Here is a 54,792-nt window from a genome sequence, read left to right as displayed (position 1 = left end):
CCGAGGCCTTCCGGTACGGCCCGGCGGTCGGCACCGACTGGATGGGCGGGGCGGAGCGGACCGTACGCGGGCGTGAGCGTGAACTGGCCCGGGTGCTGAGCGATCCGAACGGCACCCGGCGCCGGCTGCTCGTCCTCGGCGGCGCGCTGCTCGCCACGGCCGCCGCGGGCGGGGCCACCCGGGTGCTGTGGCCGGGAAACGCGGGGGCGCCCCCGAAGGCCTGGACGGCCGCCCTCCCCCGGGCCGGGATGGCGCCGGTGGCCTGCGGCCCGGAGGCTGTGGTGTGCGCGGACCGCACGGCAACCATCGGCTACGCCCGTTCCGACGGGCACGTGCTGTGGAGCAGCACCGTGGAGGCGGGGGCGCTCCCGGTCGGCGACGGCGGTCGGGTGTGGTCGGTGGACCAGGACGGCTCGGTGCGGGCACGGGACGCGCGCAGCGGCACCGAGATCTGGCGCTCGCCCGACCCGGTCCCCGGTGCGCAGTCCCTCGCCCTGCCGCTGCCGGGCCTGCTGCTGGTCACCGGAGCGGACGGAGCACTGAACGGCTACGACGCGGCCGGGGGGCGCCGGCTGTGGAGCGGTGCGGCACTGGGCACCTACTACCGCGTCCAGGGCATGGACGCGGCGGGCCTGCTGGTCGTCACGGTCCTCGGCGATTCGGGCGCCGACGGCGGCTTCCGCTTCCTGGCGCTCGACCGCACGAGCGGCCGCCGGCGCTGGTCGCTGGACGCCCAGGAGCTGTACGCGCCACCGAGCGGCACCAGCCTGTACGCCCTGGGTCCGGACCGTGCCCTGACCGCCGTGGACGGCGAGCGCGGAACCGCCCTGTGGAGCCGGCCGAGCGGCCTTCCGCCGGCCTTTGCGACGGGCACTGCCTATCTGGGTTCGCTCTCGCTCCGCCGAGCGGTGCTCACCTGTCTTCCTGCCTCCGGGGCGACGGCCACCGACGGGCAGACCGCGACGGCGGCCTTCGACACCGCGGGCTCCCGGCTCTGGAGCGGCACCCACACCGGCGCCATCACCGGGTGCGCGGACGTCGCGGCCCTGGTCGCCACCGGCGGCCCGCAGGGCGCGTCAGCCACCGACCTGCGCACCGGGGCCACCGCGTGGACCTGGCCGTCGGCGCAGGGCGCCGCCACCGTACGGGGCTCCTGGGGGAACTCGGTCCTCGTCACCTCGCCCACGGACACGGGCGGTTTCGCCCTCCAGTCGCTGGCCGGCGCCGACGGCAGCCCGCAGTGGCACCAGTCCTTCGCCCGCCAGCCCGGCGACCCGCAGGTCCTGGTCCAGGACGCGGCCCTGCTGGTCGGCTACGGGCCCACCCTGACCGCCTACCACCTGTCAGCCGGCGGCTGACAGCCTTCGAAGGGTTCCGCACGAGATGGCCGAGATCGAGGACACCCCGCCGGCGACACAGCCGCTGCCCACCCTCCCGCGCACGAGCCCCCTGCCCGCCCAGGCCGTTCCCGCCACCCTCCCCGACCCGGCGGACCTGCGCCCGGGCGGGCCCGCCCGGCGGTGGACCTGGCTGCTCGGGGGCATCACGGCCGGCGCGGGCGCCGCCGCGCTCGTCCTGGGCCTGGTGGCCAACCTCGTCACGCCGACCGCGACCGCCTCGTCCGCGACGAACGCTTCCGCCGCGGTCGCGTCCTCCGGCCCGGCGTCCCCGTCCGCGGCGCTCTACACCGCCTCAGCGGCCGGCTGCTCGCTGGTGCGCCCCGAGACGGTCGCCCGCTATGCCAAGGGCGCCCCCTGTACCGAGCAGAAGCCGATCGGGGGCATACCGGTGACGGGCGGGAGCTGGACCAGCCAGGACTCGGGCCTGATCATGCTGCAGGTCCTGGTCACGCTGTCCCCGAGCACCGACAGCATCTACCAGGAAACGCTGAGCAGCGCCCGGACGATGGCGGCCACCAGCGCCGGCACCATGAAGATCACCGACGACCGGCCGGTCCCCGGCATCGGGGAGAAGGCGACCCTGCTCTACACCGTTGCGTGGGGTTACGGCCGCATCGAACTCGTGGTGCTCCAGCGCAACGCGCTCATCACCGTCAACTACCAGGCGGCCACCCGCTCCGGCTACACCTTGAAGGACGTCCCGCCCTCGGAGGCCGAGGCCGCCGCCACCGCCGCCGCGCGGGACGCCCTGGGCACCCTCACCGCGTGAGAACCACGGCGCACCCGACTACACGGTGCGATCCGCAGCCGCAGTTCGTACTCCTCGGCTCCGGCGGCACCCACCTGCTCGCCTGCTCGCCGTCATCGAGGGCAGCGTCGCAGGTCAGGGGCCTGCGGCAGGCGGCCTGGTGGTCAGATCTGGCGGTCCGGGTCGGAGAAGGTCAGGCCGCCGACCGCGAGCGGACGCCGGGCCGGGGCGGGCACCGCGGCGGTCTCGCCGGGCGGCTGCCGGAAGTCGGCGCCCTGCTCGAGCGGCGGCCGGCGCGCGCCGGACTGGGTGGGCAGGGGCGTGTCGGCGGCGGTCGCGGAGAAGGTGGGCATTACGAGAGGGCTGTGGTCTGTCATGATCGACAGTCTCGCAGCACGAACCGGGCCGCGTCGCCACCCTCCCGGAACCAGTGGAGCCGGAACGGGGGGCGCACAGCCCTCGCGGGTGTCCCTGGGTGGTCCGGGTGGGCCGGGCGGCCCGGCGTGGCGCTGGTCGCTCGGCGAGGCGGACGTCGACGGCGGGCCGGTGGGGACCTGGTGCTGCGGGTCACACTCGATCACCACCGGAGCAGACCCTCGACCGGGTCGTGGCCTCGCTGTGCGAGTGGCGCGACTGGCTGGAGCACCTCGCGCCATGACCCGGGACGAATTCCAGCAGGCCCTGGAGCACGCCGGCCGGCCGCAGCGCAGGGCGTCCCGGACGGCGGGCTCATCGAATCGGCCGGCCGGGGTCGTCCAGCCAGGCGTGCCAGCCGTCCGGGGTGACGGTCAGCCCGAGGCGCGCGATGCCGGGCTCGCCCTCCTCGTGCCACCAGGCGAGGGTCCCCATGGGCGGCCCTTCCTTCCCCGCCTCAGGGTCGATCCCCACGAAATCTAGCCCCACAACACCCTCCAGTACCAAGCCGGTTGCGGTCACTTGCGCGTCACCGCTCCGCAGTGCTGACGACCCGTCAAGGGCATGCGGGCGCAGCCGGGGAGGTGTGAGGTGAAGTGTCAGGGGAATGTCCGGCGAACGTCGTTCCCCGCGGTGGCCGTGGAGAGGCAATCTGCTCGGGAGAGCTCCCGCTCCAACTGCGCTGTCGTCTGCACGGCAGAGGGCCTGACAACAGGAGGAACTGCATGAGGTTCAGGGTGGGCCGCCGTACGGCGGCGGTCGCGACGGCTGCGGCTTTGAGTGTCGGCGCGCTTGTCTCGGCCGTAGGGAATGCTCACGCCGACGACTACGTCCCGATCAATGTCGGCCACTGGGTCGGCCTCTACGACGCTCCCAACACCAGCTCGAAGGACGGGTGGGCCGACGTACCTCCCGGTGGCGCGATCATCGCCCAGTGCTGGACCGTCGGCGAGAGCATCGGCAACTACGGCGACACCTGGTACCGCACGAACCGGATCTTCTGGAACGACGGCAGTGGATGGACCAACGTCCTACCCACCGTCTACGTATTCGCCGGGTATGCGGACGGCAACGCCCGCTCCGTCGACCGGGACCCCAACATCCCCCGTTGCCCTTCGTAGCACCGAACGCACCCGGCCGGTGTCCCTCCGGAAGCCGTAGGAGACCGGCTACCCGCCGCGAGGTCTACGGGTTCTCCCTGGGAGGCCCGGTGCTGTTCCGAGGTTGATGGGAGCGACCCGCTGCCTGGCCTCGCCGGCACCTGAACAGGTGTCACGGACGGCACGCCGCCGGAAGGCTCCGGGCGCGGGGTCAGGAGGTCATGGACAATGCCGCAGGGTCAGGTGGTACACGGTTTTGACCGTGCCGTCCGTCGAATCCATCTCCAGGAAGCTGGTGTCGCCCGGGCCCGAGGTGCCGCGGTCGACCTGCAGTTCGGTGGTGATGTCGAGGTTGCGCTCCTCCCCGCAGGGGGCGAAGGCCAGGGCTGCGGCCGGCGCGGTGTCGGTCGTCTGCCAGTCGCCGTTGAACCCGCCCTTGAAGTGGTGGGTCGCGGTGGTGGTGCGGGGGTCGCCCTGGAAGTGGTAGCGGGCCCGCTGGGTGCCGGAGGCGCCCGTCGCCAGTGACGCGAAGCCGCGGTAGTCGGCCGACACGATCGCGTAGGTGTAGCCGCTGGGGACGTGCACGAGAAGGGTGAGCTGACAGTTCTTCCGGAAGTCGGTCGGCGACGCCCCGGGCCCCACCTGGGCGAGGTAGTTGCTGTAGGTGACGGTGAAGGCGGTGTTGTCGGGGGACACGGCGACGGCCGCCGTCCCCTCCGGGCAGCCGGTGCCGTTGACGGCCACACTGTCGATGACGATCCGCTCCTGCGGCGGGGGTGGGGGCGGGGCGGGGACCGGGGCCGGGCTGCCGCCGAAGGCCGACGAGCCGAACAGTGAGGTGGCGACACCAGTCGCGGCCAGCAGGCGGAGCACCATGGTTTCCCTTCGACCGTCCACGGGTCCGGGGGCGGGCGTCGGTCTCCGCGCCCGCCCCCGGATTCACACGTCGGCATCGCACCACACACCGCGCACCCGAGTACAGAAGGTGACAATTCGGCCACTCAGACGGCCCGCAAGGTCGGGGCGTCGTTCACCCACGTACGGGAACAGGGCGCCGCGCGGGTGGGCGGGGCCTCCCCGCCCGCGCCGTCGGGTGGTGTCAGTGGACGAAGATCCGGTGCGGGGTGTCCTTGCCGGCGGGCTGGTTGCGGTCCAGGTGGACGCCCGGGTAGGTCTTTCCCGCGTTGCGTACGGCGAAGCTGATGAGCACGGCCACCAGGCCGGTCACGCCCGACAGGCCGGGGACGGCTCCGCCGCCGCCGACGAGGCAGGCGACGGCGATGAGGGCGATGCCCGCCGCGAGCAGGAGCCAGCCGGAGGTGGTGCGGGTGCGCTGCTTCTGTGCGGCGGTCGGCTCGGATTCCAGCACGACCTTGATGGGGAGGCGGCAGTCGCCGCAGTACGCGTCGAGGACGACGGACCCCGACTCCGGGCGCCGGCTCGCGCCGAGCGGGAACAGGTGCCACTGCGAGTGGTAGGTCGTGCTGCGCAGCCCCTCGGTGCGGCTCATGCTCGTCCGGTGGCCCAGACGGAACCGTGAGACTTCGGTGGGCACGCTCATGGATCTCGCTCCGTCTCCCCGTGCGCGGCCCCCCAAGTGTCCGCGCGGGCCGCGATGTTAACAAACGCACATGTACGCGAGGGGCCGCCGGGCGGCACTCGGGCCGCGGGCCCGGTCCGGGAAGTTCCCGGCCGTCGGGCGATGAGTTTCGCCGCCCGGGCCGGTCTACCCCTTGAACACACCGACACGAGCAGGAGAGAACACATGTCCTTCCAGGCGTACCTCGACACCATCGAGACCAGGACCGGCCTGACGCCGCGCCAGTTCGTCGCGCTCGCCGAGCAGCGCGGCTTCGACGCCCCGGCCACGAAGGCCGGGGTGATCCTCGCCTGGCTCAAGGAGGACTACGGCCTGGGCCGCGGCCACGGCATGGCCCTCGTCCACGTCCTCAAGCACGGCGCGAAGATCGACGCCCGGCACGTGGGCACCACGGGGTCGCACCGCGACGCCTCCGACACGCTCTGGCTGGACGGCAAGGCGACCAGGCCCGCGTGAACGGTCGGGGCCGGGCCGGGGTCGGGCCGGGGTCGGGCCGTTTCGGGGTGTGCTACGGTCGTCGGCGCTGGCTGGAATGCGCGAAAAAATCCGCTCCTGAATGGTGTTTCTGAGCGGCGCCCCACACGGTGTTCGTTCCTCTGCGAGGAACCCGGTGCTTCCTTCGTCGTCCTGAACGAAGGCAGAGGACTGTGCTTTTTCCGTACCGTGTGATCATCATCGGGGCCGGACTGGGCGGGCTCGCGCTCGCCCACGGCCTGCGCGAGCGAGGCGTCGACGTCACCGTCCACGAGCGCGACGCCCGTCCCGGGGCCCGGCCGCAGGGCTACCGCATCCAACTCGACGAGCCCGGCCTCACCGCCCTGCGGCAGTGCCTGCCCGCCGAGTTGTTCGGGCTCTGCCTGGCCACGGCCGGGGCACCGCCGGCCCGGGTCTCGGTCCGCAACCGTCATCTGGAGGTCCTGGCGGACCGAACCGCGGACCCGACGGCGGGCTTCGAGGCGGCGGGCGTCGGTCCGCGCGCCTTCGACCGGCCGACGCTGCGTCGGATCATGCTCCTCGGACTGGGCGACCGGGTGCACCACGGCGCACGGCTGGCCTCCTACCGGCACGAGGACGACGGGCGGGTCACCGCCTGCTTCGCCGACGGCCGGACCGCGACCGGCGACCTGATCGTCGGCGCCGACGGCGTCAACTCGACGGTGCGCCGGCTCCTGCTGCCCGCGGCCCGGGTCGAGGACGCCGGCCTGCGGCTGGTCTACGGCCGGATCCCGCTGGACGGGCGGGCCCGCGAAGCCCTGCCGGGCTGGGCCTTCGAGAGCATCTTCACCGTGGTCACCGACGGCCCGGGCAAGGCCCATCTGGGCCTGGGACCGGTGGAGTTCGCCACCCGGCCCGACCTGGCCGGCCGTGCCCGGACCCCCGCCCTCGACCTGCCCCCGGCCCCCGACTACCTCGCGTGCATGGTCGGCGCACCCGCCGACCACCCCGCGATGCCCGCCCCCGCGGACCTGCGCACGCTGCCGCCCGCCGCCCTGCGCGAACTCGCGCTGCGGCTGCTGGGCGACGGCTGGCACGAGGACGTCCACCGCCTGCTCGCCCGGTGGGACACCGCCTCGCTCTTCCCGCTGCGCATCTCCACCTCCGCCCCCGTGCCGCCCTGGGAGCCGGGCCCGGTGACGCTGATCGGCGACGCGATCCACGCGATGAGCCCGGTCCTGGCGATGGGCGCCAACACCGCCGTCCGCGACGCCGCCGAACTCAGCCGCGCCCTGGCCGACGCGACCGGCCCGGGCCCGGGCCTGGCCCGGGCCGTGGGCGCGTACGAGAGCCGGATGCGGGACTACGCCTTCCCGATCGTCGCCGACTCCCGCCGGACCGGACAGCAACGCGTCGGCCAGCGCTGACCGGACACCTGCGGGAGGGGGTCTGCGGAAGGGAGTCCTGCGGGCGGTCGAGGGCGGGTGAACGCCCTTGAGCGGAGCCGGTGTTGGTGCTTCACTGTGCGGATGATCAGCGAGGCCGAGATGACTGACCTGTTCGGCGCCGTACTCAGCAGGCACCGGGTGGACACCCGGGCGCGGTGGCGCAACGCCGTGTGGGCGCTGGTGGTGGCCGTGCCCAGCGGCTGGCTCGGGCTGTGGGCGCTGGTCGCCGCGGACGACGGCCGTCCGGGCGGCGGCCGGGCGATCGGCCTGGTGATCGGCCTGTCCCTGGGCGCGCTGTACGTCGCCGTGACGCAGGCGTGGCGCGCGGTACGGGGCGGGTCGGGAGAGTACTTCGAGGTCCGCGAGCGCGGGATCGTCCACGGCTCGCGGCGGGGCGCGGTGGGCTGGGAGTGGAGCCGGATCGTGTCGATCACGATCCCCGGCACCCCGAGGATCCACGGCCTCGCCCGCCGGCTGGGCAACGACTACCGCTGCCGCCTCGCCCTCGACGGCGGCGCGCGCCTGTACATCGACGGGCACGCCGCCGGGGCGTTCGGCCTGGGCCGCGCGGTGCTGGAGCACAGCCCCCGGGCGCGGCGGCTGCAAGGGGACGAGTGGCAGGATCGGGCGGGCGGCTGGTTCCTGGCCGGGGCGGCGGTGTTCCTGCTGGCGGGGGTCTCGATGGTCGCCTATCTCGCGAGCCACGCGGACACCACCCGCACGATCACCGACGCGAACGGGATGCTCCGCGAGGAGACCGTGCAGGGCGTCGGCGACGGTGTGATCATGGCGGTCGGGCTGAGCCTGCCGGTGTGCGCGGTCGGCGCGATCACGTGCATCGTGCTGTACGTCCGCTACCGGCGCTACCGCCCGCGCTGACCGGCCGGTTCCACCACGACCAACGACGCGCGGCCGGGGGCGAGTTCGCGGGCTACCCTGGCCTTCCCCGGCCCCGGAGGACGCCGTGCCCCCCACGCGAAGCGCCGACGGTGACGCCCCCGCGCCGCCGCCGCGGCCCAGCGGCCGGCGCCTGCTGCTCGGCGTCGCCTGGGACGTCGTGGTCCCGATCGCGGTGTACTACGGGCTGCGCGCCGCCGGGGTCGGCGTCTTCGGCGCGCTGCTGGCCGGCGCCGTCCTGCCCGCGCTCACCACAGCGGTGCGGTGGCTGCGCACCCGGAGCCTGGAGGGCATGGCGGGATTCATCGCCGGGACCATGCTGCTCGGCGTCGCGGCCGCGCTGGTCAGCGGCAGCCCCCGGTTCCTGCTGGCCAAGGACGGGTGGCTGACCGGCGTGGCCGGGCTCTGGTTCCTGGTCTCGATCAGGGCCAGGCGTCCGCTGCTCTTCCACGCCGGCCGGCCGCTGCTGGAGGGCCGGTTCCGCTCCGACGGCACCTCCTGGGACGTGCTGTGGGAACGCGAACCGGCCTTCCGGCGGATCTGGCGGGTCTCGACCGCGATCTGGGGCGCGGCGATGCTGCTCGACGCCGCCGCGCGGGTCGTGATGGCGTACACCCTGCCGGTGGACGCGGTGCCCGGCCTCGGCGCGCTGCTGTGGCCGGTCACGCTGGTGCTCCTCCAGGTGGTCAACGGCCTCTACTACGAGCTGGCCGGGCTCTGGCGGCTGACCTCCGGCGCGACCGCGCGACCGCCGCGCGGCTGAGCACCCCGGGCCGGGGAGGTCGCCTGCGGTGCGGTGCGGTGCCGGGCGCGGTCGTCACCGCTGGAAGGGGCTCGGGCCCCAGGCCTTCCCGCCGACCGGGTAGCTGTACAGCGGCCGGCCCTTGACCGCGCTGGTGCGGAACGGCGCGCCGCCGCCGGGGCCGACGGTCAGCGTGCCCTTCCGGGTGCCGCTGGACCACTCCAGTTCCAGGTACCAGCTGACGTCGTGGGAGGTGGTCGCGGCGGTGACCTCGATGACCTGCGGGTCCCGCTCGCTCACCTCGACCGGCAGGCCGGCGCTGCCCTCGGTCACCACCGGGCGGGGGCGGGCGGCGTCCAGGTCGAGGTCGTACGAGCGGAGGTCGACTCCGCTGCCGCAGCCCTCGCCCATGGAGTAGGCGTTCCAGGCCAGCGGGGCCCCGGTCCGGGCGACCCGGACGTCGAGGGCGGTCAGCACCACGGGGTCGTCGCCGGTGCCCTGCACGACGAGCTCGATCGACGTGTAGTGGCCGGGGACCGCGCCGACCTCGGAGACCCAGGCGGGGACGTCCGCCGGCGCGGGCGGGCGGGGGACCTCCGCGGGCGGACGGTCGACCACGTACTGGTCGCACGCGTCGTCCCGGCCGGCCGGGCGGACCGCGACGGTGATCGGGGCACTCGCACCCCGGTCCGCGGGGCCGGCCGGCCCCGGCGCGGTCGCACCCGTGGTCGCCCCGGCGGTCGCGCCCGTGGTTGCTCCGGCGGCCGCCGCCGGGGCGGCAGCGGAGGCGGGGTCGCCTCCCGTGCGGGTCTGGAGGCGGGCGGCGACGGCCCCGGCGGTGGCGAGCACCGCGGCGGCGGTCACGGCGGCGAGCACGCTCCGGCGCACCCGCCGCCGCGGCTCGGCGGGGGTGCCCGTCGGGGCCGCTGACGGGACCGTCACCGGGGCCGTTGACGGAGCCGGTGACGGGGCGTTCGCCGCGGGGGCGGGAACGGAGGACTCCCGGCTCCCCCGCGCCGTGTGGGCGATGACCCACAGCCGGTAGAGCTCGGTGCGCTCCTCCGGCGTCGCCCGGCACAACCGCGCGAGGCGTTCCAGCGGGGTGAACTCCACCGGCGTCACCTCGCCGTTGCAGTAGCGGTGCAGGGCCGACGTGCTCACGTTCAGCTGCTTCGCCAGCGCGCCGTAACTCAGCCCCGACCGGCCCTTCAGTTCCTGGAGCAGCCGCGCGACCTCGTCCGCCTCCCGCATGTCCCCGGCCCCCTCCGCCACTGGTCCTCCACCCCGTTCGGCGAACCGCCGCCGGGGAGGGCCGCTGCACCGGCCCCGGCATCCCGGCACGCCCTGCGGGGCGTTCCAGGCAGGTTACGTCGTCCCAGCTCAAAGAGGGTAAACGCGTCCCCGCGTCCCTGATCGCCGGCCCACCGTTGCCGCTGGGACGAACCGGCGCACAAGCTGACGGCGAACACCGAGAGGGAGCAACTGTGAGCACTGTTCGGGCGGCACGGGCCGCGATACGCACCGACGACCGCCTCCACCGCGGGGCGGTGGCACTGGCGATGGGCGGGGTCCTGCTGATGTCCGCGGCCTGCGGCGACGGCCAGGACAAGAGCGCTGACGCCGCGTCCGCCGCCTCCGCCGCCTCCGTCCCGTCCGAGGCGCCCTCCGGTGCTCCCGGCGGGGCGGGCGCCGCGGCGACGCCGAGGACGTCGAGCGCCGTGCTGGACGTGGAGCCCAAGGACGGGGCCCGCAACGTCGCACCGGCCGCGCTCCAGGTGTCCGTCTCCCACGGCACGCTCACCGCCGTCGACGTGACCGACAAGGACGGCAAGCCCGTCCAGGGCTCGATCACCCCGGACGGCACCGGCTGGAAGCCCGCCGCCTCGCTCGCCCCCGGCACGGCGTACACGGTGAACGCCCGGGCCAAGGACGCCGACGGCCTGGTCTCCGCGGCCACCAGCGCCTTCACCACCGCCTCACCCGGCAAGCAGATGTCCGCCAACGACAACATCGCCGACGGCCGGACCTACGGCGTGGGCATGATCGTCGAGGTGGACTTCGGCGGAAGGGTCGTGAACAAGGACGCCGTCGCCAAGGCCATCACCTTCGAGACGGACAACGGCACCGAGGTGAAGGGCCACTGGTTCGGCGACAACCGGATCGACTTCCGGCCGGCGAAGTACTGGAAGCCGAACACCAAGGTCACCATCCACTACCGGTTGAAGAACGTCGAAATCGCCCCCGGTGTCTGGGGCGACCTCGACAAGGACGAACCGTTCACCATCGGCCGCTCCCAGGTCTCCACCGCGGACGCGGCCACGCACCAGCTGACGATCGTGCGGGACGACGGGAGCACCACCGTGCCCGCCACCCTCGGCGACGACAAGCACCCCTCCTGGGGCGGAACCATGGTCGTCATGTCCAAGGAGAAGGTCACTCACATGAACTCCCGGACCGTCGGCATGGGGAGCGAGTACGACATCCCTGCCGCCCCGCACGCGATGCGGCTGACCACGAGCGGCACCTACCTCCACGGGAACTACTGGTACAAGGGCGACCCGTTCGGCAAGGCCAACACCAGCCACGGCTGCGTGTCGCTCAAGGACGTCGAGGGCGGCAGCGACACCTCCCCCGCGGGGTCGTTCTTCAACAGCTCGCTGATCGGCGACGTCGTCACGGTCGTGAACTCCAAGGAGAAGACCGTCGCCCCCGACAACGGCCTCGGCGGCTGGAACCTCCTCTGGGCCAACTGGTAGCAATGGCACGGGCGTTGTCCTGATCCACGGTGCCTTGCCGCCGACACCCGCCGGACGGGGTTGCACCGGGGTTCCACCGGGGGCTTGATCATGACGGGTGGTCGGGGCCAAGATCTCCCCCGGTTGGATCACAACGGGGGGAGCCGTGATGTCCGAGGACCGGTCGGTCAGTCGTGGGCTGAGACAGCGCCACATCGCCATGATCGCGCTGGGCGGTGCGATCGGAGCCGGGCTGTTCGTCGGCTCCGGCGTCGGGATCGCCGCGGCGGGGCCCGGGATCGTGGTGTCGTACGTGGTGGCCGGGGTGCTCACGGTGCTGGTCATGCGGATGCTCGGCGAGATGTCCGCCGCCCGCCCCGGCTCCGGGGCGTTCGCCGCGCACGCCACCCGCGCCTGGGGGCCGTGGGCCGGACTGCTGGCCGGCTGGATGTACTGGGCGCTGCTGGTGGTGAGCGTGGCCGCGGAGGCGATCGGGGCGTCCCGGATCGTGGCGGGTTGGCTGCCGCAGGTGCCGGCCTGGGTGTGGGTGGCGGCGTTCATGGCGCTGTTCACCGGGACGAACCTGGCGGGTGTGCGGCACTTCGGCGAGCTGGAGTTCTGGTTCGCCGGGGTGAAGGTGGCCTCGATCTGCGCGTTCGTCCTGCTCGGCGCCGCCGCCGTGCTCACCGGCCGGACGCCGGCCACGGAGAACCTGACCGCGCACGGCGGCCTGCTGCCGCACGGCTGGCACGGGGTCGCGGTGGGCACGATCGCCGCGGTGTTCGCGTACGGCGGGCTGGAGACGGTGACCATCGCCGCCGCCGAGTGCGCGGACCCGGTGGCCGCGGTGCGCCGGGCGGTGCGCACGGTGCTGTGGCGGGTGGCGCTGTTCTACATCGGCTCGATGGCGGTGATCGTCGCCGTGGTGCCGTGGGACGACCCGGCGGTCGCCGGCGGCCCGTACGCGGCGGCGATCGGCCGGATCGGGGTGCCGGGCGCGGCACAGCTGATGAACGCCGTCGTGCTGGTGGCGCTGCTGTCGGCGATGAACGCCAACATCTACGGCTCCTCGCGGATGCTGCACGCCCTCGCGGCCCGCGGCGACGCGCCGCGCCTGCTGACCGGCCGTGGTGGGGTGGAGGACTCGGGTGGTGCGGGCGGCGGCGCGCTGGTCGGGGCCGGGCGGGCCGTGCTCGCCTCGGCCGCGTTCGGTTTCGGGTCGGTGGTGCTCAGCCTGCTGTGGCCGCGGACCGTCTTCCCGTTCCTGCTGAACTCGATCGGGACGGCGATCCTGGTGGTCTGGATCCTGATCGCCGCCTCCTACCTGCGGCTGCACGGCCGGCGGCAGCGGCGCACGGACAGGCAGGAGCAGGAGCACGGGCAGCAACAGGCGGCCTCGATGTGGGGCTTCCCGTACCTGGGCTACGGGGCGCTGGCGGCGATGGCCGGGGTGCTGGTGTTCATGCTGGTGGACCCGGGCAGCCGCAGCCAGGTGCTCTGCACCGGCGCGTGGACGGCGGTGCTGCTGGTGGTGGCCGGGCTGCGGCGGTACCGGCGCGGGCCGGTCGCCGGTCCGGCCGTGGCGGCGGCCCCGGGCGCCGCGCCCGCCGTCGCCGCGGTCACTGCTCCCGTGCGTACCGGGCCAGGAACAGGTCGACCCCGGAGCTGATCGTGCGGTGCATCGCGGCCTCGTCCAATTCAGCCTCCGGGCGGAACGTGCGCACCAGCTGCGGCACGCCCACCGTGCAGGCGACCAGCTGCTGCACGGCCAGCGCCGGGTCCTCCACGGCGAGCACGCCGCGGCGGTCCAGTTCGGCGAAGGCCTCGATCAGCGGGCCGTTGTTCATGTCGTAGCTGACCCGGTACCAGAGCTGGCCCAGCTGCGGGAAGCGGTCGATCTCGCCGATCACCAGCCGGCGCAGCGACATGATGTCGGGGCGCAGCAGGATGCGGGTCCAGTCGAGGGTGAGCGTGATCAGTGCGGAGCGCAGGTCGTCAGCCTCGGCGATGGTGGAGTTCCACGGCTTGAGGTCCTCGTAGGTGGTGGGCAGTATGCCGCCGATCACCGCGAGGAAGAGCCGTTCCTTGTTCCCGAAGTGCTTGTAGATGGTCGCCTTGGAGACACCGGAGCGCGCGGTGATGGCGTCCATCGAGGCGGCGGAGTAGCCCTCCTTCAGGAACTCGACCAGGGCCGCGTCGATGATGGCCTGTCGGCGGCGCTGGGCGGCGTCGACCGGGCTCGGGATGATCGGGATGCCGAACTCGTCGGTCGGCTGGGGGTCGTCGGCGGCCATCGGGTTCTCCTCGGGGTGCTCGGGGGGAGACGGTACGGGCCAGTATATGAAACTGAACGGTTCGGTCGGTCCGCTCGGCCGGCGCGCTCGGTCGGTGTGCTCGGGTCGGGCCCGGCGGTGCTGGGCAGCGCGCTCGGTCAGTGTGCTCGGTCGGGGCGTCGGCGGGGCGGGTTACGGGCCCAGCCCGGCGATCCGCTCGGCGAGCACCGCCAGTTGCGGGCCAAGTGCCGCGCCGAGCAGGAACACCAGGTTGAACAGTCCGATCGCCTCCGGTCGCCGCTGCGGTGCCACGGCCTCGGCTGCGGCGCCGGTCAGGATGCCCTGGCCGCCCGCGTTGACGCAGGCGCTGGCCCCGGCGCCCAGCAGCACCAGCGGTGCCCAGGGGCCGAACGCGGCGAGCGCGAGTGCGGTGAAGGAGCCGCCGAGCAGCAGGCCGGTGGTGCGGCGCAGGCCGAGTCGGGGTGCGGCGCGCACCAGCGACCAGGAGAGCAGCGCGCCGGTCAGGGTGGCGAGCGAGCCGACGGCGCCGGTCTGGACGGTGCTCCAGCCGGTGAGCGCGGCGGCCCGCCGGGGTGCGCCGTAGACCAGGCCGAAGTTGACGGTCGCCAGGATCAGCATCACCGCGGCGACGGCCCGGAAGCGCGGCACCGCCAGGGCGTCCAGGCCGAGGAACGAGCGGCGCGGCGCCTGCGCGCCCGGGCCCCGCGCGGGCTTCCGTACCGGATCCCGTACCGGATCCCGTGTCGGATCCCGTGTCGGATCCCGTGTCGGCTCCGGCTTCGGTCCGGCGCATCCGCGCAGTACGGCCGGCAGTACGGCCAGGGTCAGCACCGGCAGCACCAGGCAGGTCCGCCAGCCCAGCCCCGTCGCCACCGCCGCGCCGATGAACAGGCCGGCGGTGCCGCCCGCCGCGCTGCCGATCGCGACGACCCCTGAGGCGCGGCCGTCCGGCTGGCGCGCGGCCAGTTGGAAGGCGGCCACGTTGAACCCGGCCGCGCCGACCGCTTGCAGGGCGCGCCCGGCGACCAGCGGGCCGAGGTCCGCCCCGGCGGCGAGGGTGACCAGTACGCCGAGCAGCAGTGCCCCCGCGGAGGCGAGCAGCAGTGTCCGGGGGTCGCGCCGCCCGGCGGTGGCGGTGAGCAGCGGGGTGCCGAGCATCATGCCGAGCCCGTAGCCGCTCATCAGCCAGGCGGCGGGGCCGGGGCCGGTGTGCAGTTCCCGCGCGACGGCGGGCAGGACGAGGCTCGGGCTGGAGAGTCCGGCGGCTCCCGGGGCGGCGAGCGCGGCGAGCAGCAGGCCGGTCCGGAGCGACCCCCGTGCGCCCCGGCCGGTGCTGTCCGTCGGCGGCTGCGCGGGGCGGGCGTCCGCCCCTGCCGTCGTGTTCAGTGCTCCCGGTTTCATTCCGGGATCCGCCCGAACTTCCCGTTGGAGAAGTCGAGTTGGGCCTGCCGGAGCTCGGCCGCGGTGTTCATCACGAACGGGCCGCCGCGGGCGACCGGCTCGCCGATCGGCTCGCCGGCCAGGACCAGCACCTCGGCCGGTCCGTGCGGCGCGGCGACGGTGATCCGCTCGCCGTCGTGGGCCAGGACTGCGAGCTGGCCGTCCGTCAGCGGCGCGTCGGGCAGTTCGACGGCGCCGGAGAGCACGTAGACGGCGGCGTTGTGGCCGGTCGGCACGGTGAAGTCGGCCCGCCCGCCGGCGGGCAGCACGGCGTGCGCGAGCAGGACCGGCAGGTGGGTCTCGAAGGGGCCTGCCACGCCGTGGCTGTGGCCCGCGATCACCTTGACCCGGCTGCCGTCCTCGGTGTGCACCACCGGGATGGTGTCGGGCCCCTGGTTCTGGCTGCGGGCCGGGAGGTCCTTGAGCCGGGCGGGCAGGTTCACCCAGATCTGGAGCATGTGCTGGCGGCCGCCGTGGGCAAGCAGTTCGGCGGTCGGCTCGTTGGAGTGGACGATGCCGGCGCCGGCGGTGAGCCACTCGACCTCGCCGGCGACGCTGGTGCCGCGCCGGCCGGTCGAGTCGGCCCAGTCCATCGAGCCCTCGATGAGGTAGGAGACCGCTTCGAAGCCGCGGTGCGGGTGGGCGGGGGCGCCCTTGGCCTCGCCGGGGGCGAGCAGCAGCGGACCGGTCTGGTCGACCATCAGGAACGGGTCGAGCATCGGGAGCTCGGCCACCGGGAACGGGCGGCGGACGGGGAACCCGGCGCCCTCGAAGGTGTGCACGGGGTCGATGACGGTGGTGGTCGAGCGGACGGGGGCGGCCTGGGCCGCGGCGGGCTGAGTCGTCGTCATGCCGAAGACTGAACTACACGAGCCAGTTCAGAGTCAAGACTGAACTGTCTGGTTGACGCATTGAACTGAACGGTTTAGGTTTCTCGGCGTCGGAACAACCACCGCCGCCCCGGCAGCCACACGCACACCGCAAGGAGCACCGTCATGAGCGCGTCCAAGGTCTTCGCCATCTCCGGCTCGCTTCGCGCCGACTCGCACAACACCGCGCTGCTGCGCGCCGCCCGGAAGCTCAACCCGGCCGGCATGGAGATCGAGATCTACGACGGCCTGCGCGAGATCCCGCCGTACGACTACGACCTCGACCACCCCGGCAAGCGCCCGGCCGTCGTCGACGAGCTGCGCCGCAAGGTCACCGAGGCCGACGGGCTGCTCATCGCCACCCCGGAGTTCAACTACTCCGTCCCCGGCGTCCTCAAGAACGCCCTGGACTGGCTGAGCACCGACTGGAGCAAGAGCGAGGGCCTGCCGCTGCACCGCAAGCCCACCGCGATCATGGGCGCCGCCCCCACCAACTTCGGCTCCGTCCGCGCCCAGCTGGCGCTGCGCCAGGTCTTCGTCTGGACCGACAGCGACGTCGTGGTCAAGCCCGAGCTGGTCGCCTTCCGCTCGCACGAGCGCTTCGACGAGCAGGGCGAGCTGACCGACGAGGGCACCGCCGGCATCCTCAAGGACCTGCTCGCCGCCCTCCAGGGCAAGATCGACGCCCGCGCCTGACACCCCTCCCCCGGAACCCGCCGCCCCCACGCGGACACGAAGCCCCGCCGAGCACCCGCCCGGCGGGGCTTCGCCGCGCCCGGCCTCGCCGGCGTCCCCGGTGTCCCCGACGAGGCCGGGGACACCGGGGACGGCACGTCTCAGGCGGTCGGGTCGAGGAGGGCCGCCAGTGCGGTGCGCAGGTGTTCGTCCTCGCGGATCATCGCGTGGTCGGCGCCGGAGAGGACCAGGCGGCGGTCCCGGGTGGCGAGCGCGGTCAGGCGGTCGTGCTGTTCCGGGGTCAGGGCCGAGGTGCCGAGGGCCCGCAGGGCCTCCACGGCGTGCTTGAGGTCGGCGTGGGTCTCGGCGGAGTGCAGGGCCGCTTCGGCGAGGCGGGTGCGGTCGAGGACGGCCGGGTCGCCGACGGCGAGCAGGGCGAGGACGGCCGAGGGTGCCAGGGTCGGGTCGTCGAGGAAGGATTCGAGGCGGGCGGTCAGTGGGCGTCCGGCCGGGCCGAGGGCGGCGATCTCGCGGGCGGCGCGGGCGGCGGTCCAGCGGAACCACTGCCGGCCCCGGCTGTTGTCGAGCACCGAGGCCAGGACCGGGACGGCTTCGGCCGCCTGCCCGGTGATCCGCCACAGGGCGAGCGCCAGGGCGAGGTCGGTGTCCACCTGCGGGGTGGTGTCGCGCTCGGCGGTGCGGCCGAGCGCCTCCCGCAGGGCCGGGACGAGAGGGGTGGCCGCCGGTCCGAGGGCGGCCGCGGCCTGGGCCCCGTCGCCGGCGCCGCGCACTCCGGTGGCGAACGCCGCCTCGGCGGCGGCCAGCAACGGTCCGCTCTCGCCGGTCAGTTCGTGCAGTGCCTGGGCCACGAGGAGCTTCCCGGCCTCGGTGCGCAGGCCGGTGGCGGCCTGCGCGCGCTGCTCCGGTCCGCCGTCGGCGGCGACGGCGGTGATCGCGGTGGCGGCGTACGGGAACCGGGGCAGCACGGCGCACAGTTCGGGCAGCGCCCCGACGGCCTGCGGGCCCCATTGGCGCAGCAGGTGGACCAGGCCCGCGATGTCGTTGTTGTCCTTGACCGTCGTGCAGCCGCAGTCCTGGCATTCCGAGGCGGGCCGTTCCAGGGTCTTGGCGGCCAGGCGGGCGCGGACCGCGGCGAACAGCTCCGGGTCGAACGGGAAGGGGGCGTCGGCCGGGGCGTAGGACCCGGCGGCGCTCTGCATGGCGCGCGGGCGCCGGCCGAGGGCCCGGGCCAGCAGCGGGGCGGCGGCCCGCGGCGCCACCAGGACGAGCGCGGCGAGGGCCTGGTCGGCCGCCTCGTCGCCCGGCTCGTCGTCCGGCCCGTTGCCCGGCCCGTTGTCCGGCTGGGCGTCCGGCCGTGCGGCGAGTTCGGCGAGGACGGGCGCGGCCTCGGCGGCGGCCGGGCCGAGCTTGGCCAGCAGCTGGGCGGCCGCCCGGTCGGCGGCGAGCGGGACGATCGCCGGGACCAGCCGCTGCGGGGCGCTGCGGGACAGGGCGCAGGCGCGGTCGGCCGCCCACAGGGCCTCGGCCCGCACCTCGGGGCGCTCGTCGCGCAGGGCGGCGTCGAGCAGGGCGAGGGCGCTCTCGCGGTCGGCCTCGGCGTCCCGCTCCAGCAGGTGCCCGACGATCGTGCGCAGTGGCTCCCGGTGCTCGTCCGCGTGGCCGAACCGGGCGGTCTCGCACGCGGGCAGCAGGCCGAGGACGGCGTCGTGGTGGGCGGCGAGCCACGGCTCGTCGGCGTCCAGCGCGGCGAACACGGCGGCCAGGCGCAGCGGCGCGGGCGTGTCCGGGGTGAGCAGGGCGCGGGCCTGGTCGGCGGCGCCCTTGCGGTCCAATCGGCCGTAGGCGGTGAGGAGTTCGGCCCGGACGGCGGGTTCGGTCTCGGTGGCGAGGTGGGCCCGGACGGCGGGCAGGGCGGTGCCGGTGTCCCGGGTGTGGCCGACCGTCCAGCCGGCCGCCTGCCGCACGTCGGCGTCCTCGTCCGCCAGCAGCGGTATGAGCAGCGGCAGTTGGGCGGCGACGGCGGCCCGTACGGCGCCCGGCTCGACGCCGTGCTCGTCCTCGCTCTCGGCGAGGCAGCCGAGCAGCCGGAGCGCGTCGACGCTCTGGCTGCCGGAGGCCGCGATCCGGGCGAGGTAGGGGGCGGCGTCGACGCTGGCCGCGTACACGGTGCCCTGGTGGACGATCGAGCCGTACAGCTCGTCCAGTGCCTCCTCGGCGTCCTCGCCGCCCTCGGCGAAGGCGCGCAACAACTCGGGCAGGTCCTCGGCGGGGCCGTAGGCGTGGTCGACGGTGGCCCAGGGGTGGTCGTCGAGGCCGGCGAGGGCGGTGGGGAGCTCCATGGCCGCGATCTTCGCAGGGGCCTCCGACATCCCCTCGGACGGGGTGGTGCGGCCGGAGCGGGGGCCGGATCTGGGGGAAGACCGGGGTGGGCGGGCGTGTCCGCGTGGCGCCGGGGCCGGCTCGCCTCCGGCATCCGCCGAGATGGTGGAGCCGCTGACGCCCTGCCCCTCGATGAGGATCATGTGACGGCGGTCTCCGCGGCGGTCTCGCCGATCGGGGTCCAGGAACCGGGGCTGCCGCTGTAGCGGGTGACGTGGTCGTTGCCGGGATCAGTGGCGAACAGCCCGGCGGGTCCGGTGAAGAGGCGATCGGCCGGGCCACCGATCGCGGCCCGGTGTCCGGTGGCCCGGTCCCACTGCGCGACCTCGGCGTGGTCCGGGGACAAGCGGTAGAGGTGTTCGGCGTCCGTGACGAAGGTGGCCGCCGGGCCACTGATCCGACGGCCACCGGTCGCGGCGGTGCCCGGCCCGTCCGTTGTGCCGAAGTCGACTTCCGGTCAGGAGGATTGACATCGAGCCGAGATGCGGTCTGCTGCAGGCAGGGGCGCGCGAGGTCTGCCCGAACGGCCTGCTGCCCCGACAGCTCCGCGAAGCCGGGGGCCGGAAGCGGCACGAGGGCCCACCGTCGTCGCCCGACCCGCGAAGAGAGGTACGGGGTGTCATGACCCTGCTCGACGACGCGCACGCCGTGGTGCGCGAGTACAGCACTACCTGGTACGGGCCGGTCATCGGTACGCCGGCTCCGCTGAACGAGGCGGTCACGTGCGCCTACCTGCTCATGCGGGCGATCGACGAGATCGAGGACCACTCGTCGCTGGCCGCCGAGGACAAGGGCGTGCTGCTGCGTGGCGTCGGGCGGCTGCTGCAGACCCGCTTCACCGAGAGTGACTTCGCCACGCTGTTCCGGGAGCACGTCGGCGTACTGCCCGCAGTGACCCTGCGCATCGGGGAGTGGACGGCACTGCCCCCGCCGGACATCGGGCCCCGGGTGTACGAGACCTTCGCCACCATGGCCGAACGCATGGCCCAGTGGGCCGCCGGCGGATTCACCGTCCGCACCGGCACCGACCTCGACCGGTACACCTACGCGGTGTCGGGCACCCTGGTCCTGCTGCTGTCCGACCTGTGGGCCTGGCACGACGGCACCCGCACCGACCGGACCTTGGGCGTCGCCTACGGACGGGCGCTGCAGAGCGTCAACATCCTCATCGACCGGGACGAGGACGCGGCCCGCGGTGTCGACTTCTGGCCGGACGGCTGGGGGGCCGCGGACCTGGCCGCATACGCGCGCCGGGAGCTGAGCGGTGCCGACGCCTATCTGGCCGCGTTGTCGGACGGACCGGCCCGGGCCTTCTGCGCCGAGCCGCTCGCGCGGGCCCACCGGGCGGTGCGCACGGCGAGCCGGCACCTGGATCACCGGGAGAACGGCCACGACAGCGGGGGGAACACCCGATGAGGCCCGCACCCGCGCCCCGGGAGGACAGGCGTGACCTGGCCAGGGAACTGGTGCTCCCCCGGATCTCGTTTCCGGTACCCCCTCGGCTTCACCCCCGCGCCGACGAGTTGGAGGAGCGCACTCTGGCATGGCTTCGCGACGTCGGCATCATCGGCACCGACGCGGACGAGACATACCTGCGCCATTCCACGCTCGGCCGCACCTACGCGTGGATGATCCCGGAAGGCGACGTGGAACGGGTGCTGATCGCGACGCGGTTCTGCGTATGGGCCACCGTGCAGGACGACCGCTACACCGAGGGCCTGGGCCTCGCCGGCCGTACCACGGACCTGTCGGAACACCTGCTGGCCTGCGAAGCCATCGCCGAGGACCCCCACGCCCCGGTGCCCCACGACGTCCCGATCGAACGTGCCTACCGTGACCTGTTCCAGCGGATCGAGCAGGCGGCGACCCCGCAACAGGTCCTGCGCATCCGCAAGGGGATGCTCCACTACAGTGTGGGAGCGGCCGCCGACGCCGCCTACGCCGAGCACCGGACGGTGCCGCCGGTGTCCGAGTACCGGCGCATCCGGCACCTGATCGCCCACCTGCACCACCACTTCGTCCTCACCGAGGTCGCCCAGGGCTTCGAGATGCCGACCGCCCTGGTGCTCGACCCGCAGGTCAGGGAACTGACCGACCTGGCGATCCGCATCATCGGGCTCACCAACGACGTGTACGGCTGCCCGCGCGACGTGGCCCGCGGCCACATCGCCAACCTGCCCATGGTCCTCGCCCACCACCACGGTCACAGCGTCCAGACGGGCATCGACCTGACGGCCCGGGAGATCGAACACGACACGGCCCGGTACACCGAACTCGCGGCCGCCCTGCGCCGGCGCGGCAGCGAAATCCTCACCCGCTACACGCGCGGACTGGACGACCAGATCGCCGGACACCTGGCCTGGCTGCACGAGACCGGGCGCTACGACATCGGCCTGTAGCCGGGATGTCCCGGGCCCGGGCACGAACCGACGATGCGGCAGGCACCCGGGAAGTCGGCTGATGGCCAGTGCCGGCGGTCGGGCGGCCGGGGCGCGGCGGCGGGGTGGTTCGTACGCCGACGGGAAGCGGTGGGGGCGGATCGGCGGCACCCTTGGAGGAGGCCGACCAGGGAGGTAGCCATGGGCAGTCCGATCGTAGGAAGCGATCCCGCGGGCGGGGAGGGCGCGGACGCGAAGGCGTCCCCGCAGCGGCTGTTCACCGGAGGTGAGCGGCCTTTCGACCCTGAGGACCTCGTCATGGCCTCCGGGCAGGACATCACCCACGAGCGGCTCGAGTGGGCCAGGCAGCAGATCGAGCAGAAGGGCGCCGCGGCGCTCGAGCGCTACCTGCCCTGACGGAACCGGCCCCGACCGGCCCCGGGGCCAGGGCCGGGCCCGGGGCCGTTCACGCCACCACGGGCTCCGGGCATCCGACCGGCGGCCGGCACACCGCCTGCCGCCGGTCGGACGGGCGCGGCACCGTGCGAATCCCGCCACCGCTGCCGCTGCTCCGCCGCGGGTGTTCGGCGGTGCTTTTCCTGGTCAAAATTCGAACATGGGGTGATGTTTGCACGGGAAATGCCGCCTTTGAGCCATTTCACCGAATGCATCTACCGCCTCCGCCATTCGTAATCCTAGGGTGAATTCGTCCAATCCCTTTGGATACGAAGGAGGATCATGATGCGGACTCGGAAGCGGGTTGCGGCGTTCGCCCTGGCCACGGCCCTGGCCGGTGCGGGGTTCGTCGGCGTCTCGTCGGTGTCGGCCTCGGCCGCCCCGACGGCGTTGAGCTGCGGCAACAAGCAGTTCTTCACCGGGAGCGGCGGGCACGCGGGTGCGTCGATCAGGTGTACCAACGGGCCCTTCGTCGCGGATGTGACGTGTTACAAGCCGGGTTACGGCCGGTACCACCACTACGGCAACCGCGTGGAAAGCGGTGGGACCTCGACCGTGTGGTGCGATCTGAACGCCACCGCGGAGAACGTGGTGGGCCTCCCCTCCTGAATTCCCGGACAGGTCGCGCGGCCCGGTGGGGCGGCGCCGGCCGGTGGGTGGGGCGCGAAGTGTCCGAGCGGGCGGGCATACTGGCGCCGTGTCAAGCGCCGATGATCCCCAGCAGCCCTCTTCCCGTGAGCCGGAGCCGATAGCGCCGGGCCGGGCGACACCCGATCCGTTCGAGGGGCTCGTCCTGGACGAGCGGTTCATCGGGGAGGCCACCGTCAAGGAGCCGACCGCCCGGACCCGGATGCTCGCCGCGCGGTGGCGGGAGGAGCCGCCGGTGGACCCGGGCGGCCGCCGCTGGACGCCCGGGCCGGCGCCCCGCGCGGCTCGCGGCGCGGGGCGCTCGCGGTGGCTGCGGCCCGGGCGCCGGCGCACCGTGCTGATCGCGGTCACCGCTTTCGCGGCGCTGCTGGCCGTCGCGGTCGGGATGGACCCGGCCGGTGTGCTGAACGGGGACGGCCGGTCGATGCGCGACCCGCGGCCGGTGCCCGGAGCGCCCCGGCCGACCGCGGACGTCGCGCTGCCCGGCGGCGGGGTCTCCGACGGCGCCAGGTGCGGCGCCACGGGCTTCCACCACTTCGAGCCGACGCCCGCGTCCTTCACCTTCGCCGGGTCACCGGCCGACACCCCTGCGCCAGGGCCTCAACTCGTGCTCAGCTCCTACGGGTTCTCCCGGGACTCGGCGCAGGACCCGGGGCACTTCACCATCGACCTGGCTCTCGCCCCGGGCCCCGGCGGCCGAGCGCTGGACCTGTCGGCGCCGCTCGGTCCGCAGGGCGTGGCGGTGGAGATCGAGGGCCCGGACGGCCTGGTCGGCGGGGCCCACGGCCTCCCGCTGACGCACGGCGACGACGACGCCCCGGCCGGCCCGGGCGGCAGCGTCCACGTCGGGCCCGAGGGCGGCGCGTCCGCCCGGGTGACGCTCCCGCCCGAGGCCCTGTGCCCGGGTTTCGACGGCTTCGCCGTCCAGCAACGGCTGGTGGCACCGACCGACGCGCACAACACCGTCACCGGCCAGCCGCCCTACCGGCTCACCGTCTCCATCGCCGATCCGGCGATCGGCGCGCTGCGGCGCCAGGTGGGCTCGACGGTGCCGGGCGACGTGCTGGCGACCGACAACCGGGTACGGCCGTAGGGCGGTTGGGCGACTTGGGCGGCTGGGCGGTCGGGCGGTCGGGCGGCTGGGCGGCTGGGCGGCTGGGCGGCTGGGCGGCTGGGCGGCTGCCGGGCGCCGTACCGGCGCGCGCTACCGCTCGTAGCGCATCTCGGGGAAGCGTGGTGACGGGCCGTCCAGGAGGTGGTCGTCGTGGCCGCGCAGCCAGCGGTCGAGGAAGGACGCCACGTAGGAACGGGTGGCGAGGACGGCGCGGTCGGGGCGGACGTCGCCGACTGCGGCGGACACGGCCTTCGGGGTGACGGCGCCCTGGCGGGCGAGCTGGGGCAGCAGGGGCTGGGCGTCGGTGTAGGAGCCGTGGCGGGAGCCTTCCAGGGTCACGTCGGCGTGCCAGCCGGTGCTGTGCTGCCACAGGGCGTCCCAGCCGGGCTGCTGGTGGTAGCTGCCGGAGTCGGCCTCCTGGGTGCCCATCAGCAGGAAGGGCCGGGTCAGGCCGTCCGCGGCGACGGTGGGCAGGGGCAGCTGGACGCCGCTGCCGTCCGGGCCGGGGAAGTGCAGCTGGCCGTCGAGGTCGACGCCGGCCTTGAGGCGCGGGTCGTCGTGCATGGTCTGCAGGGCCGCGGAGCCGCCCCCGGAGTGGCCGACCGCGGCGATCCGGTCGAGGTCGAGGGAGGCGGCGAGGCCGGACGGCAGCTGCTCGTCGTGGCGCAGCCCGGCGAGCCGGTCCAGGACAAAGCGGGTGTCGTCGACCCGGGTCTGCAGCATCTTGCGCAGGAGGGCGCCCTGGTCGAGGCCGGGCTGGTCCATGAGCGCGGGGAAGACGGAGGTGGCGAGGTCCCCGTCGGGGAAGGCGACCTCGGAGGCCTCGTAGGTGTGGTCGACGGTGACGACGACGTAGCCGCGGGAGGCGAGGTCCTCCACCAGGGCGGTGCCCCAGGTGCGCGGGGCGCCGAAGCCCGCCGAGTACAGCACGACGGGCCGCTTGCCGCCGGGGAGGGCGGGCGCGTCGACGCGGGCGTGGGTGCGGATGCCCGCCCAGTCGGTGCGGCCGGGTTCGAAGCCGTTCTCGCGCTGGCCGATGCTCCCGGCGCTGTCGAAGTGGTCGGCGGCGGCGGGGACCATGTACGGCGCGCGGTCCTCGCCGGTGGCGGGGCGGGTGGTCGGGTACCAGAGGCTGATCATCAGCTTGCGGTGCTGTCCGGGCTTCCAGGGGTCGTCCCGGCCGTCGTCCGTGAGCTGCAGGGCGGTCGTACCGATCGGGTACGGCCCGGTGGGCTGCGGCAGCCAGGCCCTGGCCTGCCGCTCGGTGGCCCGCTGCGGCGCCGCCGCCGCGCCCGGCGCCCCGGCCGCACCCACCGTGGCCGTCGCCGCCAGCAGCACCGCCGCCGCGGCTGCCGCGGCCCGTCCTCGCCTGTTCATCACCGTTCCCCCTCGTTCGTTCCCGTGGTCACTTCCGACACGGGCGACGCTACGGGCGAGGAGGGGCGCAAGCCGTCGTACCGGAGTGCCAAGTCCCGCTGTGGTACTCCGGTATGACGGTGTCATGACGGCGTTCGGCGCTGCCGGGCGCCTCGTGTCCCCTTCCGGGTCAGTGGCCGGGGGCGGGTTGTTCCGGGGTGAGGGAGTTGCCGGGCGGGATGTGGCCGCAGTCGGAGGGGGCGGGGCGGCCGGCGAAGCGGTCGCCCAGCCAGCCGACGGCCTGCGGGGCCCAGACGACGGGGACGCCGAAGTGGCTGAGGAGGTCGTACTGCTGGTACGCGACCGCTGCGGCGCCGGTCGCGCAGTACTGGCGGGCGAGGGCCCGCACGTCCCCGGCGACCGCCACGCCGTCGCCCGTGCCGATGCCGGGCGGGCTGGCGAAGGTGCCCTCCAGGACGCCGCCGTTGCCCTGGGCGATGGAGCCGGGCACGGTCGGGGTGGGGGCCGAGCCGAGGTTGTTCCGGTTGACGGCCTCGACGAAGGGCGGCGCCGAGTTCGGGTCGGCGTACTGGGGCTTGACCATCGCCTTCCAGGTCAGCCCGGGGTAATGGCCCAGGGCGTCGACGATCGAGCCGTGCTCCAGCTGCTGGTAGACCGAGCGGCCGTAGTCGTTCAGGTAGGGCGTCAGGTCGCTGCCGAAGGAGCGCGAGGCCCCGATCACGGACAGCGGGGTGATGCCGCTCCACACCAGCGAGCCGTCCACGTACTTGAGGTTGTGCGCCGGGTCCACCAGCAGCCCGCCCTCGGTGTAGCCGACCAGCTTGGCGTTCACCTCGGGCGCGTAGCTCGGCGCGAGCGCGGCCGCCCAGCCGGTGGCGACGGCGCCGCCGGAGTACCCCATCAGCCCGAAGCGGGTGTCGGGGCCCATGCCGGTCTCCGGGGACCGGGTGGCGGCCCGGATGGAGTCCAGGGTGTTGGTCGCGTACTCCGGGCCGGCCGCGAGGTCGGCGTTCTGGCCCTCGGTGTCGGGGAGCACCACGTTGTAGCCCTGGGCGAGCAGCGGCACCAGGAAGAGCGCCTCGACGTTGGGGATCAGACCGCTGATGCTGACGTCGCCGGCCACCGCGCGGGAGGGGCCGTCCTTCGGGTCGAGCGAGTCGTAGAAGGACTGGTACGAGACGGCCTTGCTGCCGTCCCCGGCCAGGCTGCGCACCACGGTGGTGACGTTGGCGCTGGGGCGGCCCTGCGCGTCGGTGCTGCGGTAGAGCAGTTGGATCGCCGTCACCGGGGTGGGCAGCCCGAGCACGTGGTACGGCAGGGTCCGCGTCTTGAGCACGGTGCCCGGCGCGAGCGAGGCCAGTGGCGTGCTGCCGTCGTAGGCGTAGAAGGGGTCGCTCGCGGTGGCGGAGCGCGCGGCCGCGGGGGCCGCGGCGGCCGGGCCTGTCGTGGCGGCCACGGCGGTGGCGGCCAGGGCGGCGGTGACGGCGGCGGCGAGCAGCCGGGACGTGCACGTGCGCATGGTTCCCCCGAGTCGTGGAATTCCTGGTGGTCCGTCAAAGAACGCGGGTTACCAACTGGTAGCCGGCGCCCCGGAGAACATCATGTCCATGACCCGTCACGCTGTCCCCGGGCCGGGTCACAAAGATTAACGACGTGGGTAGTGACCGGTCACAAGGCGGCACACCGCGGGCCCGTGCCGCCCTGGGTCGGCGGGCGGCCGGCCCGGAGTACGGCCGGCCGCCGCGGTGACAGGCCGGGGGTTACAGGCTGTGGGTGAGGTGGTCGGTCAGGAGGCGGGTGAAGCGGGCCGGGTCGGGCAGGTCGCCGCCCTCGGCGAGCAGGGCGCTGCCGTGGACGAGTTCGGCGATGTCGGTGAGGACCGGGTCGTCGGACTTCGCCCCGTGGGCCCGGTGCAGGGCGGTGATCAGGGGGTGGGTGGGGTTGAGCTCCAGGATCCGCTTCACGGTGGGGAGTTCCTGGCCCATGGCCCGGTACATCTTCTCCAGGGTGGGGGTCAGGTCGTGGGCGTCGCCGACCAGGCAGGCGGCGGAGGTGGTGAGCCGGGTGGAGAGGCGGACCTGCTTGACGTGCTCGGCCAGGGTGGCCTGCAGCCAGGTGAGGAGGGCGGCGAAGTCCTCCTCGCGCCGGGCCTTCTGCGCCTTCGCCTCGTCGTCGCCGTCGGTGTCGGCGTCGTCGCCGAGGTCGACCTGGCCCTTGGCGATGGACTGGAAGCGGTGGCCCTCGAAGGCGGGGACCTGGTCGGTCCAGACCTCGTCGACGGGGTCGGTGAGGATCAGGACCTCGTAGCCCTTGGCGGTGAAGGCCTCCATGTGCGGGGAGTTCTCCACCATCTGGCGGTTCTCGCCGGTCAGGTAGTAGATGGTGTCCTGGCCGTCCTTCATCCGCGCGACGTACTCGCGCAGCGTGGTCGCCTTCTGCGCGTCGTGGGTGGAGGCGGCCGAGACCAGGGGCAGCAGCGCGTCGGTGTTGTCGCGGTCCTCCAGCAGGCCTTCCTTGATCACCCGGCCGAACTGCTCCCACGCCGTGGCGTAGGCCTCGGGGTTGGCGGCCTGCATGTCCTTGAAGGCGGTGAGGACCTTCTTGACGAGTCGCCGGCGGACCGCGGTGATCTGGCGGTCGTGCTGCAGGATCTCGCGGGAGACGTTCAGCGACAGGTCGTGGGCGTCGACGACGCCCTTGACGAAGCGCAGGTAGTTCGGCATGAGCGCGTCGCAGTCGTCCATGATGAACACGCGCTTGACGTACAGCTGCACGCCCCGCTTGGTGTCGCGGGAGAACAGGTCGAACGGGGCGTGGGCGGGGATGAACAGCAGCGCCTCGTACTCGAAGGTGCCCTCGGCGCGCATGTGGACGGTCTCGGCCGGGGGCTGCCAGTCGTGGCTGATCTGCTGGTAGAACTCGTGGTACTCGGCCTCGGTCACCTCGCTGCGGGGGCGGGCCCACAGGGCCTTCATCGAGTTCAGCGTCTCGAGCTCGACTGCGGGTTCGGCGACGGCCACGGTCTCGGCCTCGGCCTCGGCACCGCCCACGGCGGCGGATTCGGCGGCGGGTTCGGCGGCCATGCGGATGGGCCAGCGGATGAAGTCCGAGTACTGCTTGACGATCTGGCGGATCTTCCACCCCGCCAGGTAGTCGCCGAGACCGTCCTCGCCGTCGGCCGGCTTGAGGTGCAGCGTCACCGAGGTGCCCGCCGGCAGGCCGTCGGCCGGCGCGATCGTGTAGGTGCCCTCGCCGTCGGACTCCCACGCGGTGCCCTGCTCGGTGCCGGCGCGGCGGGTGTGCAGGGTGACCTTGTCGGCGACCATGAACGCCGAGTAGAAGCCGACGCCGAACTGGCCGATCAGGTTCTGCGCCGCCTCCGCGTCCTTGGCCTCCTTGATCCTGGCCAGCAGGCCGGCGGTGCCGGACTTCGCGATGGTGCCGATCAGGTCGACGACGTCCTCGCGGGTCATGCCGATGCCGTTGTCCCGCACCGTCAGGGTGCGGGCCTGCCGGTCGACCTCCAGGGTGATGTGCAGGTCGGAGGTGTCGGCTGCGAGGTCGGTGTCGGTGAGGGATTCCAGACGGAGCTTGTCGAGGGCGTCGGAGGCGTTGGAGATCAGCTCGCGCAGGAAGATGTCCTTGTTCGAGTAGATCGAGTGGATCACCAGCTGCAGCAGCTGGCGGGTCTCCGCCTGGAACTCGAGCGTCTCGGTCGGGCTGGCCACGAGGGGTCTCTCCTTCATGTTCGTACGCGTGTGGTGACCGGCCAAGGATACGGAGGACCTCGCCCGGCCCACCTGCCGTTTCCGGCACATCGACAGTCAAATGACCGATGCCACGGGTGCGCCGCTCCGAGAACAGTGGGGGCACGGCCCGAGCGGACAGCTCGGATCGCATGCTCGGAACGCTCATCGAATGCTTGGAGCCACCCCATGAAGTCTCTGTCGGGCAAGCTGCCGAAGACGGTCGCCGTCCTCGGCCTCGCCGTGTCCGCGCTGACCGCGCTCGCGGCCACTCCGGCCTCGGCGGGCACCGCCGCCACCGCGGGCTGCACCCGCCCGCTGCGTTTCTACGACGTCGAGGTCCAGGTGGACAACTGCTCGGACGGCTGGGTCTGGATGTCCACCGGCACCCGCTTCAACGGGGCCAGCGCCTTCGTGAAGACCGCCTCCGGCGAGGTCCACGAGTTCCAGCTGGCGAAGAACCAGGCCAGCGCGATCAAGTACCACACCCGTCTCACCAGCGTCTACGTCTGCGGCAACGACTCCGTCGGCTGGTTCCCCCCGGTCCCGTTCCGTCGCTGCTCGGCGCAGGTCGGCCTGTGACGACGTCGCCCGGGTGACAGCCGTCGCCCCGGTGACACCGGAGCGGTCCGCCCTCGGAAGGGGCGGGCCGCTCCTCGGCGTTCCCCGCGGCGCCGGCCCGGGTTCAGCCGCGCTGCACGGTGACGCGGTCCACGGCCGTGCCGTCCTCGGTGACGGACCGCACCTCCATCCGGGCCGGCGCGCCGCCGGCGGCGGGCGTCACGTCGACCGCCACCAGGCAGTAGCCGGTGTAACGGACCCTGGACCAGGTGACCTTGACGGTCTGCTCGTGGCCGCTCCGGTCGGAGACCACCATCGGGACCGGGGCGTCGTTCCTGGTCTCGTGCCCGAGGTAGCTGTCGGAGGCCGGGAACTTGTAGAGCCCGCCGCCACCGCCGCCCGCGACGACGTAGGTGGTGCCGTCCTTCACCGGGTTGACGGTGTCACCGGAGGCGACCTTGCGGGTGGCCTTGCCGGCGCGGATCGGGTCGGTCCGCTCGTAGACGTGGTTGTGGCCGCTGAGCACCAGGTCCACCTGGTACTTGTCGAACAGCGGGGCCCAGTCCTGCTGCGCGCCGAGTTCGGCCCCGTTGTCGTGGCAGGTGGAGTACGTGCACTGGTGCAGGTAGACGACGATGAAGTCGATGCCGGGGTCGGCGCGCAGGGCGGCGAGCCGGGCCTCCAGCCACTTCCTCTGCCGGCCTTTGGTGTGGTCGAGGTTGGCGGGGGTGTTGAAGCAGACGTCGTTGCCGTCGAGGCTGATCAGGCCGACGTTCTGGTAGCGCCAGGAGTAGATGCCCGTCGACTGGTCCCAGGCGTTGTCGGGCATCGTGAACCGGGCGCGGACGCCGCCGTAGCCGTCGCCGCCGTACCAGGGCTCCATCTCGTGGTTGCCGACCGCCACCATCCACGGGGTGCGGGCGGCGACGGGGTCGTTCTGCACGAAGAAGGAGTCCCACAGGCGGGCGTCGTACGCGTCGTCGGTCTTGCCGCTGCCGCCGCTGTTGGCGTACGAGAGGTCGCCCATGTGGAGGTGGAAGGCGGGGTCGAGGCCGGCGATCAGGTGGGCGGTGGCGGCGGCGTTGTAGCCGATGCCCTGGTCGCCGAAGGCCGTGAAGGTGAAGCCGGCGCCGCGTCCGGGGGCGGGTGCGGTGCGGAAGCTCGCCACGTCGCCGAGCCGGCCGCCCTGACCGGCCGGGTCGTGGCCCTGGTGGCCGACGGCGTAGTAATAGGTGGTGTCCGGGACCAGCTGGTCCACCCGCGCGTGCAGGTAGTACTGGGTGACGGTGGTGGGCCTGACCAGCGGCTGGTCCTCGACCGGGTGCTGCCAGGCGAGTTTGCTGACCAGGGTGCGGACCTCGGCGGGGACCGGCGCGCCGAGGTCGCCGGGCTGCAGGCCGATCCGGACGAAGGGGGCGGTCACCGCGTCCGGCACCTGCCAGGAGACGACGACCTGGCGGGACGGGTCGGCCCCGTAGGCGAGGTGCCGGCCGAAGGGCCGCAGCGCGGACCCGGCGGTCCGCTCGCCGCGGGGCGACGGCAGGGTGGGGCTGCCGGGGCTGGGGGTGTCGAGGACGGGGGTGTCGAGGGCGGTGGGGTGCGGGGCGGCGGCCCGGGCGGCGCCGGGCAGCAGGAGGCCGCCGGCGAAGGCCGCTCCGCCCGCCGCGCCGACGCGCAGGAGGGAGCGCCGGGAGTACCGGGAGTGCCGTGGTGTCTCGGACATGACATCAAGTTAGGAAACTTCCCTAACATCTACAAGAGGACGGACACCACCGGAACCTGGCGCGGGCCCAGGGCGGGCGCGGGCTCAGGGCGCGGCGCTGTCGTTCAGGTGGTCGAGGGCGTGGGCGATGAGGGGCTCGTGCCGGTGGACGGTGAGCTTGCCGCGGTAGTCGCGGGCCAGGCCCGGGGGAAGCACGCCGGTGAGGTCGAGGGCGCGGTGCACCAGTGCGGCGGCGACGTCGAGTTCCCCGAGGGCCAGGTGGGTGTCGACCGCGTACAGCAACCACAGCGCGGTGTGCGGGTGGTGGGCGGTGTCCTGCGGCAGGAGCAGGGTGTCGGTGAAGGCCCGGAAGTACGGTGCGGCCCTGCGGGGCCTGCCCAGGTACCACAGCACGCCGCCCCGGGTGATCGACAGGCGCTGGTGGATGCCGGGGTCCAGCGAGGGGTCGGCGGGCGCGTCCGCCATGCACTGCCCGGCGTGGTCCAGTGCGGCCTCGGCCGCGCTCGCGTGGCCGAGTCGGGCCGTCGCGGTGGCGTCGAAGCAGTGCAGCGTCGCCTCCGCCGCCGGGCTGCGGGGGCCGGCGGCGCGGGCGGCGCGGATGAGGGTGACGGCGCCCTCCGCCGCACCGGCGACCAGCTGGTGGAGGGTCAGCTGCGACATCGCCCGCGCGGCGAGTGCCGGCTCACCGGCCGCGGCGGCGGCCCGGACCGCGGCGAGGCCGTGCCGCTCGGCCCGCGCGTCCTCGCCGAGGGCGAGGCTGAACCACCCGCAGAGCAGGGACGTACGGGCGGCCAGCGCGAACAGGCGCGGCACCGACGGGTGTGCCGACGACGGGTGCGCCGACGGTGGATGCGCCGACGGTGGATGCGCCGACGGTGGGCCGGGGTGTCCGGCGCGGGTGAGCAGGGAGACGACCAGTCGGTGCTCGGCGTGCGCCGCCGCGTACAGGACGGCGGGCGACAGCCCGGTCGCGTTCTCGTGGCCCTCCAGGGCGCCGGTGCGCGCCTCGATCCCCGCGACGCGGCCGGTCAGCGCCCCGAGGTCCGCCCCCGGCGCGGGCGCCGCCACCGGCCGGTCCAGGCGCAGGCGCTCCAGCGCACCGCGCAGTTGGCCCGTCAGTGCCGCGCCGCGCAGGACCGGCGCCGGCGCCCGGGCCGGGGTCTCCTCGGGCGGCAGCGCCGTACCGGCCAGGACGGTCACGGCGCCGCCGTCGGTGTGGGGCTGTTCCAGCAGGGCCGCGTCCCGGGTGGCGAGGTGCGTCCAGAACGGCCAGCCCAGACGGCGGACCTCCTGGGCCGCGACGCCGTGCAGGTGCGCCATCGCCAGCTGCGCGGTGAACTCGGGGGCGATCCGCCCCGACTCCCAGCGGGACACCTTCTCCCGGCGGGCGGCCATCCGCCCCAGGCCGAGCTCGTCGTGGGTGCGGGCGACGAGGCGGGCGTACTCGGGCTGCGACAGGCCCAGCGCCGCCCGCAGCGAGGTGAGGGGATGCGTCATGGGATGTCCTGGTCCTGCCGTGCTCGGGGGGAAGGGCCAGATCGTATGAACGCCCCGCGGCACGGGCCAAACGAGGAGGCACACCGGGGCACACCGGGATCGCCGGACCGGCCGGGATCAGCGCGCTTCCGGGCGGGGGGTGCGGAAGACGCGGGCCAGGTGGGCGGTCAGGCCCTCGGCCGTGGGTGGGTGCAGGCGGGTGCCCAGGTAGCCGTCCGGGCGGACGACGAACGCCGTCGGGCCGGCCTGGGTGGCGTAGGCGCGGGCGAACTCGCCGCGGGTGTCGCGGTACACCGGGAGCCGCGTCCCGCCGGCGGGCGGCCGCGCGCCGTCGGCGAGGATCACGTAGGAGGTGAGCTGACGACAGGTCAGTTCGCTGGCGAAGGAGGCTAGTTCGTCGAAGCCTCCGATCGACTCCCGGTCGGCGCCGTACAGCAGCAGCACGTGTTCGCCGCCCCGCAGCACGTCGTACAGGCGCTGCGGGTAGGTGGCGATCTCGCCGGTCAGGCCGGTGCAGTCGGGGCCCGGTCGCCAGGGCGGGGGCGGGCCCGGGGCGGCCGTCGCCGTCGGCGCCGTCGGCGTCCGGGGGGCCGACGATCGGGCTGTCGCGGTAGCCGACGAGCAGTTGGGCCTCGCGCAGCAGCAGGGTCGCCGGGTCCTCCGGGTCGGCCTGGACGCCTTCGGCGGCGTGCCGGACGGTGCGGCCGACCACCTCCTCGCCGACCGGGCGGCGCTCGGCGTCGTAGCTCGCGAGGAGGCCCGGGCGGGCGGTGCCACCGATCGTGAGGGCGAGCTTCCAGGCGAGGTTGTAGGCGTCCTGGATGCCGGTGTTCATGCCCTGCGCGCCGGTGGGCGGGTGGATGTGCGCGGCGTCCCCGGCGACCAGGACCCGGCCGTCCCCGTACCGGTCCACCAGCCGGTGGCTGATCCGGAAGACCGAGGACCAGCGCAGGGCCGAGGCGGTGGCCGGCCGCGGCGAGAGCCGGTCCAGGACCGTCTGGACGTCGGACAGCGCCGGGCCCCGGCCGCCCTCCAGGCCGTGCGCGACGCCGGAAGCGGCAGGCGCGGCTGATTCGGCCGGGACGGCAGGTGCAGCCGGTGCGGCCGACAGCTCGGGTGGCACCAGCATCGACATCCGTTGACTTCCGCTCCCCGGCCTAAAGGCCGGGGATTCCTACCACGGTCATCTGACCGTCTCGGCGGGTTCCTGCTTCTTCGCGCTGCGCCGGGACGAGTCCCGGTCCTACCTGCGCTCGACAGGCTGACACCGCCAGTCCGGCGGCCCTGGCTGTGTTGACGGCGGCGTTGGTGTCCCGGTCCAGCCACACCCCGCATGCCCGGCACTGCCAGACGCGGACGTTCAGTGGCTTGGGACCATCCTTCACGCCGCAGGCCGAGCACACCTGAGAGGTCGGCTCGAACCGGCCGATCCTGACCAGGGTCCGGCCGTACCTCACGGCCTTGTACTCCAGCATGGTGACGAACGCCGACCATCCGGCGTCATGAACGGACTTGGCCAGCCTGGTACGGGCGAGTCCCTTCACCGCCAGGTCCTCCACTGCCACGGCTTGGTTCTCGCGCATGAGCCGGGTGGAGAGCTGGTGGTGGAACTCGCGCCGGGCGTCGGCCACCCGGGCGTGTGCCCGTGCAACCTTGGTCCTGGCCTTGTCCCGGTTCCTACTGCCCTTCTCTTTGCGGGAGAGGGACTGCTGCGCGCGCCTGAGCTTCTTCTCGGCACGCCGGAGGAACTTCGGACTGCTGATCTTCCGACCGTCGGAGAGCACCGCGAAGTGCGTCAGGCCCAGGTCGATGCCCACCTGGCCGTCCGTCTCGGGCATGCGGGTCAGGTCGTCGGCCGGGTCGGTCTCCACGATGAAGCTCGCGAAGTACCGGCCTGCACTGTCCCTGATCACCGTCACCGTGGACGGGACCGACGGCAGGGCGCGAGACCACTTCACCCGCACGTCGCCGATCTTCGGCAACGACAGGCCACCGCCCGGCGTGATCTTCCATCGGGCGTTCGCAGTGAAGCGGATCGCCTGCCGGGTGTCCTTGCGGGACTTGAACCGGGGCGGTCCCGTCTTCGGGCGCTTGCCCTTCAAGCCGTCGAAGAAGTTCCGGTAGGCCGTGTCCAGATCCCGGAGGGACTGTTGCAGTACCACGGCGGACACCTCCCCGAGCCATGCCCGCTCGGGGGTGTTCTTCGCAGCCGTGAGCCGCCTGGACAGATCGGCGGACGGGATGAACGCCAGCCCGGCGGCGCGGGCGCTCTCACGTGCCCGAAGGGCATCGTTGAAGGCGACCCGTGCACACCCGAACGCCCTGGCCAGCGCGGAACGCTGAGGCCCGTTCGGGTACACGCGGAAGCTGTACCTGAGCTGCACGAGCAGCACCGTACCGTGTTGGTTTATGGCTGACTATCAGAACATCCGTACTGGTCGTCACTGTGCTTCATCCTGCACGCGCACTTGGTTTTCGTGACGAAGTTCCGACACAAGGTCTTCGCCGACCGGCACCTGACCAGGCTGGAAGAGATCATGCGAAGCGTCTGCCGGGACTTCGAGGTGGAGTTGGTCGAGTTCAACGGCGAGAACGACCACGTCCACCTGCTGGTGAACTTCCCGCCGAAGGCAGCCCTGTCCACGTTGGTCAACTCGCTCACGGGCGTCAACTCGCGCCGGACGCGCCAGGAGTATCCCGAGCTGGTCGAGCACCACTGGCGGGCACAGCGTCTGTGGTCCGGGTCGCACTTCGCCGGGTCGGTGGGCGGCGCGCCGCTGTCGACCCGGTGCACTGCGATTAGTCCCGGTAGCGGCCCCGGCCGGGCAGCGGGATGCAGACCAGCAGGTCGTCGACGCGGCCGTCCTCGCCCCGGTGCAGGGCGCGCACGCCGTAGCCGGGCGGCAGGTCCCAGTCGACCTCGACGTCGGCGAGCATGTACTCCTCGGGGAACGCCCCGCCCCGGAAGCCGAGCCCGAGCCCCTTGCGGACGGTGCTGTGCGCGCCGTCGCAGCCGATCAGGTACCGGGAGCGGACCTCCTCCTCCCCCGCGGCGGTGACCAGGCGGCTGGTGACGCCGTCGTCGTCCTGGGTGAACGACACCAGTTCGCTGCGGCGCTCGATCCGGCCCCCGAGGCGGATCAGGTGCTCCTCCAGGATCCGCTCGGTCTCGTACTGGGGCAGCGCCGCGAAGCCGTACGGCACGTCGGGCGGCAGCGCCAGGTCGGTCCGGGGCTGCTCGGTGCCGTTCACGTAGAGCAGTTGCCCGCGCATCGGGACGGCGGCGTCGAGCGCGGCGCGCACCAGTCCCATCCGGTCCCAGATCTCCAGCGTGCGCGGCTGGACACCGACCGCCTTCGCGAACGGCAGCCGCTGCGGCAGCCGTTCGACGAGCCGGCAGCCGATCCCCCGCCTGCGCAGTTCCACGGCGGCGGTCAGGCCGACCGGTCCGGCGCCCACGACGAGTACGTCCACTGGAAACCTCCCGGCTGCGTCCCCGGTGCGTCCCCCTGGTCCACTTCCCAGGGTGGCGGGCCGGGCGGGTGACGGCGACCGCGCCGCAGCCCCGGCACCGGTCTCAGCACCTGCTCTCGGCCCCGGCCCGCCGGCCCTGGGCACTCAGCCAGCGGCGGACGGCGAAGCGCAGCCGGCCGGGGGTGGGGCGGCCAGCGACGACCGCTTCGAAGCGGCGGTGGTCACGGGCCGCCCGGAGCACCGCGAGGTCGTGGGTGCCGGGGGCGGGCGGGGCCGGTTCGGCGTGCTGGGCGGCGCGGTAGCTGTCCAGGAGGTGCTGCTGCAGTGCGTTCATGCGCCCACCGTGCACCGGGGCCGCCCCGCCGGTCCCGCCGATTGACGACCCCCGTCAAATGACGTGGTCAGCGGGCCAGGCACCATGGAGGGGTGAGCGTGACCATCGACATCACCGGACTGCCGCACGAGCGGATCGCCTTCCACCCCTCGCCGCTGGCCGAGCTCGGCAACGCGCTGCACGCGCTCGCCGAGCCCGCCCACCACCCCCGGCTGCACGCGTGGACGACGGCGACCGCCGGCACGCTCGAACCGGAACTGGCCGGCCGGATGCTGGAGGCCGACTTCATGTGGCGCTCGACGCGCTCCGACTTCCTGATGCCCGCGTGCCCCCGGCAGACCCTCGCCGAGGAGCTGGACGACCTCGACCGGATGCCGGACGAGAGGTTCGTCGGGGCGGCCCTGGAGATCTCCTGCAGCACCAACCACTACCCCAAGGGCCTGCCCTCGCCCCTGACCGACGCGTGGTCGCGGCGCCGCTCGCTCGACCTGGCGGCGGCCCGCGGCCCGCACCAGGCGGCGTTCGTCGAACGGATGCTCAACGACCCCACCGGGACTCGGGCGTGGATCCGGCGCCTCCTGGAGGACTGCGACCGGGCGTTCTTCGCCGACACCTGGCGCCGGGTCCGCGTCCAGCTCACCGCCGACGCCCAGCAGAAGACCGACCTGCTGCGCCGCAAGGGCCTGGCGGAGGCCCTCACGGCGGCGTCGCCGGCGCTGAGCCTGGAGGAGGACGAGCAGGGCAGCCGCATCGTCGTCGACAAGCTCGTGCACGGGCGCACCGACGCCCGCGACACCGCCCTCACCCTGCTGCCCAGCGTCTTCGGCTGGCCGCACCTGTTCACCCTGTACGGGCCGGGCTGGCAGCCCGTGATCCAGTACCCGGCCGCGGCCCACGAGATCGGCGGCGCCGAGCCCGTGGAGACGGTCAAGCTGCGCCTGGACGCGCTGACCCACCCGATGCGGATGAACCTGTGCCGCAACCTGGCGCGCGCCGCGTACTCGACGAACGAGCTGGCCGACGCGTACGGGCTCACCGCCCCCGAGATCTCCCGCCACCTCACCGTCCTGCGGAAGGCCGGGCTCCTCGTCACCCGGCGCCGGGGCCGTTACGTCCTCCACCAGCTCGACATCTCCGTCGTGGCCCGGATCGGCAGCGACTTCCTGGAGTCGGTGCTGCGCTGAGGCCCGCCCGGCGAACTGCTCGGCGGTGCGCTGAGAGTGCGCGGAGAGTGCGCGGATCGAACGCGCGCGGGCTGTCACCCGACGACGGCTTAGCAAGCCGCTGCCTTACCACTCGGCCAACTCTCCAGGTACTGCGCTGCCGGACGAGGATTCGAACCCCGATCGCCTGAGTCAGAGTCAGGTGTGCTGCCTGTTGCACCATCCGGCACGGTGGGCGGCACGCGAAAGGGCCGCCCGGGCGGGGACGCGGCCCCGGGGCGGCCCGGCGGGAAGCCGGTCAGCGCGCTACGAGGACGTCCCGCAGGACTGGTGACTGGAGGAGCGCTGGTACGACCGGACTCGCGTGGTGGTGTTCACGGCGGCGCTCCTTCCTGGGCCTGTGTGCGGCGCGATGTGCCCACTGTGCCGGACCCCCGGCGGCGCGGACAACCGGTTTTCCTCCGGCCCGCCCCGCGGCGGCCGCGCGAACGCTCCGTCGGCCCGTCGGCCCGTCAGCCCGTCAGCCCGTGGCCGCGCGGGCCCGGAGGGCGTCGACGGCGAGGCGGGCGGTGGTGCCGATGGCGGCGTCGGCGGCGGGCAGGGTGATGGTGGTGGCCGCGGCGCGGGTGAAGACGGCCAGGGCGTAACGGCCGCCGTCGGGGTACTCGACGACGCCGACCTCGTGGCGCAGCGTGGGGAGGGTGCCGGTCTTGCCGTGGACGCGGACGTCGTCGTAGGGGAAGCCGGAGGCCAGGCGGTGCGGCCAGACCTGGAGGCCGAGGAGGCGGCGCAGGGCGGCGCCGTGGTCGCCGGGGCAGGCGTCGCCGTGCCAGAGGGCGGCGAGCAGGGTGGTCATGTCGCGGGGGGTGCTGTGGTTGGTGAAGGCGGGGTCGAGGACTCTGAGGCGGGCGACGACGGCGGGGTCGACCGGGGAGTCCGGGCCGGTGTCCTCGGCGAGGGCGGCGCTGAGGTCGCGGAGTGTGTGGACGGCGACGGTGCGGGTGAGGCCGAGGTCGGCCATGGTGCGGTTGACGGCGTCGAGGCCGATCTCGTCCCACAGGGTGTCGGCGGCGGTGTTGTCGCTGACGGCGACGGTGAGGTAGGCGAGGTCGCGCAGGGAGAGGCGGGCGGGGTCGAGCATGGCGGCGAGGCCGGTGCCGCCGGGGGTGCGGCCGGTGGCGGGGATCTCGACCTGCCGGGTGAGGTCGATCCGGCCGGCGGCGGCCTCGCGGTAGAGCGTCACGAGGAGGCAGAGCTTGTGGACGCTGGAGGTGCTGACGGCGGTGTCGGCGCCGAGGCCGATCTCGGCGCCGGTGTCGAGGTCGCGTGCGTGCAGCCAGCCGGTGACGCCGGCGTCGGCGAAGGCGGCGGTGATGCGGGTGCGCGCGGCACGGCTGTGCGGGGTCCGGTCGGCTGCCGTACGGCCGGTGACCGTACGGTCGGCGGTCGAGCGGACTGCGGCTGATCCGACGGCGGCCGTACGGTCGGCTCCGGTGCGGTCGGCTCCGGTGCGGTCGCTGGTCACAGCGGGAACTCCATTGCGGGCCGGGGGTAGAGCGGGCGGTGGGGCGGTGGGGGCAGCAGTCCGCCCGGTCCGGTCAGCGCCTCGTGGGCGGTGTGGGCGAACAGGCGGACGGCGGGCCCGCCCCGCCCGGCCGGCCAGGCCGTGGAGGTCCGCCAGGCCAGCGGGGTGCCGGTGAGCGGACGCCAGACTGTACCCGGTGGCGGCACGGTGCGCGGCACCAGGGCGATGGCGCTGCCGGTGAGCACGAGCGCGCCCGCGACGTCGGGCCCCGGCGGGTCGACGACGGCCTCGGGGGTGCAGCCGTGCCTGGTCAGGGTGGTGAGCACCTCGTCGTACAGGGCCGGGGCGGTGGCGCGCGGGAAGAGCACCAGGCGCAGGCCGGTGAGTTCGGCCACCGCGAGCTCCGGGCGGTCGGCGTACGGGCTGCGGTCGGCGAGCAGGACGCCGAGCGGCTGGTGCAGGACGGGGCCGAAGGCCAGTCCGTCGGCCGGGCAGGGGTGGCGCACGACGGCGACGTCGACGGTGTGCTGGGCGAGTTCGCGCACCACGGCCGCGACGGGCACCTCGCGCAGTTCGAGCCGGGTGCCCGGGGAGGCGGCCTCGAAGCCGGTGAGCAGCGCGGCGAGGGTGGCCGGCCCGAGGTCGGGCGGGACGGCCGCGCGCAGGGTGCCGGCCCGTCCGCTGCGCAGGTCGGCGGCGGTGGCCAGGAGGCGGGCGGCGCTGTCCAGGGTCTCCTCGGCCTCGGCGAGCAGCAGCCGGCCCGCCGGGGTGAGGTCGACGCCGCGCGGGCCGCGGTCGAAGAGGGTGACGCCGAGTTCGCGTTCGAGGCGCTGGATCCGCTGGGAGAGCGAGGGCTGGGCGATCCGCAGGCGCTCGGCGGCGCGGCCGAAGTGCCGTTCCTCGGCGACGGCGCGGAAGTGGCGGAGGTGCCCCAGCAGGTCCATGGCCAGCCATCATAGGTGTTTTCTTATCGTCCCCTTCATGATTGCGGTCTTGGACTGGAGGGTCGGCGGCCTGCTTGGCTGAGCGCGACGGCGCGACCACGACGGCGGCCGTGACGGTACGAACCACCTGGGAGACCACTGATGACGTCCGACCTCCACCGCCCCCGCCACCGCCCCCGTCCCCGCGTCGCGCTGCCCGCCGTGGCCCTGCTGGTGGCCGCGCTGGTCGGCGGGTGCGGCGGGGCGGGCGGCGCCTCGACGGCCTCCAACGCGGCGGCGTCCGCCGTGACGGCGGTACCGGTGGCGGGGACGGCCCCGGCCGATGCGGCGGAGGCCTCCTTCGCGGCGCTGGAGCAGCGCTTCGGCGCCCGGCTCGGCGTGTTCGCGGTGGACACCGGCAGCGGCCGGGAGGTCGCCCACCGGGCCGACGAGCGGTTCGCTTACGCGTCCACGATCAAGTCGATGGCCGCCGGGGCGCTGTTGCGGACGGCGTCCGACGCGGACCTGGACAAGGTCGTGTCCTACCGCCAGGAGGACGTGCTGGAGTGGGCGCCGGTCACCTCGCAGCACGTGGCCACCGGCATGAAGCTGCGGGACCTGGCCTCCGCCTCCATCCAGTACAGCGACAACACGGCGGCCAACCTGGTCGTCGCCGAACTCGGCGGCCCGGCGGCCGTCCAGAAGTCCCTGCGGGACCTGGGCGACTCGACCACCAGCGTCGACCGCACCGAACCCACCCTCAACGAGGCCACCCCGGGCGACACCCGCGACACCAGCACGCCGCGGGTGTTCGCCGGCGACCTGCGCCGCTACGTGCTCGGCGACCTCCTCCCGCAGGACCGGCGCGCTCTGCTGACGGACTGGCTGGTCGGCAACACGACCGGCGGCCCGTACGTCCGCGCGGGGGTGCCCGCCGACTGGCGGATCGGAGACAAGACCGGCAACGCGGGCTACGGCACCCGCAACGACGCCGCCGTGGCGTGGCCGTCGGGCGGGCGCGCCCCGATCGTGATCGTCGTCCTGTCCGACCGCGGCAAGGCGGGCGCCAAGTCCGACGACGCCCTGCTCGCCGAGGCGACGAAGACCGTCGTCAGCACCCTCGGCTGACGTCCGCGGGAGCGTCCCCTGCCGAGCGGGGTCGGTCCCCTCACCCCCGGACGGCGGGCCGCCCGGCGAAGACGCCGAGGGCGTTGGGGATCCTGCGTTCCAGGCCGTGGTCGAGGTGGTTGCGCACGGTGGGCGCGCCGGTGGCGGGGTCGCGGGTGACGAGGGTGGCGGAGGCGCCGCCGTCCAGGTAGGCGCCGTCCGGGCAGCCGAGTCCGCGCAGCACCCGGGCGAGCTCGGTGAGCGTCAGGCCGGTGGAGGTGCCCTCGCGCCCGTCCGTGGACAGCAGTGTCAGCACCCGCCCGCCGTCCGCGAGGCCGACCGCGCTGCGCGGCTCGGCGGTCGTGGCGTCCAGGCCCGCCGGCTCCCGCCCGTCGCGCAGCAGCCGGTAGGCGCCGAGCGCGAAGCGGAAGGGCACCGGAGCGTCCGGGACGAGGTGGTGGTCCACCGCGACCGGGGTGCCGACGGGCAGGCCCGCCAGCACCCGGGCACCGGCCTCGCGGCCCAGCAGCACGGTGCTGCCCGCCGGGATCGGGCCCGCGCCCGGGGTCGGGGAGGTCGCGGCCACCCGCCCCCGGCGGATCGTCACCTCCCAGGTGTCCGCCGTGCAGGGGGCCGCGCGCGACTCGTCGTTCCCGCACGCCGCGCGGGCCCGGGAGACCTCGCCCCACCCGGGTGTGAACACCCCGATCGAACCGACCGGCAGGGCGTACTGGTTCAGCCCGCCCACCGGCCACACCCCGCCCGCGGCCCGCACACCGCCCCGCAGCACCAGGCGCCCCAGCCGGGCCACCCCGTCCGCCCCTACCCCGAGCACGTCCCGGTCGGTGTCCCCCGGCGGCGGCCGCCACCCGAACCGCTGCGCCTGCGGCACCGCCGCCTTCAACGCCCGCCCCCGGTACACCTCCGGCCCGGACGGCGCCCCGGTGGCCGGCACCCCCGGGTGCTGCTCCTCGCTGATGTCGAAGAAGTCCCCGTTGACCGCCGCCACCGCACCGCTCGCACCGACCAGCGCGGTCAGCGGCGCCCGGGCCGCCACCGCGCCGGGGAACAGCAGGTCCGCCCGCACACCGGGCCCGCGCAGGTCGGCCCGCACGGCGTACACCCGCGCCCGGCCGTGCGGGGTAGGCACCGTCAGCTCCCGGTAGCCGACGCCCGGCGCGAGCACCGCCCAGTCCGCGGCGACCTCGGCCCGCGAGGGCGAGGCGGCCGGGCCGATCGGACCCGCGGCCAGCAGGAGGGCGGCCGCGCAGCGCAGAACGGTCTTCATGCCGGCCATGCTGACGCCCACCGCCGAGCCGCCCCCGCAGCGCCGGCGGCGCGCCGCCCGGCCGTCCCTCCCCCGCAGGAAGCGGGCGGGCGGACAGGCGGGCACCCGTCAGGTACCGCCGCCTGGATCTTGCGCTGTCCACTCTCAAGGGGTGGGCCCGTCGGAGGCGGGTGCGTCAGCCACAATCTGCACGACGCCGCAGATCCCGCCCTCGTGCCTCCGTTCCATGCATCCACCAGCGCGTTAGCCCGCTGTTCCGGCCCGCTTGTTGAGCTCCACGGCGGCCAGGACGGTGTTCGCCTGATGATCCGCCTGGTGCGCAACGGGGATCCAGGTTGGTTGGAAACGCAGCTGATACTGGGCGGACCAGTCCTGCAGAAGCAGACCGAGGCGCTCGCCAACCGACGCTGTGCGTTCATTGACTGGGTCGATGGCTCGACGCAGCAGTGCGGCCGCGCGTACGGGAAGCCTGTGGGCCCACAGTTCGATGCCCACCAGCTTCGTTTGGGTCATGAGCGCTGGTTGGAGGAGGTGTTGCCCGTTGGCACGCGGGTCCCATTCGTCGGCGAGTGGCCGTAGTGCTGCCAACGGGCTACTCACCGCCCGTAGCAGGGCGGTGTCGTCCAGGTAGGGCAGGGCTGCGTCCATCAGTTCGGTGAGGCTCCGACCTCGGGTCCTGAGCCGGCCGACGCAGGCAGCCAGGCACTCGTGGACGTTCTCGGCCGGGCGGGTGTCGCCGAGGTCACTGCCCCAGACCGGCACTTCGACGATGAGCGTCTCACCGCCGTGGCGCTGGGGGGCGAACCAGGTGATCGCCTGCACGCCTCGCTCAGTGTTCTCCAGCTCGTCCGGGGACGGTGCCAGCGTACCGGCGGCGCGTTCCTGCTGGTCGATGTCCTGCGATGTCATCATGAATACGCCGGGGCCCAGTTCACGGAGCCAGAAAGTGTCGAAGTTGCCGGAATCGACCGGAATTCCGAGCTCGGCGGCGGATTGTGCGAACGGTTCGGCAAGTCCGGTCAGGTCAAATGTTGACTGGACGAATGTTCCGCCCACATCGGTGTTGTGCAGGGAGAACTGGAGAGTCGGACGGAGCTCGTCGATCAGGTCGAGAAGGATTCGGCTCTCCGGAAGCCTTCCGCCGATAGCCGGGGCCCATTCGGGCTGTTCATCGACTGCGGGGCGGAAGTATCGCGCGAAGTACTCGGGCAGGTCGCGGCTGCTGCTGCCGCCCTCCGCGAGGTGTGCTCCGTCCGGGTCGAGGCAGAGCAGGAAGTTCCAGGTCACCTCGGAGCACAGCGTCGCTCGGGCCAGAACTCGGTGGGCCAGTTCCACGATGCTCGCGCGACCGGAGAACTCATCGGCGTGCGCGCCCGCGACGACCAGGACGTTGTCCGCGCCGTGGCCGATCGACAGGAGCTGCAGCGGCCGGCCGGCGCGGGAGGTTCCAAGGGTGCGCACGCGACAGAGGCCCGGATGCCTGGCGGCCAGCAGGCTTGCTGCCTCGGAGAGTTCCTCCAGCGTGGGGTAGCGGTCGTGGAGCAGCACCGCCCTGCCCGCACTGGTCGAATCATCGGTGAACATCGCGGTTCCTCCTGCACGTCGGTCTAGGCGTCCGCGGCGTAGGGCAGCCGACGGCGCAGGCCGACGGCTGCCCCGGGCCGGGCCGGCGTGTTCACGCCGGCCCGGCCGGTTGATCAGGCGCCGTTGCCGCTGCTGACCGAGGTGGTCTGCTTCTTCTCGAGCGGCTTGATCACGATCTTGTTCATGCCGTTCCCCTCCTTTGATGTGATTCCAACTATCAACTGTGGACGCACAGTTGACTTAACATCAGTACGTCACGTGAGATGCATCGTGTCAAGTGTGATAAATGGAAAGGAAGTTTCCTCATGCGCCTGTTGCGACCACAGATCAAGCCGGAGCACGCCGGATACCGGACGCGCAACGGGACGGTCCGACTGGGGAGCGTCATAAGCCGACACCTGCCTACCTCCGACGGCCCCAGTCCGGTCTCGTTTGCGCCAGCCCGGCCCAAGTTCGGCTGAGTCTCGCGTCGCCGGTGAAGCCGAATTCCTCCGCATGGGGCCCTGGAAGCCCCAAAGAAGCAGGTCAGAGTCCCCCTGCTATTGCGATTCCCACCATGCTTACTTGGGCATTCTCATAGGGTGTCATACTCAGATCCCATTTGATGGCACACAGCCAAAAAGCACTACCCGCCCTCTCCATTACTTTGCCCTATGCGCCAATGACACATCAATGAGACTGACTCATGACATCAAGCTGAGACTTCGCACCCCGCAGGCAGCGAGCCGAACGCGAGCAGGCGGTCGCGGGTGGTGGGGCCCGGGTTGGCGGGGCCGTTGCGCAGCGGGCCGACGGTTCGTCATGCTCTGTCTGTGACGGAACTTCCGGGTGGTCCGGTGCGGGACGGACTCGGGTGCGGTGGCGGTGGGACGGGCCGTGCGGACAGTGTGCTGGTGGTGGTGCGCGGTCCGAGCGGGGCCGGGAAGTCGAGCATCGCGGCGCGGCTGCGCGCCGCCCACGGCCGGGGCGTCGCCGTCGTGGGCCAGGACGTGCTGCGGCGCACCGTGCTGGGTGAGCGGGACGTCGCCGGCGGGGCGAACATCGGCCTGATCGACCTGGTGGCGCGGCACGCCCTCGACCACGGGTTCCACGTCGTGGTCGAGGGGATCCTCGCCGCCGACCGCTACGGCGCGATGCTGACCCGGCTCGCCGCGGAGCACCGCGGTAGCAGCCACCTCTACTACCTGGACGTCGACTTCGACGAGACCGTGCGACGGCACGCCACCCGCCCGATGGCCGCGGAGTTCTCCCCCGAGCAGATGGCCGGCTGGTACCGGGCCCGCGACTTCCTGCCCGGCGGGCTGGAGCGGGTCATCGGGCAGGGCAGCACCCTCGACGGGACGGTCGAACGGATCCTCGCCGACACCGCCCTCACGCCGCCCGGCTGGACGCCGAGGCCCTGAGCCCGCGCCCCGCCCGGTGGCCGGGGTCGTCCGGTGGCCGGGGTCGTCCGGACACCCGGGCACCGAGTGGCCGCTCGGTTTCGACAACCCCCTCCCGCGTGGCCGCTCACGCGCCCCGCGGGCCCGTTGCCTGCGGCTTCGACGGCCCCGGCCCGTACTCCGCGCGCGGCCGGGACTTCGCGAACGCTCCGCCGGGTGGACGGAGGAGACCTCCCGTCGGGGACGCGCGGCGCCGCCGCACCGCCCCCTCGACCCGCCGGAGCAGCCCTGCCCGCGGGACCGGCGGCCCCGGCCGGGGTTCGGAAAGAGAGGCCTCTGATGGACCAGCGCGAACGACTCCCCGTCCCGACCGGTGCCACCGGTGCCACCGGTGCGATCCCCGCGGTCCTCCTGCTCGGCGGGCACGCCCCGTGGTGGGCCGTCGCGCTCCTCGCCGTACCGGCCGCCGTCCGGGCCCTCCTCGACGCCGTCCTCCCGCAGTCCTCGGCCGACCGGCTGGAGTGGTGGCGCGACCGCCGCCGTCACCGGCGCCTGCGGGAGCGGCGGTAGGGCGGCGGGCGGCGGAAACCGGGTTGCCCGGGTGGTGGTCGGTCGAGGATCATCCTGGGGTCCTGCACGCCCTCTGGCCTCCGGAGACCCATGACCAGCGAACTGTCCGAAGCCCGGGAGCTCTTCGAGTCCGGCGACTCGCAGGGATCGATGCGGGTGCTGCGCTCCGCTGCGGACCGGCTCCCGCCCGCCGAGGTCGCGCCGCTGCTGGCCGGGCTGGCCCGGGGCGCCGGTTTCGAGGACCTGGCACAGGCTTCGACGGCGCTGGCGGCCCGGCCCGGGGACGCCGAGCGGCTCTACGACTACGGCTACGCCTGCGTCGAGCGCGGCATCGACGCGGTGGCCGTCCCCGCGCTGCGGGAGGCGCTGCGGCTGGTCCAGGCGCCGCCGGCCGCCGCGGTGCGCACCGGTCTGTTCCGCCGCAGGGCCAAGCCGCAGGCCGCCCCGCAGCTCGGGCTGCGCAAGGTACTGCTGGAGCTGGTGTCGGCCCTGGAGGGCTGCGAGCGGCACGGCGAGGCACTGGCCGTGCTGCGTGAGCACGACGAGCGGCTCGGCGACTGGCCGGACCGGTACCTGACGGTCTACAACGCCCTGATGGACGGACGGATACCGCTGGCCCGTGAGGTGTTCGGGGCGATGTCGGCCCCCGAGGGGATCTGGGTGGGGCCGGGACAGCGGGTCGGGCGGATGCTGGAGCGGGCCGCGGAGCTGCCGCCGGTCGACGGGCGGGACCTGCGGGGCTGGCACTACGTGCTCACCGGCGGCCTGCTCACCACCCTCTCGCCGCACGGCTTCGAGCAGGGCATGACCGGCCGCTGGGCCTACCTCCAGGACGACTTCGGGCACTGCCACCACGGTCTGGAGCGGTTGCGCGCCGTCCTGGCCGCCACCGGTCGCGCGCCCGACTCGGTCGCGCTGCTGGCCGACCGGGGCAGCCGGGCGCTCGGGCTGGCGGCGGCGCGGCTGCTCGGGGTGCCGGCGGCGCCGTTCCAGCCCGGTACGCCGGGTACGCCGGGTGCGCTGGTGGTCGCGTACGACCTGAACGAGTGCGATCCCGCCGTGGTGGCGCAGCTGAACGAGCGCGCGGAGGGCCAGTTGCTCTTCGAGCACGCCACCTGCTGGACGGACCCGCCCGCCGTGACGGCCGATGTCTCCACCCTGCTGGGGCAGATCGTGAACGCCCCGTGGGAGCCGGGCCTGCAGTTCGGCGAGGACGGCGAACCGGCGGAGGCCGGTCCCGACCGGCGCTCGGCCGAGGAGCTCGCCGAGGCGATCCTGGCCGCCGCCCCGGAGGCGCCGGAGGGCGACGGCGGGACCCCGGCCGACCCGGACGCGGTCCTCACGGCCTTCGCCGCCCGCGCGGTCGGCTGGCCCGCCGCCGGTCCGCGCGACCGGGTGCGTTCCGCCGGGCCGGTGCGCAGCTCCCGCTTCGCGTGACGGCCCGTCCCCACCCGCCGGGACGAAGCCCTCCGCAACGAACAACCCCCCTGGTCACGGGCCTGCCGAGGCCACCTGGGAGGATCTGCGCCATGACGACCGACATCCGCCGCGCGGCGGGCACCAGAACCTTCTCCGACGTCCTGCTCTCGATGGTCGGCCTGCGCCGGGCGAGCACGGAGAAGGACCTGGCCGACCTCCGGGCGGGCACCACCTTGCAGGTGGCCTGTTCGAGCTCGACGCTGGGCACGGTCAGGATGCTGCCGATCGGCAAGGGCCGCACCGTTGCGCACACGGCCTCCGGCTACCTGCACCTCACGGCCGGCTCGGTGGCCTGGCACAACCGGCGCACCGGCGAGGACGTCGCCCTCCGGGGGCCGTTCGGCCTGTCGGCGTCGGGGCAGAAGGCCCCGCACCCGAAGATGGCGCGCTTCGACCTGGTGGCGGACGGGGCGCAGCACGTGATCCTGATCCCCAAGGCCGATGTCTCCCTGGTGACGCAGGTGCTGGAGGCGGCCGGCCGGTAGCGCCCGGCCGGGCGGCGGAGGTTCTAGGCTCGCCCGCATGGGTCGTGACGGGCAGGGAAGTGACGGTGTGGTTCAGGTGCCGGTGCCGGTGCAGGTGACGGTGCCGGTGCCGCCGTTGGGCGGCTACGAGGCCGGGCGGCTGTTCCACCGGCTGTTGCAGTTGTTCCTGCGGGACTCGAAGGAGGCGGGGCAGCCGGTCGGCCTGCACCAGTTCCTGCTGGGTGGCGTGGTGCAGTTGCACGAGCCCGCCCGGGCGCAGGGGGGTGACGCCGGGTCTCAGCAGCCGCGCTGTGCGTGCTGCGGTACGCCGTACCCGTGCCGCACGGTGCTCGGTGTGGCGGTGAGCGCGGGGTTGCCGATCCCCTGGGACTCCCCCGCCGCCGTGGTGCCCGCGCTGCGGGACGCGGGGCTGGAGCCCCGGCCGGGCGGTGAGGTCACGGCGGAGCAGGTGCAGTGGGTGCGCGGCTGGGACGCGCGGCGGACGGCACAGGGGGCCTGGGAGATCGGCATCGCCCTCGACCGGGGCGAGGTGGAGACCCTGGCGGTGGGGGACGACGCGGCGATGGCCCGCTACCTGGCCGTGGCGGCGGTGGCCCTGGGCAGCCCGTACCCGTACGGCTGGGTCGAGGACGCGGCCGAGGCGGCGGCGGTGCGGCCGGCCGCGCACGCGCAGGTGGCCGAGTGGCGGGAGCGGGTGCGGCTGCCCTACCTGGACGTGCACCGGCAGTACGGGGCGGCCGGGGAGCCCGGGGGCGGGGCGAACTGACGCCTCGGTGCCCCGCACCGCACCGGCAGGACGGCGGGGCGAGGCGGGGCGGGGGCGGGGCCGGACCGCGCGGACCGGTCAGGGGCGGCCGTCCGGGCGGTGGACGCTGAGGCTGCCGTACGCCGACAGGGTGCCGGCCAGGTCGCCGGGCGCGTGGCGCAGGGTGGTGTCCAGGAAGGCGAGGGTGGTCGCGGCGACGAGGTGCGGGCTCGCGGTGCGGCCCAGGGAGCCGACGATCTGGGGCACCGGTGGCAGGTACAGCGGGCCGTCCATGAAGGTGAGGTGGGCGGCGCCGGGGACGGTGAGGCGGTAGCCGGTCGCGGTGTCGAGGGCGAGGGCCTCGGTGAGGCGGGGCAGGTAGCGCGGGTCGGTGCCGGGGGTGACGGCCTGGGTGAGCGCGAGCACCGGCTGGTGGAGGGCGGGGGTGGTGGGGCCGTGGGGGAAGCCGTCCAGGTCGATGACGGCGTCGATCCGGGGGTCCTGGCGGGCCGCCTGGAGGGCGGCGGCGCCGCCCATGGAGTGGCCGGTGGCGGCGACCTTGCCGGTGTCCAGGCGTCCGGCCAGCGGGTCGGCGCTCCCGCTCCGGTCCAGGTTCTCCAGCTGGGTGAGGGCGAAGCCGAGGTCGGCGGCGCGGACGGCCGTCCAGCCGGCGGCGAGTTGCTCGTCGGTGTCGCGGTCGCCGGAGGAGGTGGTCGCGGTGCGGATCGTGCGGCCGTCGTCGAGGACGACGGCGGCGGAGTCGTACGGGTGGTCGAGGCCGGCCACCACGTAGCCGTGGCTGGCCAGTTCCTCCGCCCAGGCGGTGTTCTGGGTGCGCACCCCGCCCGCCCCGGGGGAGAACAGGACGACCGGGAACCGCTCGTCCCCGCCGGACACGGGGGCGTTGAAGACCGCGTGGGTACGGGCCCGCGGGACGCCGTCGACCAGGAAGCCGGGCAGGCCGACGCCGCGGGCGAGGGCGTCGGAGACGGTGCGCGCCTCCTGCTCGGTGCGCCCGAGGTACTGGGCCCGCGGCGCGTCCGCGGGGCTCTTGCGTGCGGGGTACCAGAGTTGGACGACGACGGTGCGCCGGTCGTCGGGGTCGGCGGTGAAGGTCTCGGGGCGCTGGGGGTCGGTCCACTGCACCACCCGGGTGCCGACCGCGAAGGGGCCCGACGGCTCGGGGAACACGGGCACCGGGAAGGCCCAGGCGGCCACCGGCCCCGCCGCGATCAGGCCCACGCAGGCCGCCGAGCCCGGCAGCGCCAGCCACCACCGGGCCCGCCACCCGGGCCGGCCGGGGGCGGCGGGGTCGGTGGTGGGGGCGGCGGCAGAGCGGTGGAGGCGGCGGCGGAGCCGTCGCAGCAGGGGGGCGACGGCGAAGGGCAGCGCGAGGGCGGCCCCGGCCAGCACCGGCAGCAGTTGCCAGCGGATCCCCACCACGCCCAGCACCGCCGTGGCCAGGACGAGGACCGCCACCGCCGCGACGGTGACGCGCGGTCGGGCGGCGGGGGGAAGCCAGCGCGCCACCACCAGCACGAGGGCGCCCAGCACGGCGAGGAACTCGGGAGGGGACATGGACAGTCCCGTGATGATCTCGGTCACGCCGCCATCGTCGGGGCGGGGCACCGGGCGCCGCATCGACCCCCGGTCGCCCCCCGGTCGCCTTCGCCTGCCACCGCGGTTGCAACCGGGCACGCCGCACGGGCGGGTGCACTGCGACCGCAGGAGGTACCGGACTCCTCCTGTGGTCGTACAGGGCCGGTGGTGCCGTCAGACGGCGGACTCATGTGCGCCGCCGCCTCCGCGGCCTACCGTGGCGTGGCGCGCTCAGCAGGCACGGCGCGCTCAGCAGGCGCGGCGGGTTGAGCAGGCACGGCGCGCTCAAGAGGACCGACAGGACCGGCACGATCGACAGGGACGTCAGGGACGTGGGGATGACCGAGGCGGCCGCGCAGTCCGGCCCGGGCCGGGTGGTGCGAGCGGTGGGGAGCACGCGGCTGCGCGGCCTCCGACCGCCGCCCGCCGTACGGGAGTCGCTGCCGCTCGCGCTGCTGCTGCTCCATGTCGCGGCCACCCGCGCGCCACGCGAGCTCCCGGTGGCCGCAGCCCTCACGGTGGCCCTGGCGCTGCCCCTGCTGTGGCGGCACCGGGCCCCGCGTGCGGTGTTCGGCGCCGTGGCCGGCGCGGCCTTCGTCCAGTGGCTGGCGGGCATCCAACTCCCGGCGGACGTCTGCCTGTTGGTGGCCCTCCACGCGGTGGCCGCGCACGCGGGCCGGCGCGACGCGCTCCTCGCCGGCGCCGTCGTGGAGGGCGGGGCGCTGCTGGCGTGCCTGCGCTGGGCGACGGAAGGCGCGTTCCTGGCGCCCTTCGTCGCGCTGAGCGCGGCGGTCGTCGCCGCCGCGGCGCTGGGCGCGAACGCGCGCACCACCCGCGCCTACCTCGCGGCGCTGGAGGAACGGGCCACGCACCTGGAACGCCAGCAGGACCAGCAGGCGCGACTGGCCGTCGCCGAGGAGCGGACCCGCATCGCCCGGGAGGTGCACGACATCGTCACCCACAACCTGTCCGTCATGGTCGCGCTCACCGACGCCGCCGTCCACGCCCAGCACCGCTCGCCCGACCGGGCCACCGCCGCGATGGTCCAGGCCTCCGAGACCGGCCGCCAGGCCCTGACCGACATGCGGCGCTCGCTGGGCATCCTGCGCACCGACGAACCGGACGCGCAGCGCCACCCGCTGCCCGGCCTCGCCCAGTTGGAGGCCCTGGCCGAGCGGATGCGCGCCGCCGGGCTGGCGACCCGGGTCGAGCTGCGGGGCGGCCACGCCCACGTGCCCGCCACCGCCCAACTGACCGTCTACCGCCTGGTGCAGGAAGCCTTGACCAACACCTTCAAACACTCCCCCGCCGGCACCCGCGCCGAGGTCCGGGTCCGGTGCTCGGCCGCGACCGTGACCGTGGACGTCACCGACAGCGGCCCCGGAACCGCCTCCGCCTCCGGGGGCAGGACCGGGGCGGGGGTCGCTGCGCCCGGCCACGGCATCCCCGGCATGCGCGAGCGCTGCGCCGCCTACGGGGGGACGCTGCGGGCCGGACCGCTCCCGGGCGGCGGCTGGGGCGTGCACACCCGCCTCCTCCTCGACGGCGACGGAGCCGTGCCCGCATGACGATCCGCATCCTGATCGCCGACGACGAGGCGCTGCTCCGGATGGCCTTCGCCACGATCCTGGAGGCCCAGCCCGACATGGCACCGGTGGGCGAGGCCGCCGACGGCGCCCAGGCCGTACGCCTCGCCCGGGAGCTGCGGCCCGACGTCGTCCTCATGGACGTCCGGATGCCCGGGACCGACGGGATCGAGGCGACCCGGCAGATCACCCTGGCCTCCCCGCGGAGCAGGGTGCTGATCCTCACCACCTTCGACCTGGACGAGTACGCCTTCGCCGGCCTCGGCGCCGGGGCCTCGGGCTTCCTGTTGAAGAACACCAGGCCCGAGGAGCTCCTCACCGCGATACGCAACGTGGCCGCGGGTGACGCGGCGCTCTCCCCCCGGATCACCCGCCGCCTGCTGGAGGACTTCCGCCCGCACCTGCCCGACGGCACCCGCACCGGCACCGGCGGCGGCAGCGGCAGCGGCAACGGCCCGGACGAGCGGCTGGGCCGGCTCAGCGCCCGCGAGCGCGACGTGCTCCTCCAGGTGGGCCGCGGCCTGTCCAACGCCGAGATCGCGGCCGCCCTGTACCTCGCGGAGGCGACCGTGAAGTCCCACCTGGGGCGGATCCTGCACAAGCTCGAACTCCGCGACCGGATCCAGGCCGTGGTCTTCGCCTACGAGAACCGCCTCGTCCCCCCGGCCTGACACCGCCCGCCCGCGGCCGGTGGGGCCCGGTAGGGAGGGCGGGCGGGGCCGCTACCTGCGCCTCTCCTCGTCCTCCTCGACCTCCGGCGGCAGGCCGGCCTCCTCGCGGTCCTCCTCGGTGCGCTCCTCCAGCTCGGCCTCGTCGGGGCGCCGGGGCAGGCCGCGGCCGTGGCCGGTGTCGGGATCGCCCTCGACGTCCTTGTTCGACTTGTGGTGCGACATGGGGATCCTCCTCGGCCGGACGGCCCCTGGTCGGGTACGGGTTCGGTACGGGTTCGGTACGGGTTCGGTACGTGCCCCCTCCCATCACCTCTCCGGGCCCGGCGGCCCGCAAGTCGGGCGGGCCGCCGCGGTCGGCCGCGGGCCGGCCGGTCCGCTCGGGCGTCGGCCGTACGGCAGGCGGGTGGCGACGGTGCCGTGCTGGGCATGGGAATGACCGAACGCCTGTGAGCGGCAAAGGTGTTGGCGATCGTCTGCGCGGGGCTGGGCGGGTGCTCGGGGCAGGCACCCCGGCGGCGGACACGGCGTCGAGCGCACCGGCGGGAGCGGGCAGCCGGATGGGAATCTGGTGCCCGACGGCGACCCGCGGACCTCCCCCGCGTCGGGCCCGGTGGACGTGGACCACAGCGAGGCGGTGTTCTACGGCACCAACGGCCGGGTCCTGGTCGAAATGGTCAGGGTCGGCGGGAACCGCACCCCGACGACCGCCTCCCCCGGCGCCCCGGCCGCCGAGGAGGCCTACCCGGCCGCACAGCGGGCCCTGGAAGAACTGCTCGCCGGCTTCCAGGGCCTGCCGGACCGACCCCGCCCCCGGGCGCCGTGGACACCCGGCGGGAAGAGCGGCCCGCACCGGCCCGCACCGACCTACAGGCGTGGGCGCCTCACTCGGTGTCGGCCACCGGGACCTCGTCCTCCCGGATGATGATGTGCTCCTCGCCGTCGATCTTGATCTCGGTGCCCGCGTAGCCCTTGGCCGGGGTCTTGTCCTTGGCGGACGTCGTCGCCTCGTTGTCCTCGCTCATGTCTCCTCCTTCTCCTTCCGGTCGACGCCGTGTCGACCCGCACCGATCCTTTCATGACGGACCGTCACCAGAAGGTCACTCGCACGGATCGGGGGAACCCTCTCCCACCGAGCGGTCCTTCCGGGCGGGGCGCGGTTCAGGGGGCGGTGAACAGGGTGGGGAAGGCCGGGGCCAGCCAGGGGCGGCGGCCCCAGGCGAGGACCTTGCCGCGCAGCAGGGCGTCGGTGGCGCCGAGGCGGCCCAGGGCGATGAGGAAGAACGCCACCGGCTCGGTGAGGATCGTGCAGTCCGGGCGGCGCGGCGGCTGCGGGCTCACCGTGGCGGCGCCGTCCGCGAAGGTCACCGCGAAGCCTTCCAGGCCGCGGATCCGCAGACGGTAGCAGGCGTTGTGGCCGGCCGCGGCGCGGGGGTCGACCACCCACGGCATGGCGGTGCGCAGGAAGGGCAGCGCCAGCGCGACGCGTCGGCGGTCCAGCGGGTGCGGGCGGCCGAGGGCGCGGGCGATGTCGTAGAGGTGGGCCAGCATGTGGGTCAGCAGGTAGGCGGTGAGGGTGTCCAGGTCCATCGCGCCGAGCGGGGTGGTCACCGGGGCGGTGCCGGGGCGCGGGGTGGCCGCGACGGTGAACTCCCGTGCCCGCTCGGCGATCTGCGCGGCGAGTACGGCCGGGTCGCGTTCGGGCCGGGCGGCCAGGGCGGCCTCGTTCGCGGCGGCCAGCGAGCCGGGGGTGCCGTCGCCGTAGGGCCGTTGCCCGCCGGCGGCCAGGGCGGCCATCAGCTCGTTGGCCATCGCGAGGTGGGCGGCGGCTTCGGCGACCGTCCAGGTGGATCCGGGGACGGGGGTTCCCCCGTCGCAGTCGGCCAGCAGGGCGGGGGCCTCGTCGCCGACCTCGGTCACCGCCCGCAGGAGCGCGGTGCGGGCGGCGCCGGGGCCGGCGGCGCCGGGGTGGTGCGGGGGCTGCGGGGCGTTCATGGGGGTGAAGCGTGGCCCACTCCCCCGCCGCTGTCCAGGGGTACGGCACGGTCGGCACGGGTCGGCGCGGGGACGGGACCGGGCCCCCGCCCGGCGGGCGGGCGGGGGCCGTCGGACGGCCGGGGCGGCCCGGACCTGGGCCGGGGGGGGGGGCCCGCCCCGGGGGCGGCGCCCCCGGCCGGGGCGGC

Annotated in this window: 50 protein-coding genes, 2 tRNA genes and 3 pseudogenes (1 of these 55 only partly in view); 26 read left to right on the top strand and 29 right to left on the bottom strand. The window is 74.2% G+C overall.

All coding sequences use genetic code 11. The annotated features are described in order from the left end of the window. Both ACFV8H_RS19225 and ACFV8H_RS19220 read left to right on the top strand, forming a co-directional pair. Positions 1-1,358: the 3' portion of a protein kinase gene (locus tag ACFV8H_RS19225; RefSeq protein WP_380401197.1), read on the top strand. The gene continues 760 nt to the left of window position 1, outside the view; only the last 1,358 of its 2,118 coding nucleotides appear in the window; its start codon lies off the left edge, out of view; it ends in the stop codon at positions 1,356-1,358. 25 nt (positions 1,359-1,383) lie between these two features. After that, positions 1,384-2,169, top strand: a complete 786-nt coding sequence (locus ACFV8H_RS19220) for a hypothetical protein (RefSeq protein WP_380401195.1) — start codon at positions 1,384-1,386, stop codon at positions 2,167-2,169. A gap of 143 nt (positions 2,170-2,312) precedes the next feature. Here the strand turns inward: ACFV8H_RS19220 and ACFV8H_RS19215 are convergent, their stop codons facing one another. Then, positions 2,313-2,525: a hypothetical protein gene (locus ACFV8H_RS19215; RefSeq protein ID WP_380401193.1), complete on the bottom strand. Its 213-nt coding sequence runs from the start codon at positions 2,523-2,525 to the stop codon at positions 2,313-2,315. A 762-nt stretch (positions 2,526-3,287) separates the two neighbouring features. Here ACFV8H_RS19215 and ACFV8H_RS19210 point away from each other — a divergent pair. Continuing rightward, positions 3,288-3,683: a hypothetical protein gene (locus ACFV8H_RS19210; protein ID WP_380401191.1), complete on the top strand. Its 396-nt coding sequence runs from the start codon at positions 3,288-3,290 to the stop codon at positions 3,681-3,683. 198 nt (positions 3,684-3,881) lie between these two features. On the opposite strand, the gene ACFV8H_RS19205 is transcribed toward ACFV8H_RS19210, so the two are convergent. Further along, the gene (locus ACFV8H_RS19205) at positions 3,882-4,538 is read right to left on the bottom strand and encodes a DUF4360 domain-containing protein (protein ID WP_380401189.1); all 657 of its coding nucleotides are present in this window, start codon (positions 4,536-4,538) and stop codon (positions 3,882-3,884) included. A 223-nt stretch (positions 4,539-4,761) separates the two neighbouring features. After that, positions 4,762-5,172, bottom strand: a complete 411-nt coding sequence (locus ACFV8H_RS19200) for a hypothetical protein (protein ID WP_380401187.1) — start codon at positions 5,170-5,172, stop codon at positions 4,762-4,764. A 255-nt stretch (positions 5,173-5,427) separates the two neighbouring features. On the opposite strand from ACFV8H_RS19200, the gene ACFV8H_RS19195 reads away from it, so the two are divergent. The 4 genes from ACFV8H_RS19195 (at position 5,428) to ACFV8H_RS19180 (ending at position 8,805) form a co-directional block, all read left to right on the top strand. Further along, positions 5,428-5,718: a DUF4287 domain-containing protein gene (locus ACFV8H_RS19195; RefSeq protein ID WP_380401186.1), complete on the top strand. Its 291-nt coding sequence runs from the start codon at positions 5,428-5,430 to the stop codon at positions 5,716-5,718. Positions 5,719-5,927: 209 nt separating this feature from the next. Beyond that, positions 5,928-7,124, top strand: a complete 1,197-nt coding sequence (locus ACFV8H_RS19190) for an FAD-dependent oxidoreductase (RefSeq protein ID WP_380401184.1) — start codon at positions 5,928-5,930, stop codon at positions 7,122-7,124. A 102-nt stretch (positions 7,125-7,226) separates the two neighbouring features. Then, on the top strand, positions 7,227-8,024 hold the full coding sequence (locus ACFV8H_RS19185; protein ID WP_380401182.1) for a hypothetical protein: 798 nt from the start codon (positions 7,227-7,229) through the stop codon (positions 8,022-8,024). A gap of 85 nt (positions 8,025-8,109) precedes the next feature. Next, entirely contained in the window at positions 8,110-8,805 is a 696-nt protein-coding gene (locus ACFV8H_RS19180; protein ID WP_380401180.1) for a VC0807 family protein, read from the top strand. A 54-nt stretch (positions 8,806-8,859) separates the two neighbouring features. On the opposite strand, the gene ACFV8H_RS19175 is transcribed toward ACFV8H_RS19180, so the two are convergent. Continuing rightward, complete coding sequence (locus ACFV8H_RS19175; RefSeq protein ID WP_380401178.1) at positions 8,860-10,035, bottom strand: helix-turn-helix domain-containing protein; 1,176 nt, start codon at positions 10,033-10,035, stop codon at positions 8,860-8,862. 233 nt (positions 10,036-10,268) lie between these two features. On the opposite strand from ACFV8H_RS19175, the gene ACFV8H_RS19170 reads away from it, so the two are divergent. Together ACFV8H_RS19170 and ACFV8H_RS19165 are read left to right on the top strand one after the other, a co-directional pair. After that, positions 10,269-11,540 (top strand): Ig-like domain-containing protein, encoded by a 1,272-nt coding sequence (locus ACFV8H_RS19170; RefSeq protein WP_380401176.1) that lies wholly within the window; start codon positions 10,269-10,271, stop codon positions 11,538-11,540. A 148-nt stretch (positions 11,541-11,688) separates the two neighbouring features. Then, the gene (locus tag ACFV8H_RS19165) at positions 11,689-13,188 is read left to right on the top strand and encodes an amino acid permease (protein WP_380401174.1); all 1,500 of its coding nucleotides are present in this window, start codon (positions 11,689-11,691) and stop codon (positions 13,186-13,188) included. Here the strand turns inward: ACFV8H_RS19165 and ACFV8H_RS19160 are convergent. The 3 genes from ACFV8H_RS19160 to ACFV8H_RS19150 all read right to left on the bottom strand — a co-directional run bounded on the left by ACFV8H_RS19160 (position 13,139) and on the right by ACFV8H_RS19150 (position 16,104). Then, positions 13,139-13,813, bottom strand: coding sequence for a TetR/AcrR family transcriptional regulator (locus ACFV8H_RS19160; RefSeq protein ID WP_375895075.1), 675 nt, complete (start codon positions 13,811-13,813; stop codon positions 13,139-13,141). The genes ACFV8H_RS19165 and ACFV8H_RS19160 overlap by 50 nt on opposite strands. Before the next feature lie 171 nt (positions 13,814-13,984). Next, the gene (locus ACFV8H_RS19155) at positions 13,985-15,214 is read right to left on the bottom strand and encodes an MFS transporter (RefSeq protein WP_380401172.1); all 1,230 of its coding nucleotides are present in this window, start codon (positions 15,212-15,214) and stop codon (positions 13,985-13,987) included. Further along, positions 15,211-16,104: a pirin family protein gene (locus ACFV8H_RS19150; RefSeq protein ID WP_380401170.1), complete on the bottom strand. Its 894-nt coding sequence runs from the start codon at positions 16,102-16,104 to the stop codon at positions 15,211-15,213. Before ACFV8H_RS19150 ends, ACFV8H_RS19155 begins: the two co-directional genes overlap by 4 nt. 144 nt (positions 16,105-16,248) lie before the next feature. Here ACFV8H_RS19150 and ACFV8H_RS19145 point away from each other — a divergent pair, with 144 nt between their 5' ends. Beyond that, entirely contained in the window at positions 16,249-16,818 is a 570-nt protein-coding gene (locus ACFV8H_RS19145) for an NADPH-dependent FMN reductase (RefSeq protein ID WP_375895067.1), read from the top strand. Between the two features lie 140 nt (positions 16,819-16,958). On the opposite strand, the gene ACFV8H_RS19140 is transcribed toward ACFV8H_RS19145, so the two are convergent. Further along, positions 16,959-19,157: a HEAT repeat domain-containing protein gene (locus tag ACFV8H_RS19140; protein ID WP_380401168.1), complete on the bottom strand. Its 2,199-nt coding sequence runs from the start codon at positions 19,155-19,157 to the stop codon at positions 16,959-16,961. Positions 19,158-19,336: 179 nt separating this feature from the next. Then, entirely contained in the window at positions 19,337-19,543 is a 207-nt protein-coding gene (locus tag ACFV8H_RS19135; protein ID WP_380401166.1) for a hypothetical protein, read from the bottom strand. Between the two features lie 275 nt (positions 19,544-19,818). On the opposite strand from ACFV8H_RS19135, the gene ACFV8H_RS19130 reads away from it, so the two are divergent. The 5 genes from ACFV8H_RS19130 to ACFV8H_RS19110 all read left to right on the top strand — a co-directional run bounded on the left by ACFV8H_RS19130 (position 19,819) and on the right by ACFV8H_RS19110 (position 23,772). Further along, on the top strand, positions 19,819-20,613 hold the full coding sequence (locus ACFV8H_RS19130) for a squalene/phytoene synthase family protein (RefSeq protein ID WP_380401164.1): 795 nt from the start codon (positions 19,819-19,821) through the stop codon (positions 20,611-20,613). Beyond that, positions 20,610-21,596, top strand: coding sequence for a hypothetical protein (locus ACFV8H_RS19125; RefSeq protein ID WP_380401162.1), 987 nt, complete (start codon positions 20,610-20,612; stop codon positions 21,594-21,596). Before ACFV8H_RS19130 ends, ACFV8H_RS19125 begins: the two co-directional genes overlap by 4 nt. Positions 21,597-21,776: 180 nt before the next feature. Then, positions 21,777-21,992, top strand: coding sequence for a hypothetical protein (locus ACFV8H_RS19120; RefSeq protein WP_380401160.1), 216 nt, complete (start codon positions 21,777-21,779; stop codon positions 21,990-21,992). A gap of 324 nt (positions 21,993-22,316) precedes the next feature. Continuing rightward, on the top strand, positions 22,317-22,640 hold the full coding sequence (locus tag ACFV8H_RS19115) for a hypothetical protein (RefSeq protein WP_380401158.1): 324 nt from the start codon (positions 22,317-22,319) through the stop codon (positions 22,638-22,640). A gap of 88 nt (positions 22,641-22,728) precedes the next feature. Then, a complete protein-coding gene (locus ACFV8H_RS19110) occupies positions 22,729-23,772 on the top strand; it encodes a hypothetical protein (RefSeq protein WP_380401156.1) in 1,044 nt (347 codons plus the stop codon). A 111-nt stretch (positions 23,773-23,883) separates the two neighbouring features. On the opposite strand, the gene ACFV8H_RS19105 is transcribed toward ACFV8H_RS19110, so the two are convergent. The 3 genes from ACFV8H_RS19105 to htpG form a co-directional block, all read right to left on the bottom strand. After that, on the bottom strand, positions 23,884-25,170 hold the full coding sequence (locus ACFV8H_RS19105; RefSeq protein WP_380401154.1) for an alpha/beta hydrolase family protein: 1,287 nt from the start codon (positions 25,168-25,170) through the stop codon (positions 23,884-23,886). A gap of 169 nt (positions 25,171-25,339) precedes the next feature. Then, on the bottom strand, positions 25,340-26,689 hold the full coding sequence (locus ACFV8H_RS19100; RefSeq protein ID WP_380401152.1) for a lipase family protein: 1,350 nt from the start codon (positions 26,687-26,689) through the stop codon (positions 25,340-25,342). 241 nt (positions 26,690-26,930) lie between these two features. Next, on the bottom strand, positions 26,931-28,898 hold the full coding sequence (gene htpG, locus ACFV8H_RS19095) for a molecular chaperone HtpG (protein ID WP_380401150.1): 1,968 nt from the start codon (positions 28,896-28,898) through the stop codon (positions 26,931-26,933). Between the two features lie 207 nt (positions 28,899-29,105). Between htpG and ACFV8H_RS19090 the strand changes: the two genes are divergently transcribed. Next, a complete protein-coding gene (locus ACFV8H_RS19090; RefSeq protein ID WP_380401148.1) occupies positions 29,106-29,498 on the top strand; it encodes a hypothetical protein in 393 nt (130 codons plus the stop codon). Between the two features lie 103 nt (positions 29,499-29,601). Here ACFV8H_RS19090 and ACFV8H_RS19085 read toward each other — a convergent pair whose 3' ends face one another. The 5 genes and pseudogenes from ACFV8H_RS19085 to ACFV8H_RS19065 form a co-directional block, all read right to left on the bottom strand. Next, positions 29,602-31,200, bottom strand: coding sequence for a purple acid phosphatase family protein (locus tag ACFV8H_RS19085; protein ID WP_380401146.1), 1,599 nt, complete (start codon positions 31,198-31,200; stop codon positions 29,602-29,604). Positions 31,201-31,284: 84 nt separating this feature from the next. Next, a complete protein-coding gene (locus tag ACFV8H_RS19080) occupies positions 31,285-32,697 on the bottom strand; it encodes a hypothetical protein (RefSeq protein WP_380401145.1) in 1,413 nt (470 codons plus the stop codon). Positions 32,698-32,814: 117 nt separating this feature from the next. Further along, complete coding sequence (locus tag ACFV8H_RS19075) at positions 32,815-33,162, bottom strand: hypothetical protein (protein ID WP_380401143.1); 348 nt, start codon at positions 33,160-33,162, stop codon at positions 32,815-32,817. A gap of 295 nt (positions 33,163-33,457) precedes the next feature. Further along, positions 33,458-33,826 (bottom strand): annotated as a pseudogene (locus ACFV8H_RS19070) (FAD-dependent monooxygenase); the annotation flags it as partial. Positions 33,827-33,854: 28 nt separating this feature from the next. Beyond that, positions 33,855-35,081, bottom strand: coding sequence for an RNA-guided endonuclease InsQ/TnpB family protein (locus ACFV8H_RS19065; RefSeq protein ID WP_380401141.1), 1,227 nt, complete (start codon positions 35,079-35,081; stop codon positions 33,855-33,857). A 25-nt stretch (positions 35,082-35,106) separates the two neighbouring features. On the opposite strand from ACFV8H_RS19065, the pseudogene tnpA reads away from it, so the two are divergent. Further along, positions 35,107-35,480, top strand: a pseudogene (gene tnpA, locus ACFV8H_RS19060) (IS200/IS605 family transposase); the annotation flags it as partial. 22 nt (positions 35,481-35,502) lie between these two features. Here tnpA and ACFV8H_RS19055 read toward each other — a convergent pair. Then, positions 35,503-36,171 (bottom strand): annotated as a pseudogene (locus ACFV8H_RS19055) (FAD-dependent monooxygenase); the annotation flags it as partial. A gap of 103 nt (positions 36,172-36,274) precedes the next feature. Beyond that, the gene (locus ACFV8H_RS19050) at positions 36,275-36,505 is read right to left on the bottom strand and encodes a hypothetical protein (protein WP_380401139.1); all 231 of its coding nucleotides are present in this window, start codon (positions 36,503-36,505) and stop codon (positions 36,275-36,277) included. Between the two features lie 92 nt (positions 36,506-36,597). Here ACFV8H_RS19050 and ACFV8H_RS19045 point away from each other — a divergent pair, with 92 nt between their 5' ends. Beyond that, positions 36,598-37,689 carry a DUF5937 family protein gene (locus tag ACFV8H_RS19045; protein ID WP_380401137.1) on the top strand — a complete coding sequence of 364 codons (1,092 nt, stop codon included), beginning with the start codon at positions 36,598-36,600 and terminating at the stop codon, positions 37,687-37,689. Positions 37,690-37,730: 41 nt separating this feature from the next. Here the strand turns inward: ACFV8H_RS19045 and ACFV8H_RS19040 are convergent. The 4 genes from ACFV8H_RS19040 to ACFV8H_RS19025 all read right to left on the bottom strand — a co-directional run bounded on the left by ACFV8H_RS19040 (position 37,731) and on the right by ACFV8H_RS19025 (position 40,137). Continuing rightward, a tRNA-Ser gene (locus ACFV8H_RS19040) sits at positions 37,731-37,815 on the bottom strand. A 10-nt stretch (positions 37,816-37,825) separates the two neighbouring features. Then, positions 37,826-37,897: transfer RNA gene (locus ACFV8H_RS19035), tRNA-Gln, on the bottom strand. 291 nt (positions 37,898-38,188) lie between these two features. Then, positions 38,189-39,043 carry a serine hydrolase gene (locus ACFV8H_RS19030; RefSeq protein ID WP_375895105.1) on the bottom strand — a complete coding sequence of 285 codons (855 nt, stop codon included), beginning with the start codon at positions 39,041-39,043 and terminating at the stop codon, positions 38,189-38,191. Positions 39,044-39,189: 146 nt separating this feature from the next. After that, complete coding sequence (locus ACFV8H_RS19025; RefSeq protein WP_380401135.1) at positions 39,190-40,137, bottom strand: LysR family transcriptional regulator; 948 nt, start codon at positions 40,135-40,137, stop codon at positions 39,190-39,192. Positions 40,138-40,278: 141 nt separating this feature from the next. On the opposite strand from ACFV8H_RS19025, the gene bla reads away from it, so the two are divergent. Continuing rightward, positions 40,279-41,244 carry a class A beta-lactamase gene (bla, locus tag ACFV8H_RS19020; RefSeq protein ID WP_380401133.1) on the top strand — a complete coding sequence of 322 codons (966 nt, stop codon included), beginning with the start codon at positions 40,279-40,281 and terminating at the stop codon, positions 41,242-41,244. 40 nt (positions 41,245-41,284) lie between these two features. Here bla and ACFV8H_RS19015 read toward each other — a convergent pair whose 3' ends face one another. Together ACFV8H_RS19015 and ACFV8H_RS19010 are read right to left on the bottom strand one after the other, a co-directional pair. Beyond that, complete coding sequence (locus tag ACFV8H_RS19015) at positions 41,285-42,511, bottom strand: phosphodiester glycosidase family protein (protein ID WP_380401132.1); 1,227 nt, start codon at positions 42,509-42,511, stop codon at positions 41,285-41,287. 243 nt (positions 42,512-42,754) lie between these two features. After that, on the bottom strand, positions 42,755-44,095 hold the full coding sequence (locus ACFV8H_RS19010) for a M14 family zinc carboxypeptidase (RefSeq protein ID WP_380401130.1): 1,341 nt from the start codon (positions 44,093-44,095) through the stop codon (positions 42,755-42,757). 890 nt (positions 44,096-44,985) lie between these two features. On the opposite strand from ACFV8H_RS19010, the gene ACFV8H_RS19005 reads away from it, so the two are divergent. The 5 genes from ACFV8H_RS19005 to ACFV8H_RS18985 all read left to right on the top strand — a co-directional run bounded on the left by ACFV8H_RS19005 (position 44,986) and on the right by ACFV8H_RS18985 (position 48,777). After that, positions 44,986-45,498, top strand: coding sequence for an AAA family ATPase (locus tag ACFV8H_RS19005; RefSeq protein WP_380401207.1), 513 nt, complete (start codon positions 44,986-44,988; stop codon positions 45,496-45,498). A 318-nt stretch (positions 45,499-45,816) separates the two neighbouring features. Further along, complete coding sequence (locus tag ACFV8H_RS19000; RefSeq protein WP_380401129.1) at positions 45,817-46,047, top strand: hypothetical protein; 231 nt, start codon at positions 45,817-45,819, stop codon at positions 46,045-46,047. A 90-nt stretch (positions 46,048-46,137) separates the two neighbouring features. Next, a complete protein-coding gene (locus tag ACFV8H_RS18995) occupies positions 46,138-47,484 on the top strand; it encodes a hypothetical protein (protein WP_380401127.1) in 1,347 nt (448 codons plus the stop codon). Positions 47,485-47,576: 92 nt separating this feature from the next. Next, a complete protein-coding gene (locus ACFV8H_RS18990; protein ID WP_380401125.1) occupies positions 47,577-48,011 on the top strand; it encodes a hypothetical protein in 435 nt (144 codons plus the stop codon). Between the two features lie 67 nt (positions 48,012-48,078). Continuing rightward, entirely contained in the window at positions 48,079-48,777 is a 699-nt protein-coding gene (locus ACFV8H_RS18985) for a hypothetical protein (protein WP_380401123.1), read from the top strand. A gap of 78 nt (positions 48,778-48,855) precedes the next feature. On the opposite strand, the gene ACFV8H_RS18980 is transcribed toward ACFV8H_RS18985, so the two are convergent. Beyond that, positions 48,856-50,397: an alpha/beta hydrolase family protein gene (locus ACFV8H_RS18980; RefSeq protein WP_380401121.1), complete on the bottom strand. Its 1,542-nt coding sequence runs from the start codon at positions 50,395-50,397 to the stop codon at positions 48,856-48,858. 296 nt (positions 50,398-50,693) lie between these two features. Between ACFV8H_RS18980 and ACFV8H_RS18975 the strand changes: the two genes are divergently transcribed. Together ACFV8H_RS18975 and ACFV8H_RS18970 are read left to right on the top strand one after the other, a co-directional pair. Then, positions 50,694-51,923: a sensor histidine kinase gene (locus ACFV8H_RS18975; protein ID WP_380401119.1), complete on the top strand. Its 1,230-nt coding sequence runs from the start codon at positions 50,694-50,696 to the stop codon at positions 51,921-51,923. After that, a complete protein-coding gene (locus tag ACFV8H_RS18970) occupies positions 51,920-52,612 on the top strand; it encodes a response regulator (protein ID WP_380401117.1) in 693 nt (230 codons plus the stop codon). The genes ACFV8H_RS18975 and ACFV8H_RS18970 overlap by 4 nt, the downstream gene beginning before the upstream one ends. A 51-nt stretch (positions 52,613-52,663) precedes the next feature. On the opposite strand, the gene ACFV8H_RS18965 is transcribed toward ACFV8H_RS18970, so the two are convergent. The 3 genes from ACFV8H_RS18965 to ACFV8H_RS18955 all read right to left on the bottom strand — a co-directional run bounded on the left by ACFV8H_RS18965 (position 52,664) and on the right by ACFV8H_RS18955 (position 54,604). Next, positions 52,664-52,834, bottom strand: coding sequence for a hypothetical protein (locus tag ACFV8H_RS18965; protein WP_380401115.1), 171 nt, complete (start codon positions 52,832-52,834; stop codon positions 52,664-52,666). Positions 52,835-53,493: 659 nt separating this feature from the next. Continuing rightward, complete coding sequence (locus tag ACFV8H_RS18960) at positions 53,494-53,634, bottom strand: hypothetical protein (protein WP_380401113.1); 141 nt, start codon at positions 53,632-53,634, stop codon at positions 53,494-53,496. A gap of 136 nt (positions 53,635-53,770) precedes the next feature. After that, positions 53,771-54,604: a maleylpyruvate isomerase family mycothiol-dependent enzyme gene (locus ACFV8H_RS18955; protein WP_380401111.1), complete on the bottom strand. Its 834-nt coding sequence runs from the start codon at positions 54,602-54,604 to the stop codon at positions 53,771-53,773. Between the last annotated feature and the right edge of the window lie 188 nt (positions 54,605-54,792).

The sequence above is a fragment of the Kitasatospora sp. NPDC059827 genome (assembly GCF_042731675.1).
Lineage (GTDB): Bacteria > Actinomycetota > Actinomycetes > Streptomycetales > Streptomycetaceae > Kitasatospora.
This window is presented reverse-complemented; position numbering and strand designations above follow the sequence as displayed.

Bases quoted from the DNA above. Each gene is read 5' to 3' on its own strand.
- ACFV8H_RS19220 (WP_380401195.1), top strand. From the start codon at position 1,384: ATGGCCGAGATCGAGGACACCCCGCCGGCGACACAGCCGCTGCCCACC.
- ACFV8H_RS19215 (WP_380401193.1), bottom strand. From the start codon at position 2,525: ATGACAGACCACAGCCCTCTCGTAATGCCCACCTTCTCCGCGACCGCC.
- ACFV8H_RS19210 (WP_380401191.1), top strand. From the start codon at position 3,288: ATGAGGTTCAGGGTGGGCCGCCGTACGGCGGCGGTCGCGACGGCTGCG.
- ACFV8H_RS19205 (WP_380401189.1), bottom strand. From the start codon at position 4,538: ATGGTGCTCCGCCTGCTGGCCGCGACTGGTGTCGCCACCTCACTGTTC.
- ACFV8H_RS19200 (WP_380401187.1), bottom strand. From the start codon at position 5,172: ATGAGCCGCACCGAGGGGCTGCGCAGCACGACCTACCACTCGCAGTGG.
- ACFV8H_RS19195 (WP_380401186.1), top strand. From the start codon at position 5,428: ATGTCCTTCCAGGCGTACCTCGACACCATCGAGACCAGGACCGGCCTG.
- ACFV8H_RS19185 (WP_380401182.1), top strand. From the start codon at position 7,227: ATGATCAGCGAGGCCGAGATGACTGACCTGTTCGGCGCCGTACTCAGC.
- ACFV8H_RS19175 (WP_380401178.1), bottom strand. From the start codon at position 10,035: ATGCGGGAGGCGGACGAGGTCGCGCGGCTGCTCCAGGAACTGAAGGGC.
- ACFV8H_RS19165 (WP_380401174.1), top strand. From the start codon at position 11,689: ATGTCCGAGGACCGGTCGGTCAGTCGTGGGCTGAGACAGCGCCACATC.
- ACFV8H_RS19160 (WP_375895075.1), bottom strand. From the start codon at position 13,813: ATGGCCGCCGACGACCCCCAGCCGACCGACGAGTTCGGCATCCCGATC.
- ACFV8H_RS19155 (WP_380401172.1), bottom strand. From the start codon at position 15,214: ATGAAACCGGGAGCACTGAACACGACGGCAGGGGCGGACGCCCGCCCC.
- ACFV8H_RS19150 (WP_380401170.1), bottom strand. From the start codon at position 16,104: ATGACGACGACTCAGCCCGCCGCGGCCCAGGCCGCCCCCGTCCGCTCG.
- ACFV8H_RS19145 (WP_375895067.1), top strand. From the start codon at position 16,249: ATGAGCGCGTCCAAGGTCTTCGCCATCTCCGGCTCGCTTCGCGCCGAC.
- ACFV8H_RS19140 (WP_380401168.1), bottom strand. From the start codon at position 19,157: ATGGAGCTCCCCACCGCCCTCGCCGGCCTCGACGACCACCCCTGGGCC.
- ACFV8H_RS19130 (WP_380401164.1), top strand. From the start codon at position 19,819: ATGACCCTGCTCGACGACGCGCACGCCGTGGTGCGCGAGTACAGCACT.
- ACFV8H_RS19125 (WP_380401162.1), top strand. From the start codon at position 20,610: ATGAGGCCCGCACCCGCGCCCCGGGAGGACAGGCGTGACCTGGCCAGG.
- ACFV8H_RS19120 (WP_380401160.1), top strand. From the start codon at position 21,777: ATGGGCAGTCCGATCGTAGGAAGCGATCCCGCGGGCGGGGAGGGCGCG.
- ACFV8H_RS19115 (WP_380401158.1), top strand. From the start codon at position 22,317: ATGCGGACTCGGAAGCGGGTTGCGGCGTTCGCCCTGGCCACGGCCCTG.
- ACFV8H_RS19105 (WP_380401154.1), bottom strand. From the start codon at position 25,170: ATGAACAGGCGAGGACGGGCCGCGGCAGCCGCGGCGGCGGTGCTGCTG.
- ACFV8H_RS19100 (WP_380401152.1), bottom strand. From the start codon at position 26,689: ATGCGCACGTGCACGTCCCGGCTGCTCGCCGCCGCCGTCACCGCCGCC.
- ACFV8H_RS19090 (WP_380401148.1), top strand. From the start codon at position 29,106: ATGAAGTCTCTGTCGGGCAAGCTGCCGAAGACGGTCGCCGTCCTCGGC.
- ACFV8H_RS19085 (WP_380401146.1), bottom strand. From the start codon at position 31,200: ATGTCCGAGACACCACGGCACTCCCGGTACTCCCGGCGCTCCCTCCTG.
- ACFV8H_RS19080 (WP_380401145.1), bottom strand. From the start codon at position 32,697: ATGACGCATCCCCTCACCTCGCTGCGGGCGGCGCTGGGCCTGTCGCAG.
- ACFV8H_RS19050 (WP_380401139.1), bottom strand. From the start codon at position 36,505: ATGAACGCACTGCAGCAGCACCTCCTGGACAGCTACCGCGCCGCCCAG.
- ACFV8H_RS19025 (WP_380401135.1), bottom strand. From the start codon at position 40,137: ATGGACCTGCTGGGGCACCTCCGCCACTTCCGCGCCGTCGCCGAGGAA.
- bla (WP_380401133.1), top strand. From the start codon at position 40,279: ATGACGTCCGACCTCCACCGCCCCCGCCACCGCCCCCGTCCCCGCGTC.
- ACFV8H_RS19015 (WP_380401132.1), bottom strand. From the start codon at position 42,511: ATGAAGACCGTTCTGCGCTGCGCGGCCGCCCTCCTGCTGGCCGCGGGT.
- ACFV8H_RS19010 (WP_380401130.1), bottom strand. From the start codon at position 44,095: ATGTTCACCGATGATTCGACCAGTGCGGGCAGGGCGGTGCTGCTCCAC.
- ACFV8H_RS19000 (WP_380401129.1), top strand. From the start codon at position 45,817: ATGGACCAGCGCGAACGACTCCCCGTCCCGACCGGTGCCACCGGTGCC.
- ACFV8H_RS18995 (WP_380401127.1), top strand. From the start codon at position 46,138: ATGACCAGCGAACTGTCCGAAGCCCGGGAGCTCTTCGAGTCCGGCGAC.
- ACFV8H_RS18990 (WP_380401125.1), top strand. From the start codon at position 47,577: ATGACGACCGACATCCGCCGCGCGGCGGGCACCAGAACCTTCTCCGAC.
- ACFV8H_RS18980 (WP_380401121.1), bottom strand. From the start codon at position 50,397: ATGCGGCGCCCGGTGCCCCGCCCCGACGATGGCGGCGTGACCGAGATC.
- ACFV8H_RS18975 (WP_380401119.1), top strand. From the start codon at position 50,694: ATGACCGAGGCGGCCGCGCAGTCCGGCCCGGGCCGGGTGGTGCGAGCG.
- ACFV8H_RS18970 (WP_380401117.1), top strand. From the start codon at position 51,920: ATGACGATCCGCATCCTGATCGCCGACGACGAGGCGCTGCTCCGGATG.
- ACFV8H_RS18965 (WP_380401115.1), bottom strand. From the start codon at position 52,834: ATGTCGCACCACAAGTCGAACAAGGACGTCGAGGGCGATCCCGACACC.
- ACFV8H_RS18960 (WP_380401113.1), bottom strand. From the start codon at position 53,634: ATGAGCGAGGACAACGAGGCGACGACGTCCGCCAAGGACAAGACCCCG.
- ACFV8H_RS18955 (WP_380401111.1), bottom strand. From the start codon at position 54,604: ATGAACGCCCCGCAGCCCCCGCACCACCCCGGCGCCGCCGGCCCCGGC.